At 38.7% G+C, this 57,671-nt stretch carries 55 protein-coding genes, 1 tRNA gene and 2 other annotated features (1 of these 58 cut by a window edge); of the genes, 53 read left to right on the top strand and 3 right to left on the bottom strand.

What is annotated here, in order from left to right:
- Window positions 1-20: 20 nt before the first annotated feature.
- The 13 genes from M3225_RS05675 to ssuD all read left to right on the top strand — a co-directional run bounded on the left by M3225_RS05675 (window position 21) and on the right by ssuD (window position 11,091).
- Complete coding sequence (locus M3225_RS05675; protein ID WP_057245013.1) at window positions 21-629, top strand: succinate dehydrogenase cytochrome b558 subunit; 609 nt, start codon at window positions 21-23, stop codon at window positions 627-629.
- Window positions 630-658: 29 nt separating this feature from the next.
- Entirely contained in the window at window positions 659-2,446 is a 1,788-nt protein-coding gene (gene sdhA, locus M3225_RS05670) for a succinate dehydrogenase flavoprotein subunit (protein WP_195781774.1), read from the top strand.
- 3 nt (window positions 2,447-2,449) lie between these two features.
- On the top strand, window positions 2,450-3,223 hold the full coding sequence (sdhB, locus tag M3225_RS05665; protein ID WP_013059398.1) for a succinate dehydrogenase iron-sulfur subunit: 774 nt from the start codon (window positions 2,450-2,452) through the stop codon (window positions 3,221-3,223).
- A gap of 63 nt (window positions 3,224-3,286) precedes the next feature.
- The gene (locus M3225_RS05660; RefSeq protein ID WP_251391608.1) at window positions 3,287-3,736 is read left to right on the top strand and encodes an acyl-CoA thioesterase; all 450 of its coding nucleotides are present in this window, start codon (window positions 3,287-3,289) and stop codon (window positions 3,734-3,736) included.
- Window positions 3,737-3,911: 175 nt separating this feature from the next.
- Window positions 3,912-4,136, top strand: a complete 225-nt coding sequence (gerE, locus tag M3225_RS05655) for a spore germination transcription factor GerE (protein WP_013059396.1) — start codon at window positions 3,912-3,914, stop codon at window positions 4,134-4,136.
- Between the two features lie 203 nt (window positions 4,137-4,339).
- Window positions 4,340-4,666, top strand: a complete 327-nt coding sequence (locus tag M3225_RS05650; protein WP_251391606.1) for a hypothetical protein — start codon at window positions 4,340-4,342, stop codon at window positions 4,664-4,666.
- 148 nt (window positions 4,667-4,814) lie between these two features.
- Window positions 4,815-5,315: a cation:proton antiporter regulatory subunit gene (locus M3225_RS05645; RefSeq protein WP_050688587.1), complete on the top strand. Its 501-nt coding sequence runs from the start codon at window positions 4,815-4,817 to the stop codon at window positions 5,313-5,315.
- On the top strand, window positions 5,316-6,530 hold the full coding sequence (locus M3225_RS05640; RefSeq protein WP_251391605.1) for a cation:proton antiporter: 1,215 nt from the start codon (window positions 5,316-5,318) through the stop codon (window positions 6,528-6,530). It abuts the gene before it with no gap.
- A 187-nt stretch (window positions 6,531-6,717) separates the two neighbouring features.
- Entirely contained in the window at window positions 6,718-7,461 is a 744-nt protein-coding gene (locus M3225_RS05635) for an ABC transporter ATP-binding protein (RefSeq protein WP_374109808.1), read from the top strand.
- A 33-nt stretch (window positions 7,462-7,494) separates the two neighbouring features.
- A complete protein-coding gene (locus M3225_RS05630; RefSeq protein WP_251391603.1) occupies window positions 7,495-8,481 on the top strand; it encodes an aliphatic sulfonate ABC transporter substrate-binding protein in 987 nt (328 codons plus the stop codon).
- A 10-nt stretch (window positions 8,482-8,491) separates the two neighbouring features.
- Window positions 8,492-9,346 carry an ABC transporter permease gene (locus M3225_RS05625; protein ID WP_251391602.1) on the top strand — a complete coding sequence of 285 codons (855 nt, stop codon included), beginning with the start codon at window positions 8,492-8,494 and terminating at the stop codon, window positions 9,344-9,346.
- Window positions 9,347-9,415: 69 nt separating this feature from the next.
- Complete coding sequence (gene ssuE, locus M3225_RS05620) at window positions 9,416-9,970, top strand: NADPH-dependent FMN reductase (RefSeq protein ID WP_251391601.1); 555 nt, start codon at window positions 9,416-9,418, stop codon at window positions 9,968-9,970.
- Window positions 9,967-11,091 carry an FMNH2-dependent alkanesulfonate monooxygenase gene (gene ssuD / locus M3225_RS05615; protein WP_251391600.1) on the top strand — a complete coding sequence of 375 codons (1,125 nt, stop codon included), beginning with the start codon at window positions 9,967-9,969 and terminating at the stop codon, window positions 11,089-11,091. The genes ssuE and ssuD overlap by 4 nt, the downstream gene beginning before the upstream one ends.
- 66 nt (window positions 11,092-11,157) lie before the next feature.
- On the opposite strand, the gene M3225_RS05610 is transcribed toward ssuD, so the two are convergent.
- Window positions 11,158-11,364: a hypothetical protein gene (locus M3225_RS05610; protein ID WP_013059387.1), complete on the bottom strand. Its 207-nt coding sequence runs from the start codon at window positions 11,362-11,364 to the stop codon at window positions 11,158-11,160.
- A gap of 239 nt (window positions 11,365-11,603) precedes the next feature.
- Here M3225_RS05610 and M3225_RS05605 point away from each other — a divergent pair, with 239 nt between their 5' ends.
- The 24 genes from M3225_RS05605 (at window position 11,604) to yihA (ending at window position 39,262) form a co-directional block, all read left to right on the top strand.
- Window positions 11,604-13,622, top strand: a complete 2,019-nt coding sequence (locus M3225_RS05605; RefSeq protein WP_251391599.1) for a penicillin-binding transpeptidase domain-containing protein — start codon at window positions 11,604-11,606, stop codon at window positions 13,620-13,622.
- 441 nt (window positions 13,623-14,063) lie between these two features.
- Complete coding sequence (locus tag M3225_RS05600) at window positions 14,064-14,696, top strand: DUF47 domain-containing protein (RefSeq protein ID WP_223260325.1); 633 nt, start codon at window positions 14,064-14,066, stop codon at window positions 14,694-14,696.
- A 15-nt stretch (window positions 14,697-14,711) separates the two neighbouring features.
- A complete protein-coding gene (locus M3225_RS05595; protein WP_251391598.1) occupies window positions 14,712-15,710 on the top strand; it encodes an inorganic phosphate transporter in 999 nt (332 codons plus the stop codon).
- A 114-nt stretch (window positions 15,711-15,824) separates the two neighbouring features.
- A complete protein-coding gene (locus M3225_RS05590; RefSeq protein ID WP_251391597.1) occupies window positions 15,825-16,439 on the top strand; it encodes a PH domain-containing protein in 615 nt (204 codons plus the stop codon).
- Between the two features lie 211 nt (window positions 16,440-16,650).
- Window positions 16,651-17,094, top strand: a complete 444-nt coding sequence (locus M3225_RS05585) for a MarR family winged helix-turn-helix transcriptional regulator (protein WP_013059382.1) — start codon at window positions 16,651-16,653, stop codon at window positions 17,092-17,094.
- A gap of 10 nt (window positions 17,095-17,104) precedes the next feature.
- Window positions 17,105-17,899 carry a glutamate racemase gene (racE, locus tag M3225_RS05580; protein WP_025601441.1) on the top strand — a complete coding sequence of 265 codons (795 nt, stop codon included), beginning with the start codon at window positions 17,105-17,107 and terminating at the stop codon, window positions 17,897-17,899.
- 112 nt (window positions 17,900-18,011) lie between these two features.
- Window positions 18,012-19,097, top strand: coding sequence for a GerMN domain-containing protein (locus tag M3225_RS05575; RefSeq protein ID WP_251391596.1), 1,086 nt, complete (start codon window positions 18,012-18,014; stop codon window positions 19,095-19,097).
- 135 nt (window positions 19,098-19,232) lie between these two features.
- A complete protein-coding gene (gene rph / locus M3225_RS05570; protein WP_251391594.1) occupies window positions 19,233-19,979 on the top strand; it encodes a ribonuclease PH in 747 nt (248 codons plus the stop codon).
- A gap of 9 nt (window positions 19,980-19,988) precedes the next feature.
- Window positions 19,989-20,582: an XTP/dITP diphosphatase gene (locus tag M3225_RS05565; protein ID WP_251391592.1), complete on the top strand. Its 594-nt coding sequence runs from the start codon at window positions 19,989-19,991 to the stop codon at window positions 20,580-20,582.
- A 15-nt stretch (window positions 20,583-20,597) separates the two neighbouring features.
- Window positions 20,598-21,110, top strand: coding sequence for a metallophosphoesterase (locus tag M3225_RS05560; RefSeq protein ID WP_013059377.1), 513 nt, complete (start codon window positions 20,598-20,600; stop codon window positions 21,108-21,110).
- Window positions 21,111-21,235: 125 nt separating this feature from the next.
- Window positions 21,236-21,309 (top strand) — tRNA-Arg (locus M3225_RS05555).
- Window positions 21,310-21,635: 326 nt separating this feature from the next.
- Window positions 21,636-21,889, top strand: a binding site (T-box leader).
- A gap of 68 nt (window positions 21,890-21,957) precedes the next feature.
- Complete coding sequence (gene ilvB / locus M3225_RS05550) at window positions 21,958-23,685, top strand: acetolactate synthase large subunit (RefSeq protein ID WP_251391590.1); 1,728 nt, start codon at window positions 21,958-21,960, stop codon at window positions 23,683-23,685.
- Window positions 23,682-24,194 (top strand): acetolactate synthase small subunit, encoded by a 513-nt coding sequence (ilvN, locus tag M3225_RS05545; RefSeq protein WP_251391588.1) that lies wholly within the window; start codon window positions 23,682-23,684, stop codon window positions 24,192-24,194. Before ilvB ends, ilvN begins: the two co-directional genes overlap by 4 nt.
- A gap of 64 nt (window positions 24,195-24,258) precedes the next feature.
- The gene (ilvC, locus tag M3225_RS05540; protein WP_028411737.1) at window positions 24,259-25,284 is read left to right on the top strand and encodes a ketol-acid reductoisomerase; all 1,026 of its coding nucleotides are present in this window, start codon (window positions 24,259-24,261) and stop codon (window positions 25,282-25,284) included.
- Complete coding sequence (locus tag M3225_RS05535; RefSeq protein ID WP_025750618.1) at window positions 25,271-26,806, top strand: 2-isopropylmalate synthase; 1,536 nt, start codon at window positions 25,271-25,273, stop codon at window positions 26,804-26,806. Before ilvC ends, M3225_RS05535 begins: the two co-directional genes overlap by 14 nt.
- Before the next feature lie 19 nt (window positions 26,807-26,825).
- Window positions 26,826-27,935, top strand: coding sequence for a 3-isopropylmalate dehydrogenase (gene leuB, locus M3225_RS05530; protein WP_251391586.1), 1,110 nt, complete (start codon window positions 26,826-26,828; stop codon window positions 27,933-27,935).
- A 58-nt stretch (window positions 27,936-27,993) separates the two neighbouring features.
- A complete protein-coding gene (gene leuC / locus M3225_RS05525) occupies window positions 27,994-29,409 on the top strand; it encodes a 3-isopropylmalate dehydratase large subunit (RefSeq protein ID WP_251391585.1) in 1,416 nt (471 codons plus the stop codon).
- A gap of 14 nt (window positions 29,410-29,423) precedes the next feature.
- The gene (gene leuD, locus M3225_RS05520) at window positions 29,424-30,014 is read left to right on the top strand and encodes a 3-isopropylmalate dehydratase small subunit (protein WP_251391584.1); all 591 of its coding nucleotides are present in this window, start codon (window positions 29,424-29,426) and stop codon (window positions 30,012-30,014) included.
- A 101-nt stretch (window positions 30,015-30,115) separates the two neighbouring features.
- A complete protein-coding gene (locus M3225_RS05515; RefSeq protein WP_251391583.1) occupies window positions 30,116-31,117 on the top strand; it encodes a tetratricopeptide repeat protein in 1,002 nt (333 codons plus the stop codon).
- A gap of 221 nt (window positions 31,118-31,338) precedes the next feature.
- Entirely contained in the window at window positions 31,339-32,625 is a 1,287-nt protein-coding gene (gene tig / locus M3225_RS05510) for a trigger factor (RefSeq protein WP_251391582.1), read from the top strand.
- Window positions 32,626-33,009: 384 nt separating this feature from the next.
- Window positions 33,010-34,275, top strand: coding sequence for an ATP-dependent protease ATP-binding subunit ClpX (clpX, locus tag M3225_RS05505; protein WP_013059367.1), 1,266 nt, complete (start codon window positions 33,010-33,012; stop codon window positions 34,273-34,275).
- Window positions 34,276-34,427: 152 nt separating this feature from the next.
- A complete protein-coding gene (gene lonB / locus M3225_RS05500; protein WP_251391581.1) occupies window positions 34,428-36,095 on the top strand; it encodes an ATP-dependent protease LonB in 1,668 nt (555 codons plus the stop codon).
- 258 nt (window positions 36,096-36,353) lie between these two features.
- Window positions 36,354-38,678 (top strand): endopeptidase La, encoded by a 2,325-nt coding sequence (gene lon / locus M3225_RS05495; protein ID WP_251391580.1) that lies wholly within the window; start codon window positions 36,354-36,356, stop codon window positions 38,676-38,678.
- Window positions 38,675-39,262 (top strand): ribosome biogenesis GTP-binding protein YihA/YsxC, encoded by a 588-nt coding sequence (gene yihA / locus M3225_RS05490; protein WP_251391579.1) that lies wholly within the window; start codon window positions 38,675-38,677, stop codon window positions 39,260-39,262. The genes lon and yihA overlap by 4 nt, the downstream gene beginning before the upstream one ends.
- Window positions 39,263-39,354: 92 nt before the next feature.
- Here the strand turns inward: yihA and M3225_RS05485 are convergent, their stop codons facing one another.
- Window positions 39,355-39,840, bottom strand: coding sequence for a LiaF transmembrane domain-containing protein (locus M3225_RS05485; protein ID WP_251391577.1), 486 nt, complete (start codon window positions 39,838-39,840; stop codon window positions 39,355-39,357).
- A 329-nt stretch (window positions 39,841-40,169) separates the two neighbouring features.
- Here M3225_RS05485 and hemA point away from each other — a divergent pair, with 329 nt between their 5' ends.
- From hemA to ysxE, 8 genes are all read left to right on the top strand, one after another.
- Window positions 40,170-41,510: a glutamyl-tRNA reductase gene (gene hemA, locus M3225_RS05480; protein WP_251391575.1), complete on the top strand. Its 1,341-nt coding sequence runs from the start codon at window positions 40,170-40,172 to the stop codon at window positions 41,508-41,510.
- A gap of 14 nt (window positions 41,511-41,524) precedes the next feature.
- Window positions 41,525-42,358, top strand: coding sequence for a cytochrome C assembly family protein (locus M3225_RS05475; protein ID WP_025750612.1), 834 nt, complete (start codon window positions 41,525-41,527; stop codon window positions 42,356-42,358).
- A gap of 13 nt (window positions 42,359-42,371) precedes the next feature.
- Window positions 42,372-43,304 carry a hydroxymethylbilane synthase gene (gene hemC, locus M3225_RS05470; protein ID WP_251391572.1) on the top strand — a complete coding sequence of 311 codons (933 nt, stop codon included), beginning with the start codon at window positions 42,372-42,374 and terminating at the stop codon, window positions 43,302-43,304.
- Window positions 43,304-44,077: a uroporphyrinogen-III synthase gene (locus tag M3225_RS05465; protein ID WP_251391570.1), complete on the top strand. Its 774-nt coding sequence runs from the start codon at window positions 43,304-43,306 to the stop codon at window positions 44,075-44,077. The genes hemC and M3225_RS05465 overlap by 1 nt, the downstream gene beginning before the upstream one ends.
- Before the next feature lie 17 nt (window positions 44,078-44,094).
- Window positions 44,095-45,075, top strand: a complete 981-nt coding sequence (hemB, locus tag M3225_RS05460) for a porphobilinogen synthase (RefSeq protein WP_251391568.1) — start codon at window positions 44,095-44,097, stop codon at window positions 45,073-45,075.
- A 16-nt stretch (window positions 45,076-45,091) separates the two neighbouring features.
- Entirely contained in the window at window positions 45,092-46,381 is a 1,290-nt protein-coding gene (hemL, locus tag M3225_RS05455) for a glutamate-1-semialdehyde 2,1-aminomutase (protein ID WP_013059357.1), read from the top strand.
- Between the two features lie 147 nt (window positions 46,382-46,528).
- Window positions 46,529-47,713 carry a stage VI sporulation protein D gene (gene spoVID / locus M3225_RS05450; RefSeq protein ID WP_251391566.1) on the top strand — a complete coding sequence of 395 codons (1,185 nt, stop codon included), beginning with the start codon at window positions 46,529-46,531 and terminating at the stop codon, window positions 47,711-47,713.
- Between the two features lie 77 nt (window positions 47,714-47,790).
- Complete coding sequence (ysxE, locus tag M3225_RS05445) at window positions 47,791-48,840, top strand: spore coat protein YsxE (protein WP_251391564.1); 1,050 nt, start codon at window positions 47,791-47,793, stop codon at window positions 48,838-48,840.
- 11 nt (window positions 48,841-48,851) lie between these two features.
- On the opposite strand, the gene M3225_RS05440 is transcribed toward ysxE, so the two are convergent.
- Window positions 48,852-49,049 carry a hypothetical protein gene (locus M3225_RS05440; protein WP_013059354.1) on the bottom strand — a complete coding sequence of 66 codons (198 nt, stop codon included), beginning with the start codon at window positions 49,047-49,049 and terminating at the stop codon, window positions 48,852-48,854.
- A 230-nt stretch (window positions 49,050-49,279) separates the two neighbouring features.
- Window positions 49,280-49,524: a binding site (T-box leader), on the top strand.
- An 82-nt stretch (window positions 49,525-49,606) separates the two neighbouring features.
- On the opposite strand from M3225_RS05440, the gene M3225_RS05435 reads away from it, so the two are divergent.
- The 8 genes from M3225_RS05435 to radC all read left to right on the top strand — a co-directional run.
- Entirely contained in the window at window positions 49,607-52,249 is a 2,643-nt protein-coding gene (locus M3225_RS05435; RefSeq protein WP_251391562.1) for a valine--tRNA ligase, read from the top strand.
- A gap of 96 nt (window positions 52,250-52,345) precedes the next feature.
- On the top strand, window positions 52,346-53,644 hold the full coding sequence (locus M3225_RS05430; RefSeq protein WP_251391560.1) for a bifunctional folylpolyglutamate synthase/dihydrofolate synthase: 1,299 nt from the start codon (window positions 52,346-52,348) through the stop codon (window positions 53,642-53,644).
- Between the two features lie 156 nt (window positions 53,645-53,800).
- Window positions 53,801-54,358 (top strand): DUF420 domain-containing protein, encoded by a 558-nt coding sequence (locus M3225_RS05425; RefSeq protein ID WP_013059351.1) that lies wholly within the window; start codon window positions 53,801-53,803, stop codon window positions 54,356-54,358.
- Window positions 54,359-54,545: 187 nt separating this feature from the next.
- Window positions 54,546-54,740, top strand: coding sequence for a hypothetical protein (locus tag M3225_RS05420; protein WP_251391558.1), 195 nt, complete (start codon window positions 54,546-54,548; stop codon window positions 54,738-54,740).
- Window positions 54,737-55,492 carry a prepilin peptidase gene (locus tag M3225_RS05415; protein ID WP_251391557.1) on the top strand — a complete coding sequence of 252 codons (756 nt, stop codon included), beginning with the start codon at window positions 54,737-54,739 and terminating at the stop codon, window positions 55,490-55,492. The genes M3225_RS05420 and M3225_RS05415 overlap by 4 nt, the downstream gene beginning before the upstream one ends.
- Before the next feature lie 118 nt (window positions 55,493-55,610).
- Complete coding sequence (locus M3225_RS05410; protein ID WP_251391555.1) at window positions 55,611-56,693, top strand: SPOR domain-containing protein; 1,083 nt, start codon at window positions 55,611-55,613, stop codon at window positions 56,691-56,693.
- Between the two features lie 110 nt (window positions 56,694-56,803).
- Window positions 56,804-57,373: a Maf family protein gene (locus M3225_RS05405; protein ID WP_251391552.1), complete on the top strand. Its 570-nt coding sequence runs from the start codon at window positions 56,804-56,806 to the stop codon at window positions 57,371-57,373.
- A gap of 15 nt (window positions 57,374-57,388) precedes the next feature.
- Window positions 57,389-57,671: the start of a RadC family protein gene (gene radC / locus M3225_RS05400; protein ID WP_013059346.1), read on the top strand. Its footprint extends 404 nt past the window's final position; 283 of the gene's 687 nt are visible here — the first part of the coding sequence; its start codon is at window positions 57,389-57,391; its stop codon lies off the right edge, out of view.

Raw genomic sequence — 57,671 nt, 5'->3', positions numbered from 1 at the left:
ACTAAGGGGGGTCTACGCAGATGGCGGCAAACAGAGAGTTTCAATATCGGAGAATCCATTCATTACTTGGAGTAATACCAATCGGGATTTTCTTAACACAGCATTTAGTTGTGAATCATTTCGCGACAAAGGGAGAAGAATCATTTAATCAAGCAGCTCACTTCATGGAGAGCTTACCTTTCCGCTATGCTCTAGAAATTTTCATTATTTTCTTACCAATCGTTTTTCACGCAATATACGGTCTTTACATCGCATTCACTGCTAAAACAAACGTTAACAACTATGGATTTTTCCGTAACTGGATGTTTATCCTTCAGCGTGTTTCAGGTGTAATCACACTTATCTTCATCACATGGCACGTATGGGAAACCAGAATACAAGCTGCGCTTGGAAAAGAAGTAGATTTTCAAATGATGGAACAAATTTTAAGCAACCCGGCAATGCTTGCATTCTACATAGTTGGTGTTGTATCTACAATCTTCCACTTTGCAAACGGTCTATGGTCATTTGGCGTTAGCTGGGGGTTAACTGTAACACCACGTTCTCAAAGAATTTCAACTTATGTGACATTAGCAATCTTCTTAGCACTTACATTCGTAGGTGTTCGTACATTATTCGCATTTGCATAAAATTAAGGTTTCGAAGGAGTGGGGTTCCGATGAGTAACGGAAAAATCATCGTAGTCGGTGGCGGTTTAGCTGGCTTGATGGCAACAATAAAAATTGCTGAGTCTGGCAAGCAAGTAGATTTATTTTCACTAGTTCCGGTAAAAAGATCTCACTCAGTTTGCGCGCAAGGTGGAATTAACGGAGCCGTAAATACAAAAGGTGAAGGGGATTCACCATGGGAACACTTTGATGACACAGTGTATGGCGGCGACTTTTTAGCCAACCAGCCACCTGTAAAAGCAATGTGTGAAGCAGCTCCTGGTATTATTCACTTACTTGACCGCATGGGTGTTATGTTTAACCGTACTCCTGAGGGTTTGTTAGACTTCAGACGATTTGGCGGTACGCAGCATCACCGTACGGCTTTTGCTGGAGCAACAACGGGTCAACAATTACTATACGCATTAGATGAACAGGTTCGCCGTTATGAAGTTGCCGGACTTGTGACAAAGTACGAAGGATGGGAATTCCTAGGCGCTGTACTGGATGATGATCGTACCTGTCGCGGAATTTCAGCACAGAATTTAAAATCAATGGAAATCAAAACGTTCCCTGCTGATGCAGTTATTATGGCTACAGGTGGACCTGGGATTGTCTTTGGAAAATCAACAAACTCGGTTATTAATACAGGTTCAGCAGCCTCTATTGTATATCAGCAAGGTGCATACTATTCAAACGGAGAGTTTATTCAAATTCATCCAACTGCTATTCCGGGAGATGACAAGCTTCGTCTTATGAGTGAATCTGCTCGGGGAGAAGGCGGACGCGTTTGGACATATAAAGACGGTAAACCTTGGTATTTCTTAGAGGAAAAATATCCGGCATACGGTAACTTGGTACCTCGTGATATTGCAACTCGTGAAATTTTCGACGTCTGCGTAGCGCAGAAGTTAGGAATTAACGGAGAGAACATGGTTTATCTTGACCTTTCACATAAAGATCCAAAAGAGCTAGACATTAAACTTGGAGGTATCATTGAAATCTATGAAAAATTCATGGGTGATGATCCACGCAAGGTACCAATGAAAATTTTCCCAGCCGTACACTATTCAATGGGCGGTTTATGGGTGGATTACGATCAAATGACAAATATTCCTGGCTTATTCGCAGCTGGTGAGTGTGATTATTCACAGCACGGAGCGAACCGTTTAGGGGCAAACTCATTATTATCAGCTATTTATGGTGGTATGGTTGCGGGTCCTAAAGCTGTTGAATATATCAATGGTTTAGAAAAGAGCGCAGATGCTATTTCTTCAAGCGTATATGATCGTCATGTGAAAGAAGAAGAAGAGAAATGGAACAATATCATGAATCTTCAAGGTACAGAAAATGCATACGTTCTTCATAAAGAGCTAGGGGAATGGATGACTGACAACGTGACAGTCGTACGATACAATGACAAACTGTTAAAAACAGATGAAAAGATTCAAGAGTTAATTGAACGTTATGATCGTATTAACATTAATGACACGGCCAAATGGAGTAATCAAGCGGCAACATTTACTCGTCAGCTGCAAAACATGCTTCAGCTTTCACGTGTTGTAACGCTAGGAGCTTACAACCGTAACGAGAGTCGCGGTGCTCATTATAAGCCGGATTTCCCAGATCGTAACGATGAAGAATTCTTAAAAACAACAATGGCATCTTTCGTTGATAAGAAAACGGCTCCTTCTTTCCATTATGAAGAGGTAGACGTATCGTTAATCAAACCGCGTAAGCGCGACTACACAAAGAAAAAAGATGAAAAACCCAAAAAACAACAAGAGGGGGTTCGTTAATCAATGAGTGAACAACAAACAGTCCAAAAGACAGTGCGCTTCATTATTACACGTCAAGATTCAGCTGAATCTGCTCCTTACAATCAGGAGTTTGAAATTCCGTATCGTCCGAATATGAACGTTATTTCAGCACTGATGGAAATTAGACGTAACCCTGTTGATGCTTCAGGTAAAGAGGTTGCTCCGATAAACTGGGAAATGAACTGTTTAGAGGAAGTATGCGGAGCCTGTTCAATGGTTATCAACGGTAAACCTCGTCAGTCATGTACAGCTCTTGTTGATAAACTAGAACAGCCGATTCGCTTGCAGCCAATGAAAACATTCCCTGTTGTTCGTGATTTGCAGGTAGACCGCAGCCGTATGTTTGATTCACTAAAAAAAGTAAAAGCATGGGTTCCAATCGATGGCACATACGATTTAGGACCAGGACCGCGTATGCCAGAAAAGAAACGTCAGTGGGCATATGAGTTATCCAAGTGTATGACATGCGGCGTTTGCTTAGAAGCTTGTCCAAACGTAAACGACAAGTCAAACTTCATCGGTCCAGCACCGCTTTCTCAAGTTCGCTTGTTTAATGCCCATCCAACGGGTGCGTTAAATAAAGGAGAACGTTTAGAGACTATTATGGGTGACGGAGGGCTAGCGAACTGTGGGAACTCTCAAAACTGCGTTCAATCATGTCCGAAAGGAATTCCATTGACTACTTCAATCGCAGCCTTGAACCGCGACACAACAATTCAAGCATTCAGAAGTTTCTTTGGTAGCGATCAAGTATAATCACTCAAAACCTCTCCACGCGGAGAGGTTTTATTTTGTCTATGACGAACGGAGGAATTACAGATGAATAATATTTCGTATATTGAGGACATGGATCACTGGAAAGAGTCATTTTCGTTTAAGCAGAAAATCAAGGTAAGATTTTCGGAAACAGATATGTTTGGGCATTTAAATAATACGGTTCCTTTTGTTTATTTTGAACAGATACGTACTGAATTCTTTCACCATATTGGCTTTATGCAAAAGTGGACGAGTGAGCATGAGGGAACGATACCGGTGGTGGCTGATTTGCAGTGCGATTATGTGAAACAAGTGTATTTTGGCGACATGCTATCTGTTTTTGTAAAAGCTCATAGAATCGGACGTTCTTCGGTTGATTTACACTATATGGTTCAAAATGAGCAAAGAGAGGTTGTACTCACGGGGAGAGGAACAATGGTGCAAATTTCTAAAGAAACAGGAAAAAGTGTGCCTTGGAATGAAGAGATGAAAAGGTGTTTATCGAATATATGAAAATGGCTTGAAGGCTCTTTCTTCAGGCTTTTTTTCTTTTTTAAAGGTGAAAAAGAGTTTTTTGCATATTTTTTTTTAAAACTAGTAACCGCGTAGGCATACCGCACATAAGATATGTTGACTAAATTTACACCCATCCGATAGTTCAACTCAGGATCAGGCAAGGAGGGTTACATTGAAAGAAAAAGAGTTTCAACCTAAACCGCTACTTACAAAGCGTGAACGAGAAGTATTCGAGCTTTTAGTACAGGACAAAACAACAAAAGAAATCGCGAGTGAACTATTCATTAGCGAAAAAACAGTTCGAAATCATATTTCTAATGCGATGCAAAAGCTTGGAGTCAAGGGGCGTTCTCAAGCAGTCGTAGAACTCCTTCGTATGGGAGAACTTGAACTATAACATGAGCTGGCTTTCTTCTTAGAAAGCCAGCTTTTTGTATATTTTTTTAAGTGTCGCATATGCATCTAGAAAGAATGACGTTAAGAAAATATTATAAAAAAGATAAATCTTTATAAAAAAAACTTATTGCTTGAAATTGAATTTCAGAGTACGTATACTTTTAAGTAAGGAGATACTAGTTCAGAAGAAAGAGAGGTGAGATGATGAAAAATGTATGGATGAGCGTATTGTTATGTATGATATTCTGTTTGCCTTTTGCGAGTTTGCCAGATAAATTTATTGATAACGACTTTGAAAAAGTAAAGGTCACAAAAAGTTCGGTTCAGCATTACACGGATATCGTGCACATGTCTCCAGGAGCTAAGCACAGCGTCAAACAAATAGGATCTCTTATACAAAGTGTGATATTAACTTTTGCTTTAGTATGGGTGGGTGCCAAAATCATCATTCCGACGCATCAAATTGCGTATTTTATCCTCAAGAAAACACTTTTTTATCCAAAAATCTTTCAATCAAGTTACCTCAATTAAATAAAAAAGGTTGAAATTTCAACAGCCTTTTCTTCAAACCTAAAATTACCAACTATTCTTAGGTTTATTTGTCATGCGGATTTTCTATACAAATAATGCGATAAAATTTAAAAATTCTTCTTAAAAACTTTATAGGAGTGATCATTCAATGATGATTAAAGAAACGGAATTACCAGGAATCGGCCGTAAATTTGAAATTGAGACAAGCGGAGGAAGCCGCGTAGTCGTTATCATTCATGATGATGGACGACGTGAAATCTACCACTTCGATCAAAAAGATTTAGAAGAAAGCATTTTTGACATTACGTTAACAGATACGGAATCAAGACAGCTAGCTGCTATTTTAGGTGGCATGATTTATAAGCCCAAAGCAATGGAAACCATTGAAGTGGCATTCAATGACTTAGTTATTGAATGGTACAAAGTTGAAAAGCAGGCGAAAGCTCACAGCAAAACAATTGGTGAAATTGACGTTCGCAGTAACTATGATGTCACCATCATCGCCGTCATTAAAAACACGCAAAAAAAATTATCAACTCCAGGACCAGATACGTTAATTGAAGAAGGAGATACGCTTGTCATCTCTGGAGAAAGAGGAAATTTAAAAACGCTCATTAAAGAATTGCTTTCACAAGGAGGTAGTTCATAATTGGATCATTTAGTATTTGAAGTTGGGACAGCTTTGTTACTAGTCGCTTTAGCGGCTATACTAGCACATAAATTTAAATTTACAATTATTCCATTCCTCATTCTGCTGGGCATGGCGGTTGGTCCCCATGCTCCTGAGTTTGGCTCGTTCAGTTTAAAGTTTATTGAAAGCCAAGAGATTATTGAATTTATGGGGAGAATTGGAGTTCTCTTTTTACTATTTTATTTAGGATTAGAATTTTCAGTTGGAAAGTTAATTAAATCAGGTAGGTCCATCGCGGTGGGAGGGTCTATTTATATTTTAATTAACTTCACTTTAGGATTATTGTATGGATACCTGACAGGAAACCCTCTTCTTGAAGTGCTGATTATCGCTGGAATTATTACGATTTCATCCAGTGCGATTGTCGCAAAAGTATTGGTTGATTTAAAACGAACAGCGAATCCAGAAACGGAACTGATATTAGGGATCATTATGTTTGAAGATATTTTCTTAGCCGTTTATCTTTCTGTCGTTTCAGGGTTGGTGCTTGGGGACCACGGATCGCTTGCTGGGTCTTTAACGTCTATTTTAATTGCGTTTGGCTATATGATGCTGTTCTTTATCATTGCTCGAAAAGCCACGCCGCTACTAAATAAACTTTTAAATATTTCATCAAACGAAATCTTTATAATCGTAGTTTTTGCGGTATTGTTTTTCGTGGCAGGCTTCTCAGAAACAATCCACGTGGCAGAAGCAATTGGCGCATTATTGCTTGGACTTGTATTTTCTGAAACAGAACATCGCGATCGTATTGAACATCTTGTCGTACCGTTTCGTGATTTCTTTGGAGCCATCTTTTTCTTCAGTTTCGGATTAAGTATTGATCCTCTCACGTTATGGGATGCAGGCTGGCTTGCGCTTGGAGCAGTTGCGCTTACGATAATTGGTAACTTTACAGCCGGTATAATTTCAGGAAGAAAAAGCGGGCTGTCACACAAGGCTTCTACCAACATTGGATTAACGATTATGTCACGAGGCGAGTTTTCTATCATTATGGCTAACATTGGAATTGAAGGAGGATTATCTGCAATTCTTCAGCCATTCGCTGCGCTTTACGTATTGATTTTAGCTATTATTGGTCCTTTGTTAACAAAGGAGTCTAAGCACATATACGGATTTTTAAACCGAGTATTTAAATGGAAAAAACCAAATCCTCAAGAATCAAAAGGATAAAATATATAAAACGCAGTTGACAAATCGGATTAATATGATAAAATTCAAAATAATCCAATAACAAATCAGTTAAATATAGCAACGGGCTGATCGGTCAACCGAAAGCTCCTACCTTTTTCAGGTAGGAGCTTTTGTGTTTTTAAGTGAAATAGTTTCTGATTTAAAAATTAACGAAGGAGGAATTGCTGTGAGTGTCATGATTCAATCGGTTAACCGCTCATTCCAAAAAGGAGAACAAGTAACTCAAGCATTGCGAAATGTAAATCTTACTATTAATAAAGGTGAATTTATAACCGTTATTGGTCCGAGCGGATGCGGGAAAAGTACACTGCTTAAAATGATCGCAGGACTTGATATGGATTATGAAGGGCGCATTGAAATCAACGGGAAGCACATAGCCGGCCCTAGCATTAAACAAGGAATGATTTTTCAAGAACACCGCTTGTTCCCGTGGCTTAATGTTGAACAAAATATAGCAGCTGACTTATCGCTGAAAGATTCGAACGTTCGGCGCCGCGTAGATGAGCTAATTGATATTGTCAGGCTGAAAGGATTTGAAAAAGCTTATCCTCGAGAACTATCTGGAGGGATGTCTCAACGAGTTGCTATTGCGCGTGCTCTTTTAAGAAATCCAGAGGTTTTATTATTAGATGAACCGTTTGGTGCGTTAGATGCTTTCACCCGCACTCATTTGCAAGATGTGCTGCTAGATATATGGAAAAAAGAAAAAACAACCATGATTTTTGTTACGCATGATTTAGATGAATCCATTTACTTGGGGACTAAAATTGTGATTATGAGTGCCAGACCAGGAGAAATTAGCCGGGTCGTGCCAGTAGAAATTAGTCATCCGCGAAAAAAGACAGAATTACCATTTCAGCAACTAAGGCAGCAAGTACTGAAAGAATTTGAAGAAGCAGGAGAACATTAAAGATTCAATAAGACAGAGAAGGAGATAGAACAGATGAAAAAGCTACTTTTAACTGCAGCTATTGTACTTGTTCTCGCATTGGCTGGGTGCGGGACGAAAGAAAAAGCGAGCGGAGAAGATTCGAAAAACGTTACGATCAATATTGGTATCCAACAAAGCCTAGGACCTTTAATGCTGGCACAAAACCAAAAATGGTTTGAAAAAGAATTTAAAAAAATAGGTGTAAATGTCAAATGGACCGAGTTTCAAAGCGGTCCTCCGCAATTTGAAGGTTTAGCATCTGGACACTTGGATTTCGGTCAAGTTGGAAATTCACCGGTTATTTCTGGTCAAGGCGCAGATATTCCGTTTTTAGAAATTGCTAATTCCAGCGACGGATTAAAAGGAAATGCCATTTTAGTAGGGAAAAACAGCAAGATTAAAAGCGTAAAAGATTTAAAAGGTAAAAAGATTGCGGTTGCGAAAGGAAGCAGTGGTTTTAATTTATTGTACAGAGCTCTTGACCAAAATGGCTTGAAGCCAAGTGATGTAAAGATTATTCAGCTTCAGCCAGACGAAGCTCAGCCAGCATTTGAAAATGGGTCAGTTGATGCATGGTCAATTTGGGAACCATTTGTCTCACTGCAAAACTTAAAAAATGAAGCGCGTATTTTAGCAGACGGCGATTCGTTAAAGGTTGCTTCACCAAGTTTTACTATTGTAAGAGAAGGCTTCGCAAAAGATCATCCAGAGTTAGTCGTTAAGTTTTTACAAGTTTATCAAAAAGCGCTCCAGTGGCAAAACGAACATTTTGAAGAATCTGTGGATATTTTAGCAAAGCAAAAAAATCTAGATAAAGACGTAGTAAGACAAGTATTAAAAAATAATCCTGTCTATAATCGCCCAACTTCTAAAGAAATTATTGCAGAACAACAGCGAACAGCTGATTTTCAACAATCTTTAGGCATTATTAAAAAGAAAATTGATACTGGGGATGTCGTTGATAATTCATTTATTGAAAAAGCATTAAAAGAAAAATGAGGTGATGAAAATGAGTAAAACATCTGTGGTGTCAGGGCATGTTCAGTCTTCAGTAGCTCACTTGCAAAAAGTGAAAAAAAGAAAAGAAGAAACGAAAAATAAGCATGGAATTTTCCTTCGTTCTCTTGTCGTGCCAATTCTACTTATCGTCGTGTGGCAAATCATTGGTTCTGCGGGCTATGTATCCAAAACTGTTCTTCCTACCCCTGTTGATATTGTACTTTCTTTTAAACAGCTAATCGTATCGGGGGAACTCGGCGCTAACCTTCAAATCAGTATTTTGCGTGCTGCTATAGGTTTTGCCATTGGAGCTGGTCTAGGGTTACTATTCGGTGTTATTGTCGGTTTCTCAAAGAAAACGGAGCACTATATGGATCCTTCTATTCAAATGCTTAGAACCGTTCCGCACCTTGCATTGGCGCCTTTATTTATCTTATGGTTTGGCTTTGGGGAAATTTCAAAAGTATTGTTAATTGCAAATGGTGCATTTTTTCCAATCTATGTTAATACGTATCTAGGCATTCGCGGCGTTGACTCGAAATTGTTTGATGTTGCTCGTGTTCTTCAATTTAGTAAATGGAAACAAATAACAAAACTCATTTTACCAGCCGCTCTTCCTAATATTTTACTGGGTGTCCGATTGTCTTTAGGTATTGCATGGCTCGGACTGGTAGTAGCAGAATTAATGGGAGCAAGTGAAGGTGTAGGATATATGATTATGGATGCTAGACAGTTTTCTCAAACGGACGTAGTTTTTGTTGGAATTATCATTTTTGCTGTTGTAGGGAAATTAACGGATTCATTTGTCCGAATATTAGAAAATCGTCTTCTCAAATGGAGAGACAGCTACGCAGGTGACAAATAAAATAAGGATTTATATACGTATTAATCCTTGTAAATATATCGGTTTTATAAGTTAAAAGGAGAGATGATGATGAGCCAGGTTACAATTATTACAGGAAGTCCTTCAAAACAATCAAGGTCAACTGCTTTAAGCGATTATATTGCAGCAAACCTACAAGATGAAAAATATGAAGTGAAAACCGTGCATGTCCGCGATCTACCCGCTGAAGACTTAGTATATGCTAACTTTTCTAGCCCTGCGATTCAAGAAGCTCAAAAGAAAGTGGCAGATGCTGATGCCGTTATTATTGTCAGCCCAATCTATAAAGCTAGCTACACGGGAATCTTAAAAACATTTTTAGATTTAATACCTGAAAAAGGTTTACACAATAAAACGGTGCTTCCAATAGCTACAGGGGGAACCATTGCTCATCTGTTAGCTCTCGATTATGTATTTAAGCCAACTTTATCCGTTTTAGGAGCTACTGCTCTTATTCATGGAGTTTATATTGTTGATTCAGAGGTGGCCTATACGAAAGAAAATGAAATTGAGTTTATTGCGGAAGAAGCGGAAGCGAGAATTAAACGTTCATTAAAAGAGCTAGGATATCATTTAGAACAAACGAAAAGGAGTGTTGAATCATGAAAATGTTATGGTTTATTCCTTCCCATGGAGATGGAAGATATTTAGGGACAAATCGAGGAGGTCGTTCAGCAGACTATTCATATTTCCGGCAAGTTGCTCAAGCAGCTGACCGATTAGGGTTTGAAGGAGTGCTGATTCCAACGGGGAAATCATGCGAAGACCCGTGGCTATTGGCTGCTTCACTTATACCTGAGACAGAGCGTCTAAAATTTTTAGTAGCTGTACGCCCCGGTATTATGGCTCCTTCCGTGGCAGCGCGCATGACTTCAACTCTTGATCGAATTTCAAACGGTCGTTTACTAGTCAACGTAGTAGCAGGAGGAGATCCAGCTGAATTAGCCGGAGACGGCCTTTTCTTATCACATGATGAGCGTTATGCAGCTACGGATGAATTTTTAGATGTGTGGAAAGGATTATTGGCTGGCGATACGGTTAATTATGAAGGAAAACATATTCATGTAGAGAATAGTGAGCTGTTGTATCCACCCGTTCAAAAACCTTCTCCACCTATTTATTTTGGCGGGTCTTCACCCGCAGGACAAAAAGTGGCAGCAAAACATTCAGACGTGTATTTAACGTGGGGCGAACCTCCTGAACAAGTAAGAGAAAAAATAACGGCTGTGAGAAAGCAAGCAGAAGCAGAAGGCAGAACCGTTAAGTTTGGGATTCGTTTGCATATTATTGTACGAGAAACAGAAGAAGAGGCATGGCAAGCAGCCGATCGATTAATTCAGCATTTGGACGACGACACTATTCAAGCAGCACAACGTACTTTTGCCAGGTATGACTCAGTCGGGCAGCAGCGAATGGCGAGCCTTCATAGGGGAACCCGAGAGGAACTTACGATTAGCCCTAATTTATGGGCAGGTGTAGGGCTCGTTCGGGGAGGTGCAGGAACTGCTCTAGTAGGCAGTGCTGAAAATATAGCGAAACGAATAAAAGAATATGAAGCTTTAGGAATTGAATCTTTTATTTTATCAGGCTATCCCCATTTAGAAGAAGCTTATTACGTAGGGGAGTTATTGTTCCCGCTTTTAAATATTGATGACGGTGAAGGAAAGAGTGAAAGCATAGGGGAGATTATTGCAAACGATAGGTTTCCAAAAGCTTCAACGTCGTAAAAGAAGAACCGGTGATTTTTTCACCGGTTCTTCTTCTGCATTCATCTCAGCCGAGAAACGAGTTTGTTAAATTGTTGGTTTTGGTTTTTCAGGTGCAGCTTGTTTATCTTTTCGACTTTCTTGAATATATACTTTAAAGAGAAAAATATTTAAACAGCCCAGTGTGAGAAATAACGGTGCAAAATAATATTCTTGAGACATAAGTAGTACGAAAACGCTTCCAAAACAGAACAGAGAACTAAACATAAAGTAAAACTGTAAGAATCTTCTCATTTTAGTCGCCTCCTATTCTTTTTCTTCTTACAATCATTATATCAAATACTTTCCAAAAAAGACACAAAATATTCACAAAACGTTCATTTTTTTTCTTATTTACCTATTGATTTTTTTTGTAAATATGTAAAACTAGCGGGTTGTAATACCAATTAATTCCTGTTTGTAACTTTCTAATGGAAAGTTTATGTAAAATTATATATGATAAGAATGGTATTGAAAAAAGGGGGAAAATCATCATGAGACGAATTGGGTGGCTATTTTTTACTATGGCAATTCTCTTATTAATAACTGCCGGTTGCTCAAATGATCAACAGGAAGCACAGGACCGATTTGCTAAATATGTAGCCATGTGGAATAAAGAAGATTTTAAAGGCATGTACGGATACTTGTCTAAAGATGCTAAAAAGACGATTTCAGAAAAAGAATTTGTAAATCGATATAAAAATATCTATGATGCAATTGAAGCGGACAAGCTTAAAGTGAAGGCAAATAAAGTAGAAGACTTAGAAATAAAAGAGCATAAAGCTGTGTTACCTTTTGAAGTGAACATGAATTCTGTAGCGGGTGAAATCTCATTTAAAGAAAATGCTGCTGTGGTTCAAGAAAAACAAGGGGATGCAGAAAATTGGTATATTAATTGGAAGCCTAATATGATTTTTAAAGGACTTAAGCAAGGAGAGCAAGTAAGAGTAGCTACTCAGTCCGCTGTGCGTGGAGAAATTATGGATCGTTCAGGGAAATATTTAGCTCAAAACGGAGAAGCGATTCAAGTTGGAGTTGTTCCCCAGCAGTTTTCTAAAGGCGGACAGCAAGCTATACAACAATTAAGTAAGACCCTTGCTCTTTCAGAAAAAAGTATTAATCAAGCACTGAGTGCTTCTTGGGTGAAAGAGAATCAATTCGTTCCTATTAAAACAGTTAGTCAAAAAGATGCCTCTAATTTAGAGAATTCTTTGAAAAATGTAGAAGGCGTTCAGCAGAAAAAGGTAAATGCGCGTGTATATCCTTGTGAAGAAGCTTGTGCTCATTTAGTTGGATACGTTGCACCTGTCACAGCGGAATATTTAAAAGAGCATAAAGATGAAGGTTATAATGCTCAGTCTAAAGCTGGAATGGTTGGCTTAGAATCTTTATATGAAGATAAGCTTCGTGCTCGAGACGGTGTCACAATTTACACTGTAGATAAAGATGGTAATAAAAAGAGTGAAATTGCGAAATTAAATCCAAAAGACGGGGAAAGCGTCCAAGTTACGGTAGATATGAACGTTCAAAAATCCCTTTATGAACAGTTAAAAGATGAAAAAGGAGTAGCTACTGCTCTTCAACCTAAAACGGGAGAAATATTAGGTCTTGTAAGCACGCCGGCTTTTGACCCAAATTCCTTTTCTTTTGGAATCGATGCTAATACGTATCAAGCCCTTTCGACGAATCCCAATAAGCCTTTAATGAATCGCTTTACTAAAACGTATTCTCCGGGATCTACATTTAAGTTAGTCACGGGAGCTTTAGCTGTTGATGAAGGCGTGCTAAATCCAAACGAAAGTATATCAATCAGCGGAAAGAAATGGCAGAAGGATAAAAGCTGGGGGAATTTCTACGTAACACGAGTGGGCAGCAAGCCGAATGTTAATTTACGTGATGCTTATGTCACATCTGATAATATTTATTTTGCGCAGACTGCATTGAAGCTAGGTTTAGACAAATTTAACAGTGGATTAAAACAATTTGGATTCAATCAAAAAATGCCTGTTAATTATCCTTTTGAAACGTCTAAAATTGCAGGTGATCAAGATATTAAAGATGAAGGAGTATTAGCAAACTCTGGCTATGGCCAGGGGAAACTGCAAGTAAACCCTCTCCACTTAGCATTGATGTATACATCGATTGTAAACGATGGAAACATAGTAAAGCCTACTCTTATGAACGGTGACGAGAGTGGGATATGGAAAAAACAAGTGATATCTAAAGCAACGGCGCAATTAATTCAAAATGATTTAGTTGATGTCATTGAAGATAAAAACGGTACGGGTCATGCCGCAAAGATAGATGGGTTAACCTTGGCTGGAAAAACTGGAACGGCAGAGTTAAAGAAAAGTCAAGGTGAAAAAGGTCAAGAAAACGGCTGGTTTGTAGCTGTGGACACAAAACAGAAAAACCTACTCGTTTCAATGATGGTTGAAGGAGTAGAAGATAAAGGCGGAAGTCATTACGTCGTACCAAAAGTAAAAAATGTATTTCAGCAATATAATAGGTAAATAATAAAAGCCAGTTCTAAAGGAACTGGCTTTTATTATTTACACAAGGAGAGTAATGTTAAGTTTTTGTAAATCCCAGTTTTATACAAACTCTAAAAACCCTTATTTTAAAAGGAATCAACGTATTATTGTTAATGTATTGTAAAGAGGCCTAAAAAAATGTGTTTGAAAAGTTATTGACAATTAACAATAATAGGAGTAATTTTTGACTTGGCGTAAAAAAATGAATCGCATAACCTATAAGCAAAAGAACCACTTTTTGGGACTTTTGCTCTGGTGAACGTTTGTTTTTTTAGAATTTTTTGATACACAAGAGAGGTGGTTTCTCTCGTTATAGTAATGAACAGCTAAGTTTTATCCATTACTTTAAATGAAAAAAGAAACTAGAACACATATAAGAAGATAGAGAGAAAAACGAGTGGTAAAGTTTCGATAAATTGGATGGAGGATTGCAACGTGATCAAAAGAAAAAAAGACAAGTTTTCTGAAATGTTAATGGACATTGCCCAAAATATTAAGGACTCAGCGGAGTTTTTAGGCAGCTTTGAACTTCAAAATGTATCTGACCTAAAGGAATTTGCCAACGTTTTAAAAGCGTATGAATCAAAAGGTGATAAATACGTGCATACAGTGATTACTGAGTTGAACAAAGCATTTATTACTCCAATTGAGCGTGAAGATATTCTACAGCTAGCGATGAGCATGGATGATGTACTTGATGGCATCGACAGCTTTGCTGCTTTAATGGAAATTCATTCAATTACGAAATTTGATGAATATGTAGCTGAATTTGTTAAAAATATTCAAGGCTGTGCTGAAGAGATTTTAATTACTATTAATTTGTTGTCTGAGAAAAAGCTTCTTCAAATTAGTGAGCATGCAATTAAAATTAAAGAGTATGAGTCACATTGTGATACATTATATCGTCGTGCACTAAAACAATTATTTGCAACATGTAAAGATCCAATTAAAGTTATTCAATATAAAGAAATTTATGAAACGCTAGAAGAAATTGCGGATTATTGTCAAACGGTTGCGAACAACTTAGAATCAGTTATTATGAAGAATGCGTAACGGGGCTATATTATAATGGATTCGATGCTAATATTAACCATTCTAATTGTAGTGGGTGCACTTGGATTTGACTTTATCAACGGATTTCACGATACAGCTAATGCAATTGCGACTTCTGTTTCAACCAAAGCTTTAAAACCGCGACATGCAATTCTTTTAGCCGCAACCATGAACTTTGTCGGTGCTATGACGTTTACGGGCGTAGCCAAAACGATTACAAAGGATATCGTTGATCCTTATACGCTTCAAAATGGTTCTGTCGTTATTTTAGCTGCATTAATTTCTGCTATTGCGTGGAACCTAATCACATGGTATTTCGGTATTCCGAGTAGTTCTTCTCATGCAATTATTGGATCGATTGCAGGAGCAGCTATTGCAGCCGCTGGATTTGGTGCTTTAAATTATAAAGGTTTTATCAAAATCATTGAAGCCCTTCTAATTTCACCAGTTCTAGCCTTTGTAGTAGGTTATATTGTCTATACGATTATCAAACTAACGTTTAAAAATCATAACTTAACGAAAACGAATAAGCGTTTTCGACGCGTTCAAATCCTGACTGCAGCCCTACAATCGTACACACACGGTACGAATGATGCGCAAAAAGCAATGGGTATCATTACGCTAGCGCTTATTGCTAACAACATGCAAAGCGGTACTGACATTCAGTGGTGGGTACAGCTGGCTTGTGCGGTTGCAATGGGGCTTGGAACGTCAATTGGTGGATGGAAAATCATTAAAACCGTCGGCGGTAAAATTATGAAAATTCGTCCTGTTAATGGAGTAGCTGCGGACTTAACGGGTGCTGCAATTATCTTTGGAGCAACGTTTATTCATCTACCTGTCAGTACTACTCATGTTATTTCATCTTCTATCTTAGGTGTAGGTTCTGCTCACCGAGTGAAAGGTGTAAAATGGGGAACTGCACAGCGCATGGTGATTACATGGGTTATCACATTGCCAATTTCAGCTTCATTAGCTGCACTTATCTATATGATTTTAAATTTGGTCTTTTAATAAATGGGGAGCTTCTTTTAAAGAAGCTCCTTTTTTTTATTTACATCCCCTCATTTGCACAGTACACTTAAAGCATGAAAATAACACAATCGTTTTTAAAAGGGAGATGAGGAAATGTTTGGAAAGGTAGCTGCTGATGTGTTGGGGCTAAGTGATATTGGTTCTGTTATTAAGCCAGTTGATTATGACAAGGTAGATGCAGACGATTACGTTATGCATGAAGAACAAGAAAAGATTTATTTTCTAATCAAATCAAAGTCAGATGAATATTGCTTTACTAATAAAGCGCTCATTCACCTTGATGGAACAAGTGCTACAAGCAAAAAGCGAATGCTTCGCCGCTATAACTACAGCACAAATCACCTTTCAAACGTGATGCTAGAAACGGCTGGAACTGTCGATTTAGATGTGGAAATTAAATTTAAAATTGGCTCGGAGACTTTTTCTATCGATGTACACAAAAAGCATATAGAAGAGGTAAAAGATTTATATAAAGCACTGTTTAAAATGTCTGAAATAACGCGTGAAAATGAAGTTGCGCTCGATTTTGCTAAACAAAGCATTCAGCTAGCTTCTTCTACGCTAAGCAGTACAAGAAATACAAGTGGAAGTGTTGCTGGTGAATTTAAAGAAATTAACGAAGCTGCGTTTTCTTGGTTATTAGATAAAAAAACAGCCTACACAACAAAAGATTTCAGCTCAGTTTTCGAGCTGTATATCAATAATTAATAGCAACAGCTGCTTCTTTTATGGAGCAGCTGTTTTTTGATGCTGAATGAGAGTATGTAGACTTATGATGAACGTTGTATAATCCTCATGTTAACCTTGAAAAATCACCGAAAAAAGAGCACAATATAAAATAGAAAAGAGAAACAATAGAGACGGGTTTAACTAAAAGAAATAATAGAAAATAAGACTTATAGGTGGAAAGGATTACGGTATGACAGCAAAAAATAATGAGGATACAGTGGCAGAATTAGAAAAGTCACTTCGACATATTGCAGCGATTGTGAAGCAAAAAGGAAGAGAAATTTTAGAAGACTATACGATTACGCCACCTCAGTTTATTGCTTTGCAGTGGTTGTTTGAACGTGGAGATATGACGATTGGCGATTTATCAAATCGTATTTTTCTTGCTTGTAGTACAACGACAGATTTAGTAGATCGTATGGAAAAAAATAAGTTGGTGGTTCGGGTGAAAGATCCAAAAGACCGCCGCGTAGTGCGTATTCATTTGCTTCCTGAAGGAGCGCGTGTTATCGAAGAAGTAATCGAAAAGAGACAAACGTATTTAAATGGCGTACTGGCAAACTTCTCTCCTAGTGAAACGGAAGTTTTACGAGTAACGTTACGAAAATTGCATGATGAAATGAAAGAAAAATGAGGCGATTGTTTTGAGTAGACCAATTGGTGTTATAGATTCAGGTGTGGGCGGATTAACGGTAGCAAAGGAAATTATGAGACAGCTTCCGAAAGAACAAATTATGTACATTGGAGATACAGCCCGCTGCCCATACGGTCCTCGTCCTAGTGAAGAAGTACGAGCTTTCACATGGGAGATGACTAATTATTTAGTGGATAAAGATATTAAAATGCTTGTTATTGCGTGCAATACGGCTACGGCAGTTGTACTAGATGAAATTCAAGAACAGCTCGATATTCCGGTTATAGGCGTCATTGAACCAGGATCACGCGCTGCGCTTAAAGTAACTAAAAATCATAAAATAGGCGTAATCGGCACAAACGGAACCGTGAAAAGTCAAGCCTATACACATGCACTCCGCGCTCTTCATACGAGAGTGGAAGTGGAAAATTTAGCATGCCCTTTGTTTGTACCTCTTGTAGAGAGCGGTAATTATGAAGGACCGGAAGCGCAGCGAATTGTAAAAGAAACATTAAAACCTTTTTATCATACAGATATGGATACCCTTATTTTAGGATGTACGCATTATCCGTTATTAAAGCCAGTTATTCAAGAAGCAATTGGGCCTCGAGTTCAGTTAATCAGTTCTGGCGAAGAAACGGCAATAGAGGTAAGTGCCATTCTTTCTTATAGCAATTTACTAGCTCCTAGAAACATGGAGCCTGAACACTACTTCTTTACAACAGGATCAACAGAACTGTTTCAATCTATTGCATCTAAATGGTTTGAGCACCCTGTATATAATGTTGAACATATCAAGCTTTAAAACCGTGCATATCATGCTCGGTTTTTTTGTGGACAAAAACTTCTTTGAGCTGGTCTAAAATGCAAATAAGCTCGTATACATAGTAGTACAAACAGTCTGAGGAGGGAAAGGAATGTCCAAAAAGACCCAATTTGTTCTCATATCCGCCGTGGTGACCACATCTGTAATGTTATCCGGCTGTGGACTTTTCGGAGGGGATAACGCAGCAAAGGAAATTGATCCGCCAAAGGATGTCACCTATGTGAAAGATGAAAAATCATTAGCGACTGAAGCGAAAGTAATGGAAGCTAATAAAAAACAAAGTAAAGCGGCAGAAACATCTGCGCCTACCAAAAGAGAACTCTACTTAATTGATAAAAACGGGTACGTTGTTCCCCAGACGCTTGAAATTCCTAAATCAAAAGGTGTTGCTAAACAGTCTCTTGAATATTTAGTAGAGGGTGGACCAGTCACAAACTTATTGCCAAATAATTTCCGAGCGGTTCTTCCTGCTGATACAAGAGTTTTAGGGACAAAGCTGGAAAGTGACGGCACGATGGTGGCAGATTTTTCACCTGAATTTGCTGAGTATAAAAAAGAAGATGAACTCCGTATCTTGCAGGCCGTCACGTGGACGCTGACGCAGTTTGAAGGCGTAAATAAAGTTAAAATTCGCATTAACGGCTATGATAAAGATGAGATGCCTGTAAATCATACGCCAATCAGTAAAGGCTTGAGCAGAGCAGATGGCATTAACTTTGATAATACTGGAGTAGTTGACGTAACCCAAACGAAGCCAGTTACGATCTATTACTTAGCTCAAGAGGGCAAACAAACTTACTATGTTCCTGTCACAAAACGGATTGCTTCTGATGACAAAGATATGTACACTGCGATTGTAAATGAGCTTGTAGAAGGGCCTGCGCCCGCATCAGGTTTAGTGACAGACTTTAATCCTGACGCAAAGCTAGTAGCAGCTCCAAAGTATGCAGACGGTGAGTTAACGCTGAACTTTAATAAAAACATCTTTGGAAATTTAAAAGGAACCGAAATTTCTCAGCGTGTTCTCGACTCCTTAGTGTTATCACTGACGGAACAAAAAGCTGTAGACAGCGTTGCAATTAAGGTGGACGGTAAAAAAACGCTAAAAGATGAAAAAGGGAAAAAGTTAACGGAACCAGTTGCAAGACCTAAAAATGTGAACACAGGTAGTTTTTAAAAACAAATTTTTGTTATACTAGTAAAAGACTAAGTAGAAAGAGGTCTGCTGAAATAGCGACCTCTTTCCGCTGTTTTATAGTTAAAATGGAAGAGGCTATATACATATAAATGAATTAATAGGAGGACATGCTTAATGCGTTTGGACGGTAGAGAATTTAATGAATTGAGACCTGTATCTCTCCATACTTCATACTTAAAGCATCCAGAAGGATCTGTATTAATTTCGGTAGGAGACACAAAGGTTATTTGTACAGCAAGCATAGACGACAGAGTACCTCCTTTTATGCGTGGACAAGGAAAAGGATGGATTACAGCTGAATATTCTATGCTGCCTCGAGCAACGGCACAAAGAAATATACGTGAATCAACAAAAGGTAAAGTTACAGGACGCACAATGGAAATTCAGCGTCTAATCGGACGAGCTCTTCGTTCTGTAGTCGATCTTGAAAAGGTTGGAGAAAAGACAATTTGGATTGACTGCGATGTTATTCAAGCAGATGGTGGAACAAGAACAGCATCGATTACAGGTGCTTTTGTGGCTATGGTTTTAGCGTTTGGAAAGCTGGTTGAAGAGAACAAGCTGACAGAAATTCCTATTCGTGACTACTTAGCTGCGACTTCGGTAGGTGTTCATGGAGAAAATGCGATTTTAGATTTAAATTATGAAGAAGATTCGACAGCGGAAGTTGACATGAATATTGTGATGACAGGAAGCGGACAGTTTGTAGAACTGCAGGGAACGGGAGAGGAATCGACTTTTTCGAGAGAGCAGTTAAATCATCTTCTGGATTTAGGGGGAAATGGTATTTATCAATTGATTGAACAGCAAAAGGAAGTTCTTAATCATCTAGCTGCTTACATTCCGGTTAAAGAAAGGTAAGGGATTCCCGTGCGTGAAATTATTATTGCAACTAAAAATGCAGGCAAAGTAAAAGATTTTGAAACACTTTTCTCACCGAAGGGATTTAAAGTAAAATCGCTCCTTGATTTTCCTGAGATTGAAGACGTGGAAGAAACGGGCGTTACATTTGCAGAGAATGCGACGCTAAAAGCAGAGACCATTTCATCCGCATTAAATAAGCCGGTCATTGCCGATGACTCGGGGCTTGCTATTGATGCCTTAAACGGAGAACCAGGCGTTTATTCCGCGCGTTATGCTGGTGAAAATAAAGATGATAATGCTAATATAGAGAAGGTACTTCAAAAATTAAATGGCGTGCCGTTTGAAAAGCGCACGGCACGCTTTCATTGTGCTCTTGCTATTGCAGTGCCTGGAAAGAGACCAGAAATTGTAGAAGGCACGTGTGAAGGGCGCATCTTGGAGGAAAAAAAAGGAGAAAACGGTTTTGGGTACGATCCTATTTTCTTTGTAGAAAAATGGAACTGCTCCATGGCAGAATTGTCTAAAGAACAAAAAAATCAAATTAGTCACCGAGCAAATGCGTTACAAAAACTAGCACCGCTAATTGATGCGCAATTTTAGAAGGAGTGATGACGTGTGAAACTATTAATTGTAAGCGATAGCCACGGGTTACAAGAAGAACTGCTCACTATCAGAGAGAGACATGCTGATGTAGATAAGATGATTCATTGTGGCGACTCTGAGTTGCCGCAAGACAGCAAAGAAATGTCTGCATTTTTAGGCGTTCGAGGAAATTGTGACTACGATGCATCTTACGTCAATGATCGAGTAGAGTCGCTTGGAGAAGCTACGTGTCTGGTTACACACGGTCACTTATACAATGTTAAAATGTCTATGATGAACTTGCATTACAAAGCGAGAGAAGTCGGAGCAAATGTTGTTTGTTTTGGGCATTCTCACATAGCGGGAGCTGAGCTCATGGACGGAGTTTTATTTATCAATCCGGGAAGTATGTTACTTCCTCGTATGAGAAAAGAACGTACGTATGCTATACTAGTAATGGATGGTACAGAAGCTACCGTGCAGTTTTACGATATAAGCGGTAAACATATTCCTAGCATGCAGTTAACCTGTACACTTTCAGCATAGTATAGCCAAATATAGGGAGAAGAGAAGGTTTTTTACCTCTCTTCTCATAAAATTTCAAAAAAACGTTGACTTTTAAATTATATTTGAATATAATAAGTATTGTCTTTGATATACTTTAACATTATGTCCCAGTAGCTCAGCAGGATAGAGCAACGGCCTTCTAAGCCGTCGGTCGGGAGTTCGAATCTCTCCTGGGACGTCCAACAAAAAATCCCGGCTTTTACTAAAAAGTAAAAGCCGGGATTTTTTATTCACCTTAAAAGTGAATGTTTGTTCATTCAGTGTGTACAAATGAACGTTTCAGAAAAACTTTTTGAACTGCTGCAAACCCTCATTACATCAATGATGAAAACGCATTCAAATATTCTGTTTAGTCTAAATTGTCTAAAAAAATCTCGAAAAGTGGTTGACTATGCATAGAAATGGGCGTAAGATAGTCCTCAAATATAAGTTTTCTAAAAATTTTAATTAATTATAAGTAATTTAAAATATGATGCAAAGCATTATTCAAAAAGCATATAGCGTTTTAAAACGTTGAAGAGGATAAGTAGTTTTGGTGTTTAGGTATCAACAGAGAGTCGGGTTGCTGGAAGCCGATGTTACCAACTCAAAATGAACTCACCTCGGAGTGTCACCCTGAAATTCAGTAAGGGCGACCGAGTGTACTTCCAAAGCACTCGTTATCAAAAAGAATGTACAGTATACATTCATAAGGTAATCATTATGATTACAAACGAGGGTGGTACCGCGTAAAGTACAAAAGACTTTTCGCCCCTTGACCTATATCATTTGATAGGGTCTATTTAGGGGTGAGAAGTCTTTTTTCTTTTATCTAGAAAACGAAAGGATGAGAAAAGTGGGAGCCAATATGCAAACGAAAGAACCTGTAGGCACTGGGGCACAAATGAATGGAGCTGACATGTTGATTGAATCTCTAAGAAGAGAAAACGTTGACGTCATCTTCGGTTACCCAGGGGGAGCCGTTTTACCGATTTACGATAAGCTATACGGTTCAGGAATGTTTCACGTACTTGCTCGTCACGAACAAGGTGGAATTCACGCAGCAGAAGGGTACGCAAGAATTTCAGGCAAACCCGGTGTAGTTATCGCAACAAGTGGTCCTGGTGCAACAAATATCGTAACAGGTTTGGCAGATGCGATGATTGACTCACTTCCTTTAGTTGTTTTTACTGGTCAAGTAGCTTCAAGTGTAATTGGTTCTGATGCGTTTCAAGAAGCAGATGTACTAGGAATTACAATGCCAATTACGAAACATAGCTATCAAGTACGTAATATCAGCGATATGCCGAGAATCATCAAAGAGGCATTTCATATTGCGACAACAGGAAGACCTGGTCCAGTCTTAATTGATATTCCAAAAGATATGGCACAGGGTGATGGAACATTCAGTTACGAAGGAGAAATTGATTTACCTGGCTATCAGCCAACCTATTTTCCAAATCAGCTGCAGGTTAAAAAATTAACAGACGCAGTAGCAGCTGCAAAGAAACCTGTTATCTTAGCAGGTGCGGGAGTGTTATTGAGTAAAGGTTCAGAACAATTAAAAAATTATGCTGAACGTCAAAATATTCCGGTTATTAATACGCTTTTAGGATTAGGCTGTTTTCCTGCGGATCATCCGCTTCATTTAGGAATGGCTGGCATGCATGGAACGTACACAGCGAACATGGCAATTTATGAGAGTGATCTTCTCATTAGTATCGGTGCACGCTTTGATGACCGAGTAACAGGTAACTTAAAGCATTTTGCACCAAATGCAAAAATTGCTCACATTGACATCGACCCAGCGGAAATTGGAAAGAATGTTCCAACCAAGATTCCAATTGTTGGAGATGCAAAAGAAGTATTGAAGCAATTGCTTTTGCAAGAAGGAGAAATTGGAGATTATACGAAATGGCATGAGAAATTAGCGGCGTGGAAACAAGAATATCCATTATGGTATCAGAACTCAGCGGACGTGTTAAAACCACAAAAAGTAGTTGAGTTGCTTCACAAGTATACAAATGGAGATGCCGTTGTTACAACGGACGTTGGGCAACATCAAATGTGGGTAGCTCAATACTACACATTTAATAATCCAGATCGATGGGTAACTTCAGGTGGTCTTGGCACCATGGGCTTTGGATTACCTTCTGCAATCGGCGCTCAGCTGGCAAATAAAGATAAAACAGTTGTAGCAGTCGTTGGTGACGGTGGATTTCAAATGACGCTTCAAGAATTAGGGGTTATTAGAGAATTAAATTTACCTGTAAAAGTGGTTGTACTTAACAATCAGTCGCTTGGAATGGTTCGTCAGTGGCAGGAAATCTTCTATGAAGAACGCTACTCGCACTCTTTAATTCCGAATCAGCCTAATTTAATGAAGCTTGCAGAAGCCTATGACATTAAAGGTTTACAAGCCTCTACTGAAGAAGAAGCGCATGCGGCTTTGAAAGAAGCAATGGAAACAGATGGACCTGTTTTACTAAACTTCTTTGTCGCACCTAAAGAAAACGTATATCCAATGGTTGCACCTGGAAAAGGATTACATGAAATGGTAGGGGTGAAACCATGAAGCGAATTATTACAGCAACTGTATTAAACCGTGCGGGCGTTTTAAATCGCGTGACGGGGTTATTTACAAAAAGAAATTTCAATATTGAGAGTATTTCGGTAGGGCACACTGAATCTGAGGATGTATCACGCATGACGTTTGTTGTGAACGTAGAGCATGATAACGCTGCTGAACAAGTGATTAAGCAGTTAAATAAGCAGATCGACGTGTTAAAAGTTCAAGATATTACGGATCAAGCGGTGGTGTCAAGAGAGCTTGCTTTAATGAAAGTAGCATCTACACCAGCGAGCCGTAACGAACTTTATGCAGTAATTGAGCCTTTCCGTGCAACCATCATTGATGTAAGCCGCGACAGCTTAATTATTCAAGTAACAGGTGAATCCAGCAAGATTGAAGCGATGATTGATTTACTTCAGCCTTATGGATTAAAAGAAGTAACGCGCACTGGAACAGTAGCTGTTCCACGCGGTACGCAAAAAGCAGCAACCAAACTTTCATCAATCATTTAATTCTAGCTAGTTACTAAAAAAGTAAACTATATAAAACTATATAAACTAAGAGGAGAGATTTATTATGACAAAGGTATATTATAACGGAGATGCAAAGGATCAATTATTACAAGGTAAAACAGTAGCAATCGTAGGTTATGGTTCACAAGGTCACGCTCACGCACAAAACTTACGCGACAGCGGAGTGAACGTGGTAGTAGGATTACGTAAAGGTAAATCATGGGATCAAGCAGAACAAGACGGCTTCACTGTATTATCTGTAAAAGAAGCAGTTCAACAAGCAGAAGTAGTAATGGTATTACTTCCAGATGAGCATCAGCCAAAGGTTTATAACGAGGAAATTCTTCCAGGATTAAAACCAGGAAAATCTTTAGTATTTGCTCACGGTTTCAACATTCACTTTAATCAAATCGTAGCACCTGAATTTGTTGACGTATTCTTAGTAGCTCCAAAAGGTCCTGGTCACCTTGTAAGAAGAACATATGAAGAAGGAGCTGGCGTACCAGCATTATTCGCAGTATTTCAAGATGTAACTGGCGAAGCAAAAGACGTAGCGTTAGCTTATGCTAAAGCAATCGGTTCAGCTCGTGCGGGTGTATTAGAAACAACATTTAAAGAAGAAACAGAAACAGATCTTTTCGGTGAGCAAGCAGTACTTTGTGGCGGTTTAACTTCATTAGTTAAAGCTGGTTTTGAAACGCTTGTAGAAGCTGGCTACCAACCAGAAGTTGCATATTTTGAGTGTTTACATGAATTAAAATTAATTGTTGACCTTATGTATGAAGGCGGAATGGAAGGCATGCGTTATTCAATCTCTGATACAGCTCAATGGGGTGACTTCGTTTCAGGACCACGCGTTGTAGATGAGCGTTCCAAAGAACAAATGAAAAAAGTGCTTGAAGATATCCAAACAGGTAAATTTGCAAAAGGATGGATCCTAGAAAACCAAGCAAATCGTCCAGAATTTACAGCTATCAATAACCGTGAAAACGAACATTTAATTGAAAAAGTTGGCGCTCAATTACGTGAAATGATGCCATTTGTTAAAAAACAAAAGAAAGAAGCGGTGATCGCTAGTGCAAAAAATTAAACTATTTGACACGACGCTACGCGATGGTGAACAGTCACCTGGAGTCAATTTGAACCTACAAGAAAAGCTTGAAATTGCTAAGCAGTTAGAGCGATTAGGTATCGACATCATTGAAGCCGGATTTCCCGCTTCTTCAAAAGGTGATTTTCAATCCGTAAAAGAAATTGCGTCTATTGTCAAAAATTCTTCTGTAACAGGCCTTGCAAGGTCTGTTACAAAAGATATTGACATTGCATGGGAAGCGTTAAAAGAAAGTGCAGAACCAAGACTGCATGTCTTTATCGCTACTTCGGAAATTCATATGCAGCATAAATTGAAAAAAACACCTGATGAAGTACTTGAAACAGCAGTGGAAATGGTGAAGTACGCAAGTAAAAAATTCCCGGTTGTTCAATGGTCTGCTGAAGATGCATGTCGAACAGATTTACCGTTTTTAGCTAGAATTGTAGAAGCAGTTATCGATGCTGGTGCAAAAGTCGTTAATATTCCAGATACAGTAGGATTTATCACTCCTGGTGACTATCAATCAGTATTTAATTACTTAAAAGAACATGTATCAAATATTCATAAAGTTGATTTGTCAGCTCATTGTCACGATGACTTAGGGCTAGCTGTTGCCAATTCAATGGCTGCTATTGAAGCAGGAGCTACTCAAATTGAAGGAACGATTAACGGAATCGGAGAACGTGCGGGTAACGCTGCTCTTGAAGAAGTAGCACTTGCTCTTCATGTCCGTCAAGATTTCTATCAAGCGAGCACAGGTCTTATCTTACCTGAAATCAAGCGTACGAGTGACATTATCAGTAAGCTTACTGGGATGAATATTGCACCAAATAAAGCAATTGTCGGAAAAAATGCTTTTGCTCATGAATCAGGTATTCACCAAGATGGCGTCTTAAAAAATCCGTTAACATATGAGATTATTTCCCCAGAACTTGTGGGTGTTAAACAAAATCCAATTGTGCTTGGCAAACACTCAGGCCGTCATGCGTTCCGTACACGCTTAGTAGAGCTTGGATTCACATTGGAAGATACGGAAGCAAACGTTCTTTTTGAGAAGTTTAAAGACTTAGCAGATAAGAAAAAAGACATTACGGACGATGATTTATTGGCATTAGTCATTCAAAAGCAAGTTAGTAAAGACAGTGAATATAAGCTTGAAAGTCTGCAGGTTCAGTATGGTACGAACAATATTCCTACGGCTACGATTACGCTTCGCAAAGAAAACGGCGAAGAGATTCAAGAAGCAGCTACGGGATCTGGAAGCGTGGAAGCTATCTATAATACGCTGCAGCGCTGTGTTGAACAAGATGTAAAACTATTAGACTATCGTATTCAGTCTATTAACGGTGGGCCGGATGCATTGGCTGAAGTATTTGTGAAGGTTGAAAGCGAAGGAACTGAAGCAAGCGGACGCGGAGTAGCATTTGACGTATTAGAATCGTCAGCGAAAGCATATCTGAACGCCATTAATCGTTTAATCGCTATTCAGCAGCATCGTACAAAGCAAGAAGTAATGTGAACTGAAGGGAGAGACCACCATGACAAAAAAAGTCGCTGTATTACCGGGTGACGGCGTAGGAACAGAAGTAACCAAAGGCGCTGTTGCCGTTTTAAAAGCAATTGGAGAGCGCTTTGATCATCAATTCGAGTTTACGTATGGACTAATTGGCGGAGCTGCAATTGATGAGGCGGGCACACCTCTTCCAGAAAGTACAATTGAGACTTGTAAGCAGGCGGATGCTGTATTACTTGGATCCGTTGGAGGTCCAAAATGGGATCGTAATCCTTCACATTTGCGACCGGAAAAAGGTTTGCTAGCTATTCGAAAAGAACTGGATTTATATGCTAACCTTCGTCCGGTAACGTTTTATGATAGCTTAGCAGATGCCTCTCCTCTGAAAAAAGAATACATTGAAGGTGTTGACTTCATTATCGTCCGTGAGCTAACAGGAGGCTTATATTTTGGTAAGCCTAGCGAGCGCCGAACAGAAGGAAATGAAGAAACAGTTGTCGACACATTATTTTATAAGCGTACAGAAATAGAAAGAATTATTCGCCAAGCATTTGACACGGCTGTAAATCGACGTAAAAAAGTAACGTCTGTTGATAAAGCGAATGTGCTCGAGTCTAGTCGAGTGTGGCGTGAAGTAGCTGAAGAAGTAGCAAAAGACTACCCAGATGTAGAGCTTGAACATATGCTTGTAGATTCAGCTGCTATGCAGTTAATTCGTAATCCTAAGTATTTTGATGTAGTGGTAACTGAAAATATGTTTGGTGATATTTTGAGTGATGAGGCTTCTATGCTGACAGGATCGTTAGGAATGTTGCCATCTGCGAGCTTAACGGTTGATGGTCCATCTTTATACGAACCGGTTCACGGTTCTGCACCAGACATTGCTAGGCAAAACAAAGCTAATCCGATTGCTGCTATTTTATCTGCAGCAATGTTGCTTAGACATTCATTTGGGTTAGAAAAAGAAGCAGCAGTGATTGAACAAGCGGTTGAAAGTGTATTACATGCAGGTCATCGAACAGCTGACTTAGCAGACGGTAATCACTATTTAGGTACCGATAAAATGGTGGATGCGATAACTGCGGTAATTGCCAATGATTCTGCCATTTCAAGCATTATGACGGCTTACAGTTAATCATGCGTTTCTCACGTTTTGTGAGAAACGTTTTTCATAATCAGAAAGGAGGAGCAGTATGAAACCAAAAACAATTATTGATAAGCTTTGGGAACAACATGTTGTACGTCGAGAAGAGGGGAAGCCGGACTTATTATATATCGATCTTCATCTTATTCATGAAGTAACGTCCCCTCAAGCATTTGAAGGTCTCCGCGTGGCAAATCGCCAAGTGAAGCGTCCAGATTTAACTTTTGCTACAATGGATCACAACATTCCAACGGTTGACCGTTTTAATATTAAAGATCCGATTGCCAAGAAACAAGTAGACAAACTATCTGAAAACTGTCATGAGTTTGGTGTGAAGCTTTTAGATTTAACAAGTGAAGAGCAAGGAATTGTGCATATCATTGGACCGGAATTAGGATTAACTCAGCCTGGAAAAACCATTGTGTGCGGAGATAGCCATACATCTACTCACGGTGCATTTGGAGCGCTTGCTTTTGGTATAGGAACTAGTGAGGTAGAGCATGTTTTAGCAACACAAACGCTATGGCAAGCGAAACCAAAAACGCTACAAGTGAAAGTAAATGGCAAAAAGCAGCCTGGCGTTTATGCTAAGGACATTGTGTTAGCAATTATTCAAAAATTCGGCGTGAATTTTGGAACAGGTTCAATCGTAGAATTTACGGGCGAATGTATTCGCGATCTTTCAATGGAAGAGCGCATGACTATTTGTAATATGTCTATTGAAGCCGGTGCAAAAGCTGGTTTAATCAGTCCAGACGATGTCACTTTCTCTTATATTAAAGGGCGTCAGTATGCTCCTAAAGGAGAACAGTTTGAAAAAGCAGTGGAAGTTTGGGCAGCTTTAGCAACAGATGAAGGTGCAACATATGATGAAACGCTGGAAATTGATGCAGATACAATTGAACCTGTTGTAACATGGGGAACAAACCCGGCAATGAGTTCTTATGTTAGCAAGCAAGTTCCTACATTAGAAGAGTGTAAAACAGAAGCTGAGAGAAAGTCTTTGTCACGAGCACTTGAGTATATGGGCTTACAGCCTGGCATGGCAATAGAAGAGATCCCAGTTCAGCATGTGTTTATCGGTTCATGTACAAATGCTCGTTTGTCTGATCTTCGTGACGTGGCAGCCTTTATTAAAGGAAAGAAAGTGTCACCAGATGTGCGAGCGATGATTGTACCAGGTTCTCAAAAAGTAAAGCGAGTGGCTGAAGAAGAAGGGTTATCTGCTATTTTTATTGAAGCAGGTTTTGAATGGAGAGACTCAGGCTGCAGCATGTGTCTAGGCATGAACTCTGACTTAGTTCCACAAGGCGAACACTGTGCGTCCACTTCTAACCGCAACTTTGAAGGACGTCAAGGAAAAGGCGCTAGAACGCATTTAGTAAGCCCAGTAATGGCAGCAGCGGCAGCGGTATATGGACATTTTGTTGATGTACGCAAACTACAAGAACAAGCGGTGCGATAAGGAGGAGAACACAGATGAATGCTTTTACAATCCATACAGGGAAAGTAGCAGGTCTCGACCGAGCAAACGTAGATACTGATCAAATTATCCCAAAACAATTTTTAAAAAGAATTGAGCGTACTGGCTTTGGCCAATTTCTATTTTTCGATTGGCGATACAATGAAGATGAAACGTTAAATGAAACGTTTGAATTAAATCAGCCTCAAAATCAAGGAGCAACAATTCTTGTAGCTGACGAGAACTTCGGATGTGGTTCGTCACGTGAACACGCTCCATGGGCGCTTTTAGACTACGGGTTTCGTGCCATTATCGCACCTTCATTTGCAGATATTTTTAAACAAAACTGTCTAAAAAATGGTATTTTACCTATTGTTTTACCAAAAGAAGATGTTTCCTATTTAATGAAAGAGTCTCAAAGTGCTTCTTACGCCTGTACAATTGATCTTTATCAGCAAAAAATTACCGATGAAGCAGGTTTTGAACGTACGTTTGAGATTAATGGCCATTGGAAATATATGCTTGTTAACGGATATGATGAAATTGGCTATACGCTTTCTTTTGAAGACGACATTTCTGCTTATGAAGCAAAAACGGTAAGATATTAACCAAAAATCGAGCAAAATCATCATTTTGCTCGATTTTTTTGCGTTCCGTTAATCGAATTGCTAAACTGTAAAGCAAATGGACCGCGAAGTGGGGAGAAAACATGTCGAATGAACAACAAAACAAAATTGTAGCTTTTCCTCTATTAAAAGAACGGTTGGTTGAAAAAGCTACAGATCATATGCAGCACAAGCAATTTCAAGAAGCACTTCCTTTATTTGAACAGGCCTACGAACTTGATAATAAGCACCATGAAATTTTGCTTGGCCTTGTTATTTGTCACGTGGAGCTCGGTGATGCAGGCATAGCTAAGGAATTATGTGAGCAAATGCTGAAAGAAGATATTGGCGATTATTATCATAATTTGCAAATGTACCTCATGGTGTTAATTCAGCTTGGTCACTATCATGAAGGATATGTCACTCTACAAGCAGTTATTCAAGAACACAAACTCCCTTCTGAACATGCTGAACAGCTTTATCAGCTATTGGAATTCTGCAAGAATAGAATGAATCAAGAACAAGTCATAGAAGAACAAACAGAAGAAGAACAGCTAGAGCAGTTTAAATCGTTCACAGCTCTAGATAATATTCAAGATCAGCTTGAATGGGTTCATTCATTAAAAACAAAGAGAATTGAAAAACAGCGCTTCTTCCTTGAACAACTATTTTCATCCGAAGCTGTTCACCCTATCGTAAAAACAGTCGCTTTAAAAACAGTCATGGAAGAAGAAGTAGATATTGATTTTATGATTAGTAAGTTTGGAGAGACGAAAAAAGTAAATGCGCTTCAGCTTCAAAAAACAACACCGTATCTGTTTGCCGAGCAAGTAGAAGAGCAGCTGACGGAAAAGCTGGAGCATGAAAACCCTACATTGCTGCAGGTTGCTATTGAGATATGGCAGCGGCATTTATTTATTACATTTCCGTTTCTACCGGGTGATAATGTAAAACTTTGGACAGAAGCGGTGTATGCTGTTAGTCTGATGATGCAAGGAGAAGAGTCAGATGCAGCTATAGCAGAGGAAGACGGAAGTTTCTCCGTATCTGAATTAAGAAAGGCAATTAAAGAACTAAAAGAAATTGAAGAAATTTCTTTTATATAAAATGTGGTGTTTAGTTGAAACGTCATTGTTGTATGTTATAATATAATGGTTGTAAAATGCACTTAAATACGTATAGTAGAATTTCATCTTTACATTACATTCCTACTTACTTTAAAGTAATAGGGAGTTAAATAGATAATGGTTGAGGTTTGAACTGATAGGCTATCTGCATTATCTAATTTAGAAATCACTACTTAAAATGATTTTGGAGGGAAACATTCATGTCTGCAAAATGGGAAAAACAAGAAGGAAATCAAGGCGTTTTAACAGTAGAAGTTGAAGCTGCTGAGTTTGATAAAGCCTTAGATAAAGCATTCACAAAAGTTGTAAAACAAGTAAACGTACCAGGGTTCCGTAAAGGTAAAATGCCTCGTCCACTTTTCGAAAAACGTTTTGGCGTAGAATCTTTATACCAAGATGCACTAGACATCTTATTACCTGAAGCTTACAGCAATGCAATTGTTGAAGCTGGTATCGAGCCGGTTGATCGTCCAGAAATCGATGTTGAAACAATCGAAAAAGGACAACCTCTAGTTTTTACTGCTAAAGTAACTGTTAAGCCTGAAGTTAAATTAGGCGAATACAAAAACTTAGAAGTAGAAAAAGTAGATACAACTGTAACAGATGAAGACGTTGAAGCTGAATTAAAAACACTTCAAGAGCGTCACGCTGAGCTAGTTGTTAAAGAAGAAGGAACAGTAGCTGAAGGCGATACAGCTGTAATCGACTTTGAAGGTTTCGTTGATGGCGAAGCATTTGAAGGCGGAAAAGGCGAAAACTATTCTTTAGAAATCGGTTCTAACACATTCATCCCTGGCTTTGAAGAGCAATTAGTTGGTCTTGAAGTAGGCGCTGAAAAAGAAGTGGAAGTAAAATTCCCTGAAGAGTATCACGCTGAAGAGCTAGCTGGTAAAGCTGCTACATTCAAAGTGAAATTACACGAAATCAAATCTAAAGAGCTTCCAGCTTTAGACGATGAGTTTGCAAAAGACGTAGATGAAGAAGTAGAAACTTTAGAAGCGTTAAAAGCAAAAACAAAAGAAAAATTACAAAGCGATAAAGAGAACCAAGCAGAATCAGCTCTTCGCGACACTTTAGTAGAAAAAGCTGCTGAAAATGCTGAAGTAGAAATTCCAGAAGCAATGTTCAACACTGAAATGGATCGTATGATGCAAGAGTTTGAACAACGTTTACAAATGCAAGGCCTTAACCTTGAACTTTACTTCCAATTCTCAGGTCAAGATGAAAAAGCTCTTCGCGACCAAATGCGTCCAGATGCTGAAAAGCGTGTGAAAATCAACTTAACGCTAGAAGCTATTTCAAAAGCTGAAAATCTTGAAGTAAGCGAAGAAGAAGTAGAAAAAGAATTAGAAAACATGGCAGGAATGTACAACATGCCTGTCGAAGAAATTAAGAAAGTGCTTGGCAGTCTTGATAGCATTAAAGAAGACATGAAAGTACGTAAAGCAGTTGAATTTCTTGTAGAAAACAGCAAAGCTGTTGCATAATAGTAAGTAAGAAACAAGGCGCGACTTGATCGTGCCTTGTTTTATAAACTTCAATAGTTTTTTTATATCATAACCAACACCGTAGAAGCAGCTTTAACCCATTGTTTGAAATCCGTGGTTATGAAATAGGCCCAATAAGAGGACACTATATAATAGCAGATCTCCATTCTGTTATGCTCATCAATAACATATACATAAAACGTTTTAGTATCTATTCAAGAAAATGTATGGTAAAATGCAATACAAATCTTTTCATAGCGCTTTTACTATGTGATAAAGAAGGGCATTTACCTACAAATAGATGAGTTGTTCATGTTGTTGGGCTATAGCGCGGATAGAAATCAGCTTCGAGCACTTTAGTAAATACTACAAGGGGTGAAAATTATGTTTAAATTTAACGATGAAAAAGGGCAGTTAAAATGCTCATTTTGTGGTAAAACACAAGAACAAGTACGCAAGTTAGTTGCGGGTCCAGGTGTTTACATATGCGATGAATGTATTGAACTTTGCACGGAAATCGTAGAAGAAGAGTTAGGTACAGAAGAAGAAGTAGAATTTAAAGATGTACCAAAACCAAAAGAAATTCGTGACATTTTAGATGAGTATGTAATTGGTCAAGAGGATGCGAAAAAATCCTTATCCGTTGCAGTATACAACCATTACAAACGAATCAATTCAAACAGTAAAATTGATGACGTTGAGTTATCAAAAAGTAATATTGCATTAATTGGACCTACAGGAAGCGGTAAAACTTTACTAGCTCAAACGTTGGCTCGTATTTTAAACGTACCGTTTGCGATTGCAGATGCAACATCTCTAACAGAAGCAGGTTATGTAGGGGAAGATGTGGAAAACATCTTATTAAAATTAATTCAATCAGCTGATTACGATGTGGAGAAAGCTGAAAAAGGTATTATCTACATCGATGAAATTGATAAAGTAGCGCGTAAGTCTGAAAATCCATCTATCACACGTGATGTATCAGGTGAAGGTGTGCAACAGGCTCTTCTTAAAATCTTAGAAGGTACTGTAGCAAGTGTTCCTCCTCAAGGGGGACGTAAACACCCTCATCAAGAATTTATTCAAATTGATACAACAAATATCTTATTTATTTGCGGTGGTGCATTTGACGGAATCGAACCTATTATTAAGCGTCGCCTAGGTAAAAAAGTAATTGGATTCGGTTCAGAAACAAAACAACAAGACTTTACAGAAAAAGAGCTACTAGCAAAAGTATTACCGGAAGATTTATTAAAATTTGGTTTAATTCCAGAGTTTATTGGTCGTTTACCGGTTACTGCTAGCTTAGTGCCTCTTGATGAAGAAGCGCTAGTTGAGATTTTGACAAAACCGAAAAATGCACTAGTGAAACAATATCAAAAAATGCTTGAACTCGATGACGTTGAACTTGAGTTTGAAGACGAGGCTTTAGTAGAAATTTCTAAAAAAGCAATCGAGCGTAAAACAGGTGCTCGTGGTCTACGTTCAATCATTGAAGGTATTATGTTAGATGTAATGTTTGATCTTCCTTCACGTGATGATATTACAAAATGTATTATCACAGGTGAAACCGTTCGTGATCAAGCCGCGCCTAAGTTCGTATTAGAAGACGGATCTACAATTCAAGAAGGTAGCAAAACATCAGCATAAAAAAAGCCGGGTGCTCAATTTGAGTACCCGGCTTTTTTCTGTTGATGAAGGACAACTAAATTTTACTTTTTACTAGAATTTTGTTTATTCCTACTGCTGCAGGGAGATAATAACTGATAATTATCTTACTAAACTGCGCAGGAGGTTTATCTATGAACTGGACGAATATTGCCTTAATGGTCCAACTCTTTTTTGGTATCATCATTGGCTTATATTTTTGGAATTTATTACGTAATCAACGTACGCAAAAAGTCTCAATTGACCGGGATTCAAAGAAAGAAATGGAGCAATTGCAGAAAATGAGAGCCATCTCTTTAACTGAGCCGCTTGCCGAACGTGTAAGGCCGTCTAGCTTCTCCGATATTGTCGGACAAGAAGATGGAATTCGATCACTAAAGGCTGCCCTTTGCGGCCCTAATCCACAGCATGTTATTGTATACGGACCGCCTGGAGTAGGAAAAACAGCAGCAGCACGTTTAGTGTTAGAAGAAGCAAAGAAGAATAAAAAATCACCTTTTAAACAATCGGCTGTATTTGTAGAGTTAGATGCAACTACGGCGCGTTTTGATGAGCGAGGCATTGCAGATCCTTTGATTGGGTCTGTTCATGATCCCATTTACCAAGGAGCGGGTGCCATGGGCCAAGCTGGAATTCCGCAGCCAAAACAAGGAGCGGTTACAGATGCACACGGGGGAATTTTATTTATTGATGAAATTGGAGAGCTCCATCCTATTCAGATGAACAAGCTGTTAAAGGTTCTAGAAGATCGAAAAGTGTTTATGGAAAGCGCCTATTACAGCGAAGAAAACACACAAATTCCAACACATATTCACGATATTTTTCAAAATGGTTTGCCAGCAGACTTTCGTTTGATTGGTGCGACGACTAGAACACCTAATGAAATCCCGCCTGCCATTCGTTCCAGATGCGTAGAGGTATTTTTCCGTGAGCTTGATCGCGATGAAATTATTACAGTTGCTAAAAAAGCAGCAAATAAAGTAAGAATGGATATTTCAGAAGAAGGTTTGTCTCTTTTTTCTACATATGCACGCAATGGACGTGAAACGGTTAATATGATGCAAATTGCGGCTGGATTAGCGATATCAGAGGAGCGAACGGATATTAAAAATGAAGATATTGAATGGATTGTTCATTCTAGTCAACTATCTCCGAGACACGATCCGAAAATTGCAGATGAGGAAAAAGTGGGACTTATTAATGGGTTAGCGGTTTACGGGCCTAATTCTGGAGCTCTTTTAGAAATTGAAGTCAAAGCGATTCCTGCAAAAGAGAAAGGGAACATTATTATTACGGGTATCGTTGAAGAGGAAAGTATAGGGACTCAAGGGAAGTCTATTCGCCGTAAAAGTATGGCTAAAAGCTCCATTGAAAATGTCATAACCGTTCTTCGCTCAATGGATGTTCCAGCCGATGAGTATGATATTCATGTAAACTTTCCGGGAGGCGTGCCAATCGATGGACCTTCCGCTGGTATTGCTATGGCAACAGGCATCTACTCAGCGATTTATGAAGTGCCAATTAAACATACCGTGGCGATGACAGGAGAAATTGGTCTGCACGGTAATGTAAAGCCAATTGGCGGTGTGATTCCAAAAATCAAGGCAGCAAAACAAGCAGGAGTTCAGACGGTGATTGTGCCAAAGGAAAATATGAATGCAATGGTAGAAAAGGTAAAAGGTATCGATATTATTCCTGTCCATCATTTAACAGAGGTGTTTGAACAAGCACTATTACCTGTACATGAGCATGTTGCACATTTGTCGGTAGATTCTGCTATTTCAAAAAGAGAATCTAGCTAATCCTATCATGATAATTAAAAATTAATGGTTAGATGAATATTCACGCCTTTTTCGCGTATAAAATCTTTATACACAGCCAACGAAAAAGGCGTTTTTTTATGAAAAGAGCTTAAAAAGATATGTTTTGCCTTTTAATTCTTTCTCATGATACAATTAATAATTACTATTGTTAGACATGTGTATACAAATGAGATAAAATTGTTAAAAGAATTCACACTTTACATACTTTAATTGACGAGCATTGGAGGTGTTCATTGCATGGCAGAAAAAGAAAAAATGACAATGCCGCTACTGCCTTTACGAGGTTTAATCGTCTATCCGACAATGGTGCTTCATTTAGATGTTGGACGAGACAAATCTGTACAAGCATTAGAAAAAGCAATGATGGATGATCACTTAGTTTGTTTAGTATCACAAAAAGATATGGGTATTGATGAACCAACGAAAGAGGATTTATATAGAACCGGTACGTTAGCAAAAATTAAACAAATGCTAAAGCTGCCGAATGGAACGATGCGAGTCTTAGTAGAAGGACTAAATCGCGTAACCGTTACAGAATTTGAAGACAGCGAAGAATATTTTGTTGTTCACGTGGAAAAGCAAAACGAAGAACATCAGGTTGATGTAGAAGATAAAGCGCTGATGCGCACGCTTTTAGACTATTTCGAACAATACATAAAACTTTCCAAAAAGGTGTCCGTTGAAACTCTTTCAACCGTAAGTGACATTGAAGAACCAGGAAGATTAGCAGATATTGTAGCCTCTCATTTACCAATAAAAATTCAGCTTAAACAAGAAATTTTAGAAATAACTGATGTGAAAGAAAGATTAAATACGATCATTTCTCATATTCAAGACGAGCAAGAAGTTTTGCAGCTGGAGAAAAAAATTGGACAGCGTGTAAAGAAATCAATGGAACGCACCCAGAAAGAGTATTATCTTCGCGAGCAAATGAAGGCGATTCAAAAAGAGCTTGGAGACAAAGAAGGAAAGACGGGAGAAGTAGCAACCCTTCGCGAAAAAATTGAAGCAAGTGGGATGACTGACCATGTCAAACAAGTTGCGTTTAAAGAATTAGATCGCTATGAAAAAATTCCTGCTACCTCCGCTGAAAGCTCAGTCATTCGAAATTATATTGAATGGTTGATTGCGCTACCTTGGACAAATGAAACGGAAGATACGCTCGATATTCATAATGCTGAAAAAGTGCTGAACGATGAGCACTATGGTCTTGAAAAAGTGAAGGAACGCGTATTAGAATATCTAGCTGTACAGCAGTTGACAAAATCTCTTAAAGGTCCTATTTTATGCTTAGCAGGACCTCCTGGCGTAGGGAAAACGTCCCTAGCCCGCTCAATTGCTACGTCTCTAGACCGTCATTTTGTACGAGTATCTCTAGGAGGCGTGAGAGATGAGTCGGAAATTCGCGGTCATCGTCGCACGTACGTGGGAGCTATGCCTGGACGCATTATTCAAGGAATGAAAAAAGCAGGAACGATTAATCCGGTGTTTCTACTTGATGAAATCGATAAAATGTCAAATGATTTCCGAGGAGATCCGTCTTCTGCTTTGTTAGAAGTATTGGATCCTGAACAAAACCATAATTTCAGCGATCACTATATAGAAGAAACATATGATTTATCAAAAGTGATGTTCGTGGCTACAGCTAATAACTTAGCTACGATTCCGGGGCCGCTGCGCGATCGAATGGAAATTATTCAAATTGCTGGTTACACGGAGCTGGAAAAGCTTGAAATCGCGAAGCGTCACCTATTGCTGCGCCAGCTAGAAAATCACGGATTGCAAAAGGGCAATTTGCAGATTCGCGATGACGCGTTAACAGCAATCATTCGTTTATATACGAGAGAAGCTGGCGTTCGTAACCTTGAACGCGAAATTGCTTCAATTTGCCGAAAAGCAGCTCGTATCGTAGTCTCTGGTGAGAAAAAGCGCGTGGTGGTGACGGCCAAAACGATTGAAGAATTCCTTGGCAAGCCTAGGTTCCGTTACGGACAGGCTGAGACGGAAGATCAAGTCGGCGTTGCTACAGGTCTTGCTTACACAACTGTGGGAGGAGACACGTTAGCCATTGAAGTAAGTTTGTCCCCTGGTAAAGGAAGACTAGTGCTAACTGGAAAGCTTGGAGACGTGATGAAAGAATCAGCCCAGGCAGCATTTAGCTACGTGCGTTCAAATGCAGAGAAACTAGGAATTGATGAAAAGTTTTATGAAAAACATGATATCCATATCCATGTTCCAGAAGGAGCTGTACCAAAAGATGGACCTTCTGCAGGGATTACCATTGCCACTGCTCTAGTATCGGCACTGACGGGTAAACCAGTGCGTAGAGAAGTGGGAATGACAGGAGAAATTACACTAAGAGGTCGCGTATTACCAATCGGTGGTTTAAAAGAAAAGTCACTTAGTGCACATCGTGCCGGATTAACTAAAATATTAATCCCTCATGATAATGAACGTGATATTGAAGATATTCCTGACAGTGTACAAGAGGAATTAGACATCGTTCTTGTGTCACATGTGGACCAAGTATTGGAACATGCGCTAGTAGGAGAGGTAAAATGAAAGTAACTCAAGCTGATATTGTCATCAGTGCCGTACGCCCTGAACAATATCCTAAAGAAAACCTGCCAGAATTTGCTTTAGCAGGCCGTTCAAATGTAGGAAAATCATCTTTTATTAATAAGATGCTCAATCGCAAAAGCTTAGCGCGTACGTCGTCTAAGCCTGGAAAAACTCAAACGCTTAACTTCTTTTTAATTAATGAAATCCTTCACTTTGTAGACGTACCTGGCTACGGATTTGCAAAAGTGTCTAAAAAAGAGCGTGAAGCATGGGGGAAAATGATTGAAACGTATTTAACAAATCGTGACCAGCTTAAAGCTGTGTTAATGATTGTTGATTTACGCCATGCCCCTTCAAAGGATGACGTTATGATGTATGAGTTTTTGAAGCACCATGACATTCCTGTTATGGTCATTGCGACGAAAGCTGATAAAATTCCTAAAGGAAAATGGCAAAAGCATTTAAAAGTAGTGAGAGAAACGCTGGATTTAGATCCAAATGATGAATTAATTCACTTCTCATCTGAAACAGGTGAAGGAAAAGATAAAGCGTGGAAATCTTTGCAGTATCGCATGACTCACTAAACAAAGTAATAGAAGCATAAAAAATGGAACGTTTATCATCACTCTAACAGGAAGTGAGTCAAACGTTCCATTTTTTAACTTGTTTACATAGATTACTTTCGTTTGAAAAATAATAAATATAGCCCAACTAGTAACAATAAAATAGGCCAGAAGGTTGTTAAATAATTTACGCCGTCTTCAACTTTTGGCAAAAATAGTTTAAGACGGTCTGAAAACATCATTAAAATGGCAATAATTAAAAGGGTGCCGCCTTGGAAAAAGCCTGATTTGGCTTTTCTAGCACTGAGTAAAAAGCTAATAGCCACCATAAAAACGACCATGCTAATATTCGTAGGCCAAAAGGAAATTTGTTCACTTACATAGAAATGAATACCTAAAGTGATTAATATGTAGCTTGCAAGCAAGTTTGAATGATCTTGAGATAAAGCAGACTCAGTTAACAGTGCTGCTCCTATTAAAATTAACAGTACAGGCCACGTGTATACCTTTGCTGCAATGCTCATATGTAGTTCATTCAGTAAAAAAAAGATTCCAAATCCAACTAGTAAGACACCAAAAAACATTGATTGCTTTTTCATAGTAACCTCCAGGTGTTTCAAAACAGAAAACGTGATAAAACGCTGCTTTTTTGATACAATTTATTACGGAATAACAGTTAATATCTTAACACATGTTTTCAAAGACTGTTCACATTTTTTTTTCGAATGATCTATAGAACATGTTATAATAGTTAGAGATAAGGCGAAGCTTACATCTGTGTAACGTCCGCCGTTTTTTACGAATAGTAGAATGGAAAACGCCGGATTTTACGGGCAGTTATCTCACTGTAGCTCTTTGAAAATTTAGGGGTTACTGCCCGTAAAATTCGGATAAATAAGCACATTTCAATTATAGGGGGTATGTACAAATGCATATTATAGCAGTCGGCTTAAACTTTCGAACAGCCCCTGTTGAAATAAGAGAAAAGCTTAGTTTTAATGAGCAAGAACTAGCATCTGCCATGAAAACGTTAAGCGGCCAAAAAAGTATTTTGGAGAACATCATTGTTTCAACATGCAATCGTACGGAAATTTATGCTGTTGTTGATCAATTACACACGGGCCGTTATTATGTAAAAGCATTTTTAGCTGAATGGTTCGGAATAGATAAAGAAGAGTTTTCGCCTTATTTAACCATCTATGAAAATGATGGAGCCATCGAACATTTATACCGAGTAGCATGTGGATTGGATTCAATGGTGATTGGCGAAACACAAATTCTTGGACAAGTGCGTTCAAGTTTTTTGCTTGCTCAAGAAGAAGAAACAATTGGTACAGTTTTTAATCAGCTGTTTAAACAAGCTGTGACATTAGCTAAAAAAGCTCATCATGAAACAGAAATTGGTGCGAATGCAGTTTCTGTCAGCTATGCAGCTGTAGAGCTTGCTAAAAAGATTTTTGGAGACTTATCATCCAAACACGTATTGATTCTTGGTGCGGGAAAAATGGGTCAGCTTGCCGTACAGAATTTATATGGCAGCGGAGCTAAAAAAGTAACGGTAGTGAATCGAACATTTGAAAAGGCACAGGAGCTAGCAAACCGTTTTTCTGGAGAAGCCAAACCATTTGCTGATCTTCAACATGCTTTAAGTGAAGCAGATATCTTAATTAGTTCAACAGGAGCTAATGACTATGTAGTAACGAAACAAATGATGAGTGAAGCTGAGCGTACGCGTAAAGGTCGCCCATTGTTTATGGTGGACATCGCCGTTCCGCGTGACTTAGATCCAGAACTAGACGAGCTAGAGACGGTCTTTTTATACGATATCGACGATTTAAACGGGATTGTAGAATCTAACTTGCAAGAGCGTCAAAAAGCTGCGGATGAAATTGAAATTATGGTTGAAGCTGAAATTGTTGCTTTCAAGTCTTGGCTTGGTACATTAGGCGTTGTGCCTGTTATTTCTGCACTTCGTCAAAAAGCACTTACCATTCAAGCTGAAACGATGAAAAGCATTGAACGTAAGCTCCCAGATTTATCTGAGCGTGAGCGCAAAGTTTTAAATAAACATACAAAAAGTATAATTAATCAACTTCTTCGCGATCCAATTTTACACGCGAAAGAATTGGCTGGAGAGAAACATGCTGAAGAGTCTTTAGAGCTGTTCATGAAGATTTTTAATATTGAACAGGAAGTTGCTTTGCAAAAAGAAAAAGAAGAGCAGCTTCATACATCGATTACGTCTCATTCAGTAGCTTATCAGTCTTAAGTGAGGATTGAATAATGGTTGATATGGAATTAACCAGAATCTATGAATTGATTGTGATTTTATACGCGGCGAGCGTTTTATTATATTTTATTGATTTTGTACAAAATAACCGGAAGGCAAATTCGATAGCCTTCTGGTTACTTTCTATTGTGTGGGTTTTGCAAACAGCCTTTTTAATCTTACGAATGTTTGAGACGGGAAGGTTTCCTATTCTTACCGTTTCTGAAGGGCTGTATTTTTACGCGTGGGTGTTAATTACTCTTTCACTTGTGATTAATCGCTTATTTCGCGTTGATTTTATGGTGTTTTTTACAAATGTGATTGGTTTCTTAATTATGGCTATTCATACGTTTGCTCCACTTGAAACATACACTGCTGTCCAGTCGGAGCGCCTTGTGTCAGAATTATTAATCATTCATATTACCATGGCTATTTTATCTTACGGCGCTTTTTCAGTCTCTTTTGTTTTTTCCGCTCTGTATCTTGTTCAGTATAATTTATTGAAAAAGAAGAAATGGGGCAAGCGCTTGCTAAGAATTGAGGATTTAACAAAGCTAGATTACATGTCCTATGTATTAATTTTAATTGGTGTACCGCTGTTATTGCTTTCGTTAATCTTAGGAATCATATGGGCTTATATTAAATACGTAGATTTTCATTGGTACGATACAAAAGTGTTAGGTTCATTTTTAATGTTTGTTGCATACAGCGCGTATTTGTATGCTAGACTGCGTAGAGGTATTCAAGGAAAGGCAATCGCGATGTGGAATATCGGATTGTTCTTAGTCTTACTTATTAATTTCTTTTTATTTGGCAGTTTATCGAATTTTCACTTTTGGGGTTCGTAATTAGGAGGACAACATGCGAAAAATTATTGTCGGCTCTCGTCGAAGCAAACTTGCGTTAACACAGACTAAGTGGGTCATTGAACAGTTAAAAAAACAAGGTCTTCCTTTTGAGTTTGAAATTAAAGAAATGGTTACAAAAGGTGATCAAATTTTAAATGTAACGCTGTCCAAAGTGGGCGGTAAAGGTCTTTTTGTAAAAGAAATTGAACAAGCCATGTTAGATGAAGAAATTGATATGGCCGTTCATAGTATGAAAGATATGCCGGCTGTCTTGCCAGAAGGATTAACGATTGGATGTATTCCTTTACGAGAAGATCATCGTGATGCGCTTATTTCAAAAAATGGTGAGCGATTTGAGGAGCTACCAAGCGGTGCTGTGATTGGGACAAGCAGCTTGCGTCGAGGGGCACAGCTTCTATCTATGCGTCCAGATATCGAAATTAAATGGATTCGAGGAAACATCGACACACGCCTAGAGAAATTAAAAAATGAAGATTACGATGCGATTATCTTGGCAGCTGCAGGGTTATCTCGTATGGGCTGGTCGAAAGATACGGTCACTCAGTACTTAGAGCCGGAAATAAGCGTTCCTGCTGTAGGACAGGGAGCTTTAGCTATCGAATGCCGAGAAAATGACCATGAATTATTATCGCTTCTTCAAGCTCTAAATCATGATGAAACGGCTCGTGCTGTTAGAGCTGAACGCATATTTTTAAAAGAGATGGAAGGCGGATGCCAAGTGCCGATTGCGGGGTATGGGCGTATATTGGACGATCGAAACATTGAGCTAACGTCGCTAGTCGCTTCTCCTGATGGCAAAACGATTTACAAAGAGCAAATTACGGGAAAAGACCCCGTTGCTATCGGTTCAGAAGCTGCTGAGCGCTTAACATCTCAAGGAGCTAAGCTTTTAATTGATCATGTAAAAGAGGAGCTGGACAAGTAATGAGTCATGAGGCTCCTCTTTTTTTGAAAAAAGTTTTGATTACAAGAGAAGCGAAGCAGGCTCATTCATTTGCAACACAGATTAAAAAGCTGGGGGGGATACCTTTAAGCTTACCAGTCCTCACGTTCGCACGTTCTAGCAATGAACAAGAAGTGGAAGATGTCCTGCTGTCGATTGGCTCGTTTGATTGGGTTGTTTTTACAAGTCAAAACGGCATTTCTTTTTTCTTCGAATGGCTAAAAGAGTTAAATATCAGTTGGAGTGCTTTAAAAAGATTAAAAGTGGCTGCGGTGGGAGAAAAAACCGCAAAATTGCTAGAAAAACACGATGTTAACGTGCAACTTGTTCCAAAAGAATACGTTGCGGAATCACTTCTTGAGTCGTTAAAAGCAAATGTTTCACATCACGAGCGAGTTCTCCTTGTACGAGGACAATTAGCCCGCTCTGTTTTAAAAGATGGGTTAAAAGAGTGTGAGATAACGGATTTAATCGTATATCAGACCATTCGAAATCAAGACTCTGAACGGTTGGTTAAGCAACATTTAGAAATAGGAATTGATGCTATTACTTTTACAAGTTCTTCTACGGTGAGATTTTTTGTTGAGTCAGTTAAAGACATTCCGAATTGGCTTGAGCTTGTGAATAGAACCAAAGTTATTTGTATTGGTCCTATTACAAGTCAGACAGCGAATGAATATGGAATTAAGCATCTTGTTCCTAGCACGTACACAATAAATGGTATGATAGATATGTTGGTTAGTTGTTTTAAATAATAAAGGAGGATTTTAACATGAAAGATTTACAATTTACACGTCATCGTCGTCTTCGTAATTCTGTAAATATGCGTGCGCTTGTACGTGAAACCTATTTACATCCCGAAGACTTTATATATCCTATTTTTATTGTAGAAGGTGAACAAAAAAGAAATGCTGTAAAATCAATGCCAGGTGTGGATCAAATTTCTTTAGACTACTTGAATGATGAAATCCAAGAGTTAGTCGATTTAGGAATCAAGTCAGCTATGGTATTTGGTGTTCCCGCTGAAAAAGATGCGGTTGGCTCACAGGCGTACCATGACCACGGAATTGTCCAAAAAGGTATTCGTCAAATTAAAGAAAACTTTCCAGACTTTGTTGTTATTGCAGATACATGTTTATGTCAATACACAGATCATGGCCACTGTGGTGTAATTGAAGACGGAAAAATCTTAAACGATCCTAGCCTTGACTTATTAGCTCGTACAGCGGTTAGTCAAGCTGAAGCAGGAGCGGATATTATTGCGCCTTCAAACATGATGGACGGTTTTGTGGCGGCTATTCGCCACGGTCTAGACGAAGCTGGATTTGAAGATGTGCCTGTGATGTCTTATGCTGTTAAATATGCATCTGCCTTTTACGGACCATTCCGCGATGCAGCGCATTCTTCTCCTCAATTTGGAGATCGTAAAACATATCAAATGGACCCAGCCAATCGCTTAGAAGCACTTCGAGAAGCAGAATCTGATGTAGAAGAAGGAGCAGATTTCTTAATTGTAAAACCGGCTCTATCTTATTTAGATATTATGCGCGATGTGAAAAATACGTTTAATTTACCGGTAGTGGCTTATAATGTGAGCGGTGAATATTCAATGATTAAAGCGGCAGCTCAAAACGGCTGGGTAAATGAAAAAGAGATTGTTCTTGAAAAATTAATTAGCATGAAGCGTGCAGGAGCGGATTTAATTGTAACGTATCATGCTAAAGACGCAGCACGCTGGTTATCTGATAAGTAATTAAGGAGGCTTACACATGAGAAGTTATGAAAAGTCAAAAGCAGCTTTTTTAGAAGCGCAGCAATTAATGCCGGGTGGAGTAAACAGTCCTGTTCGTGCATTTAAATCAGTAGATATGGATCCTATCTTTATGGAACGAGGAAAAGGCGCTACGATTTACGATATTGACGGCAATAAATATATTGACTACGTCCTATCATGGGGACCTTTAATTCACGGACATTCCAACGATCAAGTAGTTGAAGCAGTAAAAAAAGTAACGGAATCTGGTACAAGCTTTGGTGCACCAACGTTAATTGAAAATGAGCTTGCCAAGGTTGTGATTGAGCGCGTGCCTTCAATCGAAATCGTCCGTATGGTGAGTTCAGGTACGGAAGCAACGATGAGCGCACTGCGTTTAGCACGTGGCTATACGGGCCGCAACAAAATTTTGAAATTTGAAGGGTGCTACCATGGACACGGTGACTCTCTTCTCATTAAAGCTGGCTCAGGCGTAGCAACGTTAGGCCTACCAGATAGTCCAGGAGTGCCTGAAGGAATCGCTAAAAATACGATTACAGTGCCGTACAATGATTTAGAAAGCGTACAATATGCTTTTAAAGAATTCGGAGATGACATTGCCGGAGTAATCGTTGAACCGGTAGCAGGAAATATGGGTGTGGTACCGCCTCAGCCAGGTTTCTTACAAGGGCTTCGTGATATCACATCAGAATATGGCTCACTGCTCATTTTTGATGAAGTAATGACAGGGTTCCGCGTAGCGTACAACTGTGCACAAGGCTACTACAACATTACGCCTGACTTAACTTGCTTAGGAAAAGTAATCGGTGGTGGTTTACCAGTAGGTGCTTACGGTGGTAAAGCTGAAATTATGGAGCGAGTTGCACCAAGCGGCCCAATTTATCAAGCAGGTACATTATCAGGTAATCCACTTGCGATGACAGCTGGATACGAGACATTAACGCAGCTGACACCTCAATCTTACGACGAGTTCATTCGTAAAGCAGATCGATTAGAAGAAGGATTGATGGCAGCAGCTGAAAAATATGATGTGCCGTTTACGGTAAACCGAGCTGGTTCAATGATTGGATTCTTTTTTACAAACGAACAAGTAATAAATTACGAAACAGCGAAAACATCCAATTTAGATTATTTTGCAGCTTACTATCGTGAAATGGCTAATGAAGGCGTGTTTTTACCTCCTTCTCAATTTGAAGGAATGTTTTTATCAACTTCTCATACAGATGCAGACATTGAACATACAATTGCTGCAGCTGAAAAAGCTTTTTCGAAGTTACGTGGATAAACAGCTAAATCAGATTGACTTTTATACCAAAGCTTACGGAGGATTCCGTAAGCTTTTTTAGTTTTAAAGACATATTTTAATTTATTTGTTCATACATCTTTAATGACCGCGCTATTACCTGGCGGGTGTTGGAAGGGGGAGAACAATTTGTCGCAGGATAATTTATCATGTCTGCGTTTTTCCGTAGAAGAATCAGTATGGTTTCAAAAAGGACAGGAAGTCTCACAACTTTTGTCTATCTCCTTAGAGCCTCAAGTATCTATTCAAGAATATGACCAATATGTGTCTATTCGAGGAGCATTACAATTAACAGGTGAATACGAAACGTACGAGGGAGAGCACTCGTTACGAGAATATACAAATGAGAATCAAGTGCAATCTATCTCTGTCCGTGAAGACGGAACGGCTGAATTATCACATCAATTTCCTGTTGATATTACCATTCCTAAAAATCGTATTCAAAGTATTGAAGACGTATATGTATCTATCGATTTATTTGATTATGAATTGCCAGGCACAAATCAGCTGCAGCTAATGGCTGACTTGTCCATCACAGGATTGTACGGAGAACAGCATGAAGAACGTGAAGAAGAGGAAGAGTTTGCGGAAGAACAGCATGAAGAACAGCATGAAGAACGTGAAGAAGAAGAAGAGTTTGCGAAAGAACAGCACATCGTATCCTATGAAGAAGTGGACGATGCTGAAGAGGTATATACTGAAAACTTTGCTCTAGAAGAAGAAGAGAAAGAAGAAGAGTTTGATTTAAGCTACCGTGAAGCTCCAGAACTTCTAGAGGAAGAGGCTAGTGAAGAAGATCCTTCAGAAGAGCCGCCTAGTTATTTTTCATCTGTATTTAAAAAAGAAGCTCGTGCTGAGCCGGTCGTTGAATACGAAGATGAAGCATATGAACCATTTGAAGTCGAAGTGAAAAAAGAAGCGCAAATCGAGGAAGAAAGAGAAGACAACGTGATTGAGCTTGTTCAGCTTCGTCAAGAGCAAGAAAGCTTAGAAGAATCGCAAGCTAGTGAATTGAATGCGTATGCTGAAGTCCAAGAAGAAGCTGAGCAAGAAGAGGAAAAGATTATTGTTGAATTTCGTAAAGAAGAAAATGAAAGCGGACGAAATGAAAACGCCCTTTATTTAACAAAGCTCTTTTCTCGGGAAGAAGAAGCTTTTTCAACGTGGAAGCTTTGTATTGTTCAAGACGGAGATTCGCTTGATACGATAGCAGACCGCTATAAAACGAATGTGCAAAATATTTTACGAGTGAATAATTTAGAAGATGAATATGAACTGGAAGAAGGAAGCATCTTAAATATTCCCGTTCGTTAAAGTCGGAAAGAAAACAGTTTTGACGCATATAATGTCTTAACTGTTTTCTTTATTTTTTATGAGAAAGGAGAATATAGATGCAGCGGACAGTAGCAGACTACAAAGTATTGTTAAAAGAATATGACTTAGATGTTGACTTTATCGAAGACTATGGAAAAGTAAAAAAAGTCTATACGAAAACTGGCGTATTTGCGCTTAAAGAAATGACGAATTATCAAGAGCGAAATCAGAACTTCATTCAAAAGCTGCAGAACGTGTATCAAAAAGGGTGGATGGGCTTTGTCCCTATTTATCAAACGAAACGTTCTCAGCCCATTGTTTCAGATGAAAGCGGCTCGTATTACTTAATGCCGTGGCTCCCAAATAATCCAACCGAAGAGCGTGATATTCGATATCATAAATTGTTTCAAGAGCTTGCTAAGCTTCACGGCGCTTCGGCGCAGGAAGTAGAAGTGAAAAAAGAAGATATAGAAAATCATTACACATCGATGAAAAAAACGTGGGAAAAACGTCAGGAAGAGCTGAAGCAATACGTAGTAGAATGTGAGAAGAAAGTTTATATGTCCCCGTTTGAATTGCATTACTGTACATTTTATTATGAAATGACGAGAGCGCTTGAATTTGGGTTTGGAAAGCTCGATCAGTGGAACGATGAAATGGAGGAAAAAGAAAAGATCCGGCTGGTTACTTCTCATGGAAAGCTATCGGCTAAACATTTTATTTATGACGAACGGGGAAATGGGTTTTTTATTAATTTTGAACATGCAAAAGATGCTTCACCTATTTATGATTTGGTCTCATTTTATTTCCGTACTCTTCGCACATACCCAGTAACTACCTATGACAGCTATGAGTGGTTTAGCACGTATGAAAAACATTTTGCTCTCAGAGAAGAGGAAAGGCTGCTTTTGCACAGTTATTTAGCGTTTCCAGAACCCCTGTATCAGTGTATCGTTCAATATAGGCATCATAAAGAAAGTAAAACGGAGCTTGAACATATGCAGTCATTTATTCGAGCATACTGGCTGACGAAAAATATTGAACAGCTGAATATTAAAATATTTGAAGTAGATCAGCAAAAAAAAATGGCAGCGGAAGCAGCTGCACAAGCCCAAGCGAACGAATAGCGCTTGGGTTTTTAAATCCAGTCGGAATATAAAGCAACCGCTAGTATGGCAAGCAGTGCCAACAACAGTACATCAAAGGTTGTAGGAAAAAATAGTGTACGTATACCTTGAAAAATTGTTAAAGGAACAATAAACTGTCCACAAGCCGCTCCTGCTGTTTTGAGCCACCGCTGCAGCTGATACGAATTTACATTTATTCGTTTCTTCATTTGTACATGCCCCTTTCAATCCACGTGCCCAGGTTAAAGTCAGTATATGAAAAAAGAAAAGAATGGTGCTATTTTTTTGAGTAAACTCTTCATTTTATTTCCAAATTTAGCGAGTGAATGAAAAAATAAAGAGCAGAACAAAAAAATTATGAATATTATCGTAAAAAAGTGGAGAAGATTATTGACGATTCAACATTTTTTCATATAGTATAATTAAGAGAAATTCATACATAAATACAGTGAATAGGAAGAGTACGGGATGTTCGTCTTTCAGAGAGAGAAATCAGTTGCTGTGAGATTTCTTAAGAATGTGCACTCGGAATGTCGCCTATGAGTAGCTTTTTTGAACAGCTGCATAGCTCAGTAGAAAAAGCCGGTTAATCAACCGTTATGAAATGAAGTGTATAGGCTTATCAAACGGGATACGTCTATAAAAAAAGGTGGTACCGCGAAATCAACTCCTTTCGTCCTTTTATTAGGAAAGGAGTTTTTTTATGTTTATAAAAGGTTTACACAGTTTCTAAAGACTGAAACTTTATATTATGGAGGTATACATTATGTCTGAAAAAGAAGTGACTCTTCCAACGAAGTATGATCCAAAAGCCGTTGAAGAAAATCGTTATCAGTATTGGTTAGACGGAAAGTTTTTTGAAGCAACAAACGACCCTGAAAAAGAGCCATACACAATTGTAATTCCACCCCCGAACGTAACGGGCAAGCTGCATTTAGGCCACGCTTGGGATACAACGTTACAAGACATTTTAACGCGTATGAAGCGCATGCAAGGCTATGACGTTCTATGGCTTCCTGGCATGGACCATGCAGGGATTGCAACGCAGGCAAAAGTAGAAGAAAAGCTTCGCAGCGAAGGGAAAAGCCGCTACGATCTAGGCCGCGAAAACTTTGTAGCTGAAACGTGGAAATGGAAAGAAGAATATGCAAGCTTTATTCGCCAGCAGTGGTCGAAGCTAGGACTTGGCTTAGACTATTCACGCGAGCGCTTCACGCTTGATGAAGGCCTTTCTAAAGCAGTACGTGAAGTATTCGTAACGCTTTACAAAAAAGGGTTAATCTATCGCGGAGAATATATTATTAACTGGGATCCAGCTACAAAAACAGCTCTTTCAGACATCGAGGTTATTTACAAAGATGTACAAGGTGCGTTTTATCATATGCGCTATCCGTTGGCAGATGGTTCTGGACATATCGAAATCGCAACAACTCGTCCTGAAACAATGCTAGGAGATACGGCTGTAGCTGTTCACCCTGAAGATGATCGCTATAAGCACTTAATCGGCAAAAAGGTTGTCCTTCCGATTGTAGGTCGTGAAATTCCAATCGTAGGCGATGATTATGTCGATATGGAATTCGGTTCTGGTGCGGTAAAAATTACACCTGCTCATGACCCGAACGATTTTGAAATTGGAAACCGTCATAATTTAGAGCGTATTTTAGTGATGAATCAAGACGGTACGATGAATGACAAAGCAGGTAAATATGAAGGAATGGACCGTTTTGCTTGCCGTAAGCAAATTGTTAAAGACCTTCAAGAAGCCGGTGTATTGTTCAACATTGAAGACCACATGCATTCAGTAGGTCATAGTGAACGAAGCGGTGCCGTTGTTGAACCTTATTTATCAACTCAATGGTTTGTAAAAATGCAGCCGTTAGCAGATAAAGCGGTAGATCTTCAAAAACAAGAAGAAAAAGTAAACTTTGTACCTGATCGTTTTGAAAAGACATATTTACACTGGATGGAAAATATTCGCGACTGGTGTATTTCACGTCAGCTTTGGTGGGGACACCGCATTCCAGCTTGGTACCATAAAGAAACTGGAGAAGTATACGTAGATCATGAAGCTCCAGCAGATATCGAAAACTGGGAACAGGATTCAGATGTATTAGACACATGGTTTAGTTCGGCACTATGGCCTTTCTCAACAATGGGCTGGCCGGATGTGGATGCAGCTGATTTCAAACGCTACTATCCAACAAACGTGCTTGTAACAGGCTACGACATTATTTTCTTCTGGGTATCTCGTATGATTTTCCAAGGTCTTGAATTTACGGGTAAACGTCCGTTTGACGATGTACTAATTCACGGTCTTGTACGAGATGCTGAAGGTCGTAAAATGAGTAAATCACTTGGTAACGGTGTAGATCCGATGGAAGTAATCGAGAAATACGGTGCCGATTCTCTTCGCTACTTCTTATCTACAGGAAGCTCACCAGGACAAGATTTACGCTTCAGCTTTGAAAAAGTAGAAGCGACGTGGAACTTTGCAAATAAGATTTGGAATGCTTCTCGTTTTGCATTAATGAATATGGACGGTATCACATTTGAAGAGCTTGATTTATCAGGCGAAAAATCTGTTGCTGATAAATGGATTTTAACGCGCTTAAATGAGACGATTGAGCATGTAACAAAATTAGCTGATAAATATGAATTCGGTGAAGTTGGACGCATTCTCTATAACTTTATTTGGGATGATTTCTGCGATTGGTACATTGAAATGGCTAAACTTCCTCTTTACGGAGAAGATGAAGCAGCTAAAAAGACAACTCGCTCAATTTTAGCTTATGTACTTGATAACACAATGCGACTTTTACATCCATTCATGCCGTTTATTACCGAGGAAATTTGGCAAAGCTTGCCGCATGAAGGCGAATCGATTACAGTAGCTAAATGGCCGGAAGTCCGCGCTGAGCTTTCTGATAAAGAAGCGGCTAACGATATGCGTTTACTTGTAGATATTATCCGCGCTGTTCGTAACATTCGTGCTGAAGTGAATACGCCGATGAGCAAACAAGTAAAATTATTTATCAAAGCTAAAGATGAAAATATTCAAAGCCAGCTTGAAAAGAATCGTGCGTATGTAGAGCGTTTCTGTAATCCAAGTGAGCTTGTGATTTCAACAGATGTTTCATTAGATGAAAAAGCGATGACTGCTGTTGTAACAGGCGCAGAATTAATTTTACCTCTTGAAGGTTTAATTAATATCGAAGAAGAAATCGCGCGTTTAGAAAAAGAATACGACAAGTTAAACAAAGAAGTAGAACGTGTACAAAAGAAATTAAACAACCAAGGCTTTATTGCAAAAGCGCCTGCTAAAGTAGTAGAAGAAGAGCGTGCAAAAGAGCAAGATTACGTTGAAAAACGTGAAGCTGTTCAGTCTCGTATTGCTGAATTACGCGGATAATCAATGGGTTAATGAATTAACAGAAAAAGCGTGGCTTGTATAGCGACGCTTTTTCTTTACATAATAATAGCGATGGAAAAGAAAGGTGAATAAAAGATGATAACGACATATGAAGAAGCGCTTGATTGGATTCATAACAGACTTCGCTTTGGAATCAAGCCGGGGTTAGAACGAATGGAATGGATGTTAGAGCAGCTTGACTATCCGCAGCAAAATATAAATGCTATTCATGTTGCTGGGACCAATGGTAAAGGTTCTACCGTTTCTTATTTGCGAAACATATTAGAAGAAGCAGGATATAAGGTTGGAACGTTTACTTCCCCTTATATCGAAACATTTAATGAGCGGATTAGCGTGAATGGACAGCCTATTTCAAATGAAGCAATGACCGCTCTTGTTCAGGAAGTAAAGCCTGTGGTGGAGCGACTAGAACATACAAGCTTAGGGTCAGCAACGGAATTTGAAGTGATTACAATCATGGCTTTTCTTTATTTCGGCTATCATAATTCAGTTGACTATGTTGTCTTTGAAACAGGTCTGGGTGGACGATATGATTCAACAAATGTTGTGAATCCTATGGTGAGTATTATTACAAACATTGGATTTGATCACATGGCGATACTAGGTGATACGGTAGAAGAAATTGCAGCAGAAAAAGCGGGAATTATAAAAAAAGAAGTCCCGATTATTACTGGTGCAGAGCAAGTGAAGGCGCTTGACGTCATTACAGAAGAGGCAAAGTCGAAGCAGGCTTCGTTATTTGTGTTAGGAAAAGAATTTGAAATTGAAAACTATGAGCCCTTAGCAAATGGAGAAGGCTTTGCGTTAAAAACGCCGTATGAAACATTTGAACACTTGCAATTAAATATGCTTGGCTATCATCAAGTTAAAAATGCAGCTTTGGCTGTAATGGCCGTTTGTTATTTAAAAGAAAAGAAAAAGCTCTCTATCTTCAATGAGCAAATTATGAAAGGGATTCAGCATACAAAGTGGAACGGCCGCTTTGAGACGGTGAATGAGCATCCTTTAACGATTGTTGATGGCGCTCATAATGCAGAAGGCATTGATAGCTTATTATCTACTTTACGCCTTCATTATGAAGGTCGAAACATTCATTTAGTCTTTAGTTGCTTAAACGATAAAAGCGCTGATCGAATGGTCCAGGAACTTGAAACAATCGCCGCAAGTATTACATTTACATCGTTTGATTTTCCTCGTGCTCGCGCGGCTCAAGAGCTTTATGAGATGAGTACTCATCATGATAAACATATGAACGAAGAGTGGAAAAAAGCGATTGCTTACGTACAGGAAAAGGCGACCGGTGAACAAGACATGATCGTAATTACAGGGTCTCTGTATTTTATATCGGAAGTGCGGGCTTTTCTTCTAAAATGAGCAAAAGTAGCAAGTGAAATCTTGCTGCTTTTAACACAATGTAAGGAAGAGATACTGATAATAAGCAAGCACTAAGTTCAAAGTATTGTCACTTTCACCCCCTAGGTAAGTGATATATAATAAACATGTACATCACTAAATAAGGAGATTGTTAACATGAGTAAGAATAATGAAAAAATTGTACCGAAAAGTAATAAAAACTTTACCGGTATTATTCTTACCTTTTCAGTGATAGCGAATGTTATTATTTTACTGCTATTCTTTTCGAATATTGGCTATCAAGGAAAAGTAAGTTTTGATTTGACTATCTTTCCACGGTTAAATGCTATTTTGAATAGTTTTACGTTTATTTTTTTAGTTGCAGCGTTGATTTCAATTTTTAGGAAAAATATTAATGCTCATAAAGGTTTTATTTTAGCAGCATTCACTTCCACACTGCTCTTTTTAGTTTCATATCTAACGTTCCATTACATTTCCACAGAAACAGCTACGTTCGGTGGAGAAGGAATCGTTCGTCCCATTTACTTTTTTATTTTGATCACACACAGTTTTCTAGCAGCGATTATTGTCCCGCTGGCACTGTTTGCACTTGTGTGGGGCTGGACAATGCAAGTTGAAAAACATAAAAAAATTGTGCGATGGACAATGCCAATCTGGCTTTATGTAAGTCTTACAGGTGTAATTGTCTACTTATTTATGGCTCCTTACTATTAAAAGACGTCTGCTTTGGCAGGCGTTTTTTGTAATGTTGTTTTTATTTTTTAGTGTTATAATCCTTATTACCTATAAAAAGCGCGTTTTGAGAAAGGAGGCATACAGAATATGACTTTTATGGGTATTTTGATTCAGTTTATTAATGAAGTAACTATTTGATACTAATCAATAAAGGAGAGATGTTTAAATGGATAAACTATCAACGAGAAATAAAGGAATTTCTCTAATGCAAGTGATCGTACTAGTTATCGTAATAGGTGTTCTAGCAGCTTTTCTCATTCCGTTTATTGGCAGCTATTTAAGAGAAAAAGATACATTCCTTCACTCAAAAGAAAACCTGCAGTTAGCAGACTGCACGCTTGAGATGGAAGAAATAGTATGAGTTTAATTTATCTCTATTTATTTGTTTCAGGTATCACTCTAGGCTCATTTTATAACGTAGCAGGCTTTAGAATTCCACAACAAAAATCTATTCTATCTCCAAGATCTCATTGCCCACACTGTTTATACGTTCTTTCTCCACCACAATTAATTCCCATAGTCTCCTATATTAAAAATGCAGGAAAATGTAGTATGTGTCGCAAAAAAATTTCCTTCATCTACCCATTCATAGAATTTTCGACAGGAAGTTTATTTGTATATGCTTTTTTTAGATTAAATATGACGTTAGAACTGATTGTTATATTAACATTTGTTTCTTTCTTAACAATTATAGTTGTCTCTGATATCGCCTATATGATTGTACCAAATAAGGTGCTGCTTTTCTTTTTGCCTATCTTTCTTCTTGAGCGTCTTTTCATTCCATTTACTTCGTGGAGTGACTCCTTAATGGGAGGAGGAATAGCTTTTTTCCTTCTTTTTTTAATTGCATTTCTTAGTAGAGGAGGTCTTGGAGAAGGAGATATCAAATTATATGGTCTGATTGGAATTGTACTTGGAGTAAAGCTCGTCTTGCTATCGCTTTTTTTAGCTATATTAATAGGCGGAACCGTTAGTATAGGAGCGTTATTAATGAGAAAGGCAAAAGTAGGTGTACCCATTCCTTTCGTTCCTTTTATTTTTATAGGGACAATCGTTGCTTATTTTCATGGAAACGAATTGATAGATTGGTATTTTAGCAACTATTTTTATTGAGCTTTAAGCCTTCGACAAATTTAAAATTTCTGTAACTAAATAGCGAAAACCTTTTGTAACAAGACGACAAATGTCTTGTTATTTTTTTTTTCTTCTATGATAGCATGGAAAAAAGTGTATGTTTTATGTCGGTTTACCTCAGCTTGCAACCGGTAATAAGACTACGTTAACTAAAGGCGGTGGTGCAGTGGACAAGCAGGAACGAAAAATTTCAATTAAAATCAACGGTCAATCCAAGGATGAGAAGGAAGAACAAGCGCCAGAAAAAGACGAATTTACTTGGGTTCTTCCGGAACCAGCATCCAAAGATTCTCATGTAGAAGAAAATAAAGTGGTGTTTATTGAAGATGTAAGAAATGAAAAAAAGAAAAAGCCGCGATTACATCCTAAAAATGTTTCGATTAAAACGGTAAACAGCGGTGTGATCAAACGAACGGCTGTGATTGTATTGCTAGCAGTCGGAATAGGCAGCGGCATCGGTATGGTTGGTGTAAAAATGATGACAGGAAGCGAACAGCCTGTAAGCAAAGCACAAACGAGTGAGCAAACGAAAGAAGAAAAAGCTGCTCAAACAGCGTCTACCACTGAAAGTGTTGGTAAAGCCGAAAAGAAAAGCGAACAGGAATCGAAGGGTACGTCAGTTGCTGCTTCTACTTTAGAGCCTTTTTCTTTTTACATTGTACAAGCAGGTGCTTTTTCATCAAAAGCTGCTGCAAATAAAGCAATGGATAAATGGAAAGAAGAGAACAAAGCAGGCGAGATCTTTTCACCTAAATCCTACTCTCTTGTAGTTGGTGCTGCCACTGGAGAAGAAAAAGCGAAGGCACTTAGTAAAACGTACAAACAACAAGGTAAAGATGTATATGTAAAGTCTTATGAAATTAAGCCCACTAGCCAATTAAGGAAAAAAGATCAAACGGTTATAACAACAGCGCAGCCGTTTATGGCTAATCTCTTAGATCAATCTGTTAAAGCGATTGAAGGACAGCGAGTAGCCGATATCAAGTCTTTGAAAAAAGAGCTAACAAAAGTTCAGAAAGAAGCGTCAAATGACGACATTAAAACCATGGTGAGCACCCTTCAAAAAGCTGCGGCTTCCCTTTCTTCATATGAAAACAATAAAAGCAGTAAAGATGCTTGGCTTGCTCAGCGATATGTGTTAAAAGCTCTTCAGCAGTATGAAAGCCTTGTAACGTCTTAACAGGTGAGGTAGTGTAATGCTGCCTCACTTGTTTATTGTCATTTGGAGATGAAATTGCTAAAATAACGGTGTGTCCTTCTTTTTTAAATCAAAATGCAAAGGTGAGATGTATGAAACAAACATTAATTTTAGCCTCAGGCTCTCCTCGTCGAAAAGAATTACTTCAGCAGCTTCACATTCCCTTTACCGTTCACGTTAGTACAATTGAAGAAATCGTCAATCCATCATACACTCCGTCGGAGGTAGTAATAGATTTAGCTAGGCAAAAAGCAGTGGACGTCGCTTCGCATCATAAAGAGGATATGGTCCTAGGTGCCGATACAGTTGTCGTATATGGTAATCGTATTTTAGGAAAGCCAAAAACGAAACAAGAAGCGATTGAAACACTTACTATGCTGTCAGGTCAAAAACATCAAGTATTAACTGGAGTAGCGTTGGTATCAAATGCAAAAGTTCATACGTTTTATGAACAAACAGATGTAGAGTTTTGGCCGCTTGAACAAGATGAAATCGTACAGTACGTAGAGTCAGGAGAGCCTATGGATAAGGCAGGTTCTTATGGAATTCAAGGTCTCGGTGCTGCGCTAGTTAAAAAAATTGAAGGAGACTATTTCTCGGTGGTGGGCTTGCCGCTCTCCCGAACAATACGTAAGCTAAAACAATACGGTTTCGTCTACTAAAAAGGAGTGACGAAATTGGATCAATCATTGCTAATTAAAGATTTTCCTCAAGATGAAAGACCTCGAGAGCGCCTTGTGTCAATGGGTGCTTCTAGTCTTTCTAACCACGAGCTTATTGCTATTTTGCTGCGCACTGGAACCAAAGATGAATCTGTTCTTCAGCTATCCAACCGCATATTAACGCATTTTGAAGGCCTTCAACTTTTGCAGCATGCATCGCTTGATGAAATGATGAATATTAAAGGTATCGGGCCTGCAAAAGCGATTCAAATTATAGCGGCTATTGAAATAGGTAAGA

This window comes from Priestia aryabhattai (assembly GCF_023715685.1).
GTDB lineage: Bacteria > Bacillota > Bacilli > Bacillales > Bacillaceae_H > Priestia > Priestia aryabhattai_B.
The sequence above is the reverse complement of the archived record's forward strand: the minus strand, read 5'-3'. Positions and strand labels throughout refer to the sequence as shown.

What these genes read in the sequence shown, in the direction of transcription:
- ssuD (WP_251391600.1), top strand. Translation starts at nt 9,967, where the DNA reads ATGAAAATGTTATGGTTTATTCCTTCCCATGGAGATGGAAGATATTTA.
- hemL (WP_013059357.1), top strand. Translation starts at nt 45,092, where the DNA reads ATGAGAAGTTATGAAAAGTCAAAAGCAGCTTTTTTAGAAGCGCAGCAA.
- M3225_RS05575 (WP_251391596.1), top strand. Translation starts at nt 18,012, where the DNA reads ATGTCCAAAAAGACCCAATTTGTTCTCATATCCGCCGTGGTGACCACA.
- ilvB (WP_251391590.1), top strand. Translation starts at nt 21,958, where the DNA reads ATGAGAAAAGTGGGAGCCAATATGCAAACGAAAGAACCTGTAGGCACT.
- ssuE (WP_251391601.1), top strand. Translation starts at nt 9,416, where the DNA reads ATGAGCCAGGTTACAATTATTACAGGAAGTCCTTCAAAACAATCAAGG.
- leuC (WP_251391585.1), top strand. Translation starts at nt 27,994, where the DNA reads ATGAAACCAAAAACAATTATTGATAAGCTTTGGGAACAACATGTTGTA.
- tig (WP_251391582.1), top strand. Translation starts at nt 31,339, where the DNA reads ATGTCTGCAAAATGGGAAAAACAAGAAGGAAATCAAGGCGTTTTAACA.
- M3225_RS05595 (WP_251391598.1), top strand. Translation starts at nt 14,712, where the DNA reads ATGGATTCGATGCTAATATTAACCATTCTAATTGTAGTGGGTGCACTT.
- hemC (WP_251391572.1), top strand. Translation starts at nt 42,372, where the DNA reads ATGCGAAAAATTATTGTCGGCTCTCGTCGAAGCAAACTTGCGTTAACA.
- hemB (WP_251391568.1), top strand. Translation starts at nt 44,095, where the DNA reads ATGAAAGATTTACAATTTACACGTCATCGTCGTCTTCGTAATTCTGTA.
- M3225_RS05625 (WP_251391602.1), top strand. Translation starts at nt 8,492, where the DNA reads ATGAGTAAAACATCTGTGGTGTCAGGGCATGTTCAGTCTTCAGTAGCT.
- M3225_RS05645 (WP_050688587.1), top strand. Translation starts at nt 4,815, where the DNA reads ATGATGATTAAAGAAACGGAATTACCAGGAATCGGCCGTAAATTTGAA.
- M3225_RS05440 (WP_013059354.1), bottom strand. Translation starts at nt 49,049, where the DNA reads ATGAAGAAACGAATAAATGTAAATTCGTATCAGCTGCAGCGGTGGCTC.
- M3225_RS05475 (WP_025750612.1), top strand. Translation starts at nt 41,525, where the DNA reads ATGGTTGATATGGAATTAACCAGAATCTATGAATTGATTGTGATTTTA.
- M3225_RS05590 (WP_251391597.1), top strand. Translation starts at nt 15,825, where the DNA reads ATGTTTGGAAAGGTAGCTGCTGATGTGTTGGGGCTAAGTGATATTGGT.
- M3225_RS05485 (WP_251391577.1), bottom strand. Translation starts at nt 39,840, where the DNA reads ATGAAAAAGCAATCAATGTTTTTTGGTGTCTTACTAGTTGGATTTGGA.
- M3225_RS05650 (WP_251391606.1), top strand. Translation starts at nt 4,340, where the DNA reads ATGAAAAATGTATGGATGAGCGTATTGTTATGTATGATATTCTGTTTG.
- M3225_RS05610 (WP_013059387.1), bottom strand. Translation starts at nt 11,364, where the DNA reads ATGAGAAGATTCTTACAGTTTTACTTTATGTTTAGTTCTCTGTTCTGT.
- M3225_RS05660 (WP_251391608.1), top strand. Translation starts at nt 3,287, where the DNA reads ATGAATAATATTTCGTATATTGAGGACATGGATCACTGGAAAGAGTCA.
- lonB (WP_251391581.1), top strand. Translation starts at nt 34,428, where the DNA reads ATGAACTGGACGAATATTGCCTTAATGGTCCAACTCTTTTTTGGTATC.
- M3225_RS05410 (WP_251391555.1), top strand. Translation starts at nt 55,611, where the DNA reads ATGTTTTATGTCGGTTTACCTCAGCTTGCAACCGGTAATAAGACTACG.
- lon (WP_251391580.1), top strand. Translation starts at nt 36,354, where the DNA reads ATGGCAGAAAAAGAAAAAATGACAATGCCGCTACTGCCTTTACGAGGT.
- M3225_RS05605 (WP_251391599.1), top strand. Translation starts at nt 11,604, where the DNA reads ATGAGACGAATTGGGTGGCTATTTTTTACTATGGCAATTCTCTTATTA.
- M3225_RS05405 (WP_251391552.1), top strand. Translation starts at nt 56,804, where the DNA reads ATGAAACAAACATTAATTTTAGCCTCAGGCTCTCCTCGTCGAAAAGAA.
- leuD (WP_251391584.1), top strand. Translation starts at nt 29,424, where the DNA reads ATGAATGCTTTTACAATCCATACAGGGAAAGTAGCAGGTCTCGACCGA.
- M3225_RS05415 (WP_251391557.1), top strand. Translation starts at nt 54,737, where the DNA reads ATGAGTTTAATTTATCTCTATTTATTTGTTTCAGGTATCACTCTAGGC.
- ysxE (WP_251391564.1), top strand. Translation starts at nt 47,791, where the DNA reads ATGCAGCGGACAGTAGCAGACTACAAAGTATTGTTAAAAGAATATGAC.
- M3225_RS05465 (WP_251391570.1), top strand. Translation starts at nt 43,304, where the DNA reads ATGAGTCATGAGGCTCCTCTTTTTTTGAAAAAAGTTTTGATTACAAGA.
- M3225_RS05600 (WP_223260325.1), top strand. Translation starts at nt 14,064, where the DNA reads ATGGAGGATTGCAACGTGATCAAAAGAAAAAAAGACAAGTTTTCTGAA.
- sdhA (WP_195781774.1), top strand. Translation starts at nt 659, where the DNA reads ATGAGTAACGGAAAAATCATCGTAGTCGGTGGCGGTTTAGCTGGCTTG.
- ilvN (WP_251391588.1), top strand. Translation starts at nt 23,682, where the DNA reads ATGAAGCGAATTATTACAGCAACTGTATTAAACCGTGCGGGCGTTTTA.
- M3225_RS05675 (WP_057245013.1), top strand. Translation starts at nt 21, where the DNA reads ATGGCGGCAAACAGAGAGTTTCAATATCGGAGAATCCATTCATTACTT.
- M3225_RS05420 (WP_251391558.1), top strand. Translation starts at nt 54,546, where the DNA reads ATGGATAAACTATCAACGAGAAATAAAGGAATTTCTCTAATGCAAGTG.
- M3225_RS05585 (WP_013059382.1), top strand. Translation starts at nt 16,651, where the DNA reads ATGACAGCAAAAAATAATGAGGATACAGTGGCAGAATTAGAAAAGTCA.
- M3225_RS05430 (WP_251391560.1), top strand. Translation starts at nt 52,346, where the DNA reads ATGATAACGACATATGAAGAAGCGCTTGATTGGATTCATAACAGACTT.
- M3225_RS05630 (WP_251391603.1), top strand. Translation starts at nt 7,495, where the DNA reads ATGAAAAAGCTACTTTTAACTGCAGCTATTGTACTTGTTCTCGCATTG.
- yihA (WP_251391579.1), top strand. Translation starts at nt 38,675, where the DNA reads ATGAAAGTAACTCAAGCTGATATTGTCATCAGTGCCGTACGCCCTGAA.
- M3225_RS05425 (WP_013059351.1), top strand. Translation starts at nt 53,801, where the DNA reads ATGAGTAAGAATAATGAAAAAATTGTACCGAAAAGTAATAAAAACTTT.
- leuB (WP_251391586.1), top strand. Translation starts at nt 26,826, where the DNA reads ATGACAAAAAAAGTCGCTGTATTACCGGGTGACGGCGTAGGAACAGAA.
- M3225_RS05435 (WP_251391562.1), top strand. Translation starts at nt 49,607, where the DNA reads ATGTCTGAAAAAGAAGTGACTCTTCCAACGAAGTATGATCCAAAAGCC.
- ilvC (WP_028411737.1), top strand. Translation starts at nt 24,259, where the DNA reads ATGACAAAGGTATATTATAACGGAGATGCAAAGGATCAATTATTACAA.
- clpX (WP_013059367.1), top strand. Translation starts at nt 33,010, where the DNA reads ATGTTTAAATTTAACGATGAAAAAGGGCAGTTAAAATGCTCATTTTGT.
- M3225_RS05515 (WP_251391583.1), top strand. Translation starts at nt 30,116, where the DNA reads ATGTCGAATGAACAACAAAACAAAATTGTAGCTTTTCCTCTATTAAAA.
- hemA (WP_251391575.1), top strand. Translation starts at nt 40,170, where the DNA reads ATGCATATTATAGCAGTCGGCTTAAACTTTCGAACAGCCCCTGTTGAA.
- rph (WP_251391594.1), top strand. Translation starts at nt 19,233, where the DNA reads ATGCGTTTGGACGGTAGAGAATTTAATGAATTGAGACCTGTATCTCTC.
- sdhB (WP_013059398.1), top strand. Translation starts at nt 2,450, where the DNA reads ATGAGTGAACAACAAACAGTCCAAAAGACAGTGCGCTTCATTATTACA.